This is a genomic window from Chryseobacterium sp. GVT01B, assembly GCF_019970045.1.
Taxonomy (GTDB): domain Bacteria; phylum Bacteroidota; class Bacteroidia; order Flavobacteriales; family Weeksellaceae; genus Chryseobacterium.
On the sequence record NZ_JAHXYI010000006.1, the window covers coordinates 288,357 to 346,027 of the forward strand.

Consider the following 57,671-nt stretch of genomic DNA (forward strand, 5'->3'; position numbering starts at 1 on the left):
GTTTCAAGATAGACTCAGCAATGTTCACAGATAAAGTACCAATTTGAGTTTTGATGTCTGCCATAGCAGCATTTTTCTCAGCGTTGATAGTCTGTTTAGCAGCTTCGATCATTCTGTCTCCTTCCGTTTTAGCAACATCTTTAGCTTCCCCTACGATTCTGTCTTTAATTTCTCTAGCTTCTTTAAGGATAGCATCTCTTTCTATTTTAGCTTCACGAATGATTCTTTCGTTATCCTCTTTTAAAGTTTCCATTTCTTTTCTAGCTAATTTAGCTTGATTAAGAGCGTCAACAATAGATGTTTCTCTGTCATTGATAGACTTTAAAATAGGTTTCCAAGCGAATTTACCTAACAAAAATAATAATGCTAGAAAAATAACAGACTGGATAATAAATAATCCTGACGAAAACTGATGAATTAATTCCATTATATAAATGTATAAATAATTATTACTTTTTTTAAAGAACCATTACCTGTAACCAACCGTCACAGATAATGGTCTGATTTTAATTAGTTTACTGCGAATAGAGCAGCAAACGCAACACCTTCTACAAGTGCAGCTGCAATAAGCATAGCTGTTTGGATTTTTCCAGATTGCTCAGGTTGTCTAGCGATAGCTTCAAGAGCAGCAGCTCCGATTTTACCAAGACCGATACCTACACCTAGTACTACGATACCAGCACCTACAATTTTAGGGATTTCCATAATATATAATTTTAAAAAATTTGTTTTACTTTAATTTATAATTTCAATTAGTGAGCTGCATGATGTTCGTGCTCGTGCTCTTCTACAGCCATTCCGATAAACAGAGCTGATAACATTGTAAAGATATAAGCCTGTAGGAACGCTACCAATACTTCTAGTAAATAAATTACCAATGTAAGGAACGGGAATGCAACACCTGCGATAAAATTCTTGAATACATAGATCAATCCGATCAAACTCATTACTACGATGTGACCTGCAGTCATGTTTGCAAAAAGTCGAATCATCAAAGCGAATGGTTTAGTGATTGTTCCTAGTAATTCGATAGGAAGCATAATCAACTTCATTGGAACTGGCACTCCCGGCATCCAGAAGATGTGTTTCCAGTAATCTTTGTTAGCTGAGAATGTTGTAATCAGATATGTAAGGATTGCAAGGAAGAATGTCATTGTAATATTACCTGTAACATTGATTCCGAAAGGCATTAATCCTAAAACGTTAAGGAAAAGAATAAAGAAGAATACCGTTAATAAATACCCCATAAATCTTTTATACTTATGTCCGATGTTTGGAATAGCAACTTCATCTCTTACGAAAATGATTAACGGCTCTAAAAATCTTGCAGCACCTGTAGGAACCACTGATTTTTTATAAGACTTAGCCATACCACCGAATAACACTAACATAAAGATTGATACTAATAAAATAATCAGTACACTTTTTGTAATTGAAAGATCTAATGGCTTTTCGTTAGTTGGATGACCATCTTCACCAAGTGTTAAAGTTCCTGCTGCATCAGTCTTATAGATTTTCTCATGGTGTAACACATAAAAAGAACCGTCTACTTCAGTAGGCTCTCCGTGCATGAACCCTTCTTTGTTACTCATAAAAGAGTGAAAACCGTTGTCATATACAATAACAGGAAGAGGGAAACCGATGTGGTGACCTTCTTTATCAACCATCAATGTGAAATCATGTGCATCCAACAAGTGATGATCGATGAACTCTTTGTTTTCTTTGCTTACTTTGTCTTTCTCTGAAAGCTCTTGAGCAGGAGCTGCCCCAGCAGTAGCCTCACCGTGCTGTGCAGACACTAAGTTTAATACAAAAATACTGTAGAATAAAACTGCGAATTTCTTAAACATTGATAGGTTTTTTTCGTTGTGCAAAAATATGATATTTTTTCTAGTTTCAATAAATTATTTTACTGTTTTTTATCATGATTAATCAGCTTGATCGCATAGTATGTAAGCAGGGCTGTCAGGACAAAATAAGGTATAATAAAATGGAATTTATAGCCTGGAATCACTTCAAAGTTCAGTTTTTTTCTGATTAAGTACATCAAACCGAATTTTAAAAGAATCAAACCAATGACGGACAATCCTAAAAATTCCGGTGCTACTCTATTGATTAGGATAATAAGCGTGATCATCATCATAAACATGACGCTTAGAAAAAGATAAAATTTAATGATCACCACTTCATCCAGGTGAAAAACAAATTTCCAAAGGGAAAAATGCACCAGGAACGTCAGAAAGAATAAAATGACAACAAGAATATTGGGATTGATTTTCATTCTAAATTTTAATTGACCGCAAAAATAGACTTTTTCTATCGTATTATGATAAGATTTGATATATATCATTTTTTCTTATCTATATAATATTACGTCCCGGACACTTTAGATATGCTAAAAATTCCTTATTTTTGCAAACCTATAATTTACAATAAATATGTTTAATAGTTTACAGGATAAATTAGACAAGGCATTACATAATATTTCTGGTAGAGGAAAAATTACCGAAATCAATGTAGCGGAAACCGTAAAGGAGATCCGTAGAGCATTGGTAGATGCCGACGTTAACTATAAAGTTGCAAAAGATCTTACTAAAAGAGTTCAGGATAAAGCATTAGGAGAGAACGTTCTTACTTCCCTTACGCCGGGACAGCTGATGACGAAAATTGTTCATGATGAATTGGTAGACCTTATGGGAGGTTCTCAGGAGGGAATCAATCTTTCAGGAAAGCCATCTGTAATCCTTATTGCAGGTCTTCAGGGTTCTGGTAAGACTACATTCTCAGGAAAGCTTGCTAATTATTTACAAACAAAAAGAAATAAAAAACCTTTATTGGTAGCATGTGACGTTTACCGTCCTGCTGCAATTGACCAGCTAAAAGTTTTAGGTGGACAAATCGGGGTTCCTGTTTTCACAGAAGAAGGCTCTACAAATCCTTCTACGATTGCTGAAAACGCAATTAATTTTGCAAAATCAAACGGTCATGATGTTGTGATCGTAGATACAGCAGGTCGTTTGGCGATTGATGAGCAGATGATGAACGAGATCAAATCTGTTCATTACTTTATTAAACCAAACGAAACGCTATTCGTTGTTGACTCAATGACAGGTCAGGATGCTGTGAATACGGCAAAAGCATTCAACGATGCTTTGAATTTTGACGGGGTTGTTTTAACAAAATTAGATGGTGATACCCGTGGTGGAGCCGCTTTAACGATTCGTTCTGTTGTTGAAAAACCAATCAAGTTCATCTCTACAGGAGAAAAAATGGAAGCTTTAGACCTTTTCTACCCGGAAAGGATGGCGGACAGAATCCTTGGAATGGGAGATGTTGTTTCCTTAGTAGAAAGAGCTCAGGAGCAGTTTGATGAAGAAGAAGCTAAAAAACTTCACAAAAAAATCGCTAAAAACGAATTCGGTTTTGATGATTTCCTAAAGCAGATCAACCAGATCAAGAAGATGGGTAATATGAAAGACTTGATGGGAATGATTCCGGGTGTTGGAAAAGCGATCAAAGATGTGGAGATCAGTGATGATGCATTTAAACACATTGAAGCGATTATCTACTCTATGACCCCTGAAGAAAGAAGAAGACCTTCTATCATCAATACTCAGAGAAAAGGAAGAATTGCTAAAGGTGCCGGAAGAAAAATCGAAGATGTGAATCAACTAATGAAACAATTCGATCAAATGGGTAAAATGATGAAGATGATGCAAGGTCCTCAAGGAAAGCAAATGATGCAGATGATGAGCAAGATGCCAAATATGCCTGGAATGGGTGGAATGGGAAAATAAAAAGACAAAATCATTCATAAAAAAACTCTCAGAAATTCTGAGAGTTTTTTGTTTTTATTCTGAATAGGAGTTTATTTAAACTTATACCCTAGTCCCAACTGGAAGAAATTCATTTTTAATGTTTCACCATCCACAGGGTTTTTGATCATATTGGTAAGGCCAAAGCTGTAACGGGCATCTATAAACAATCCTTTATGAATGCTGTAATCAGCCCCTAGGAATAAACCAAAATCGGTAGATTTTAGACCATCATTCAGTTGTCTTTCTAAATAACGCTCTCCTTCTTTAAGCCCTGAAGGATCTACCATCCCGGCATTGGGACCACTTACTTCAAATTTTACTTTATTATTCGTTTTAAAACTTACGTAAGGACCTGCATAAATTCCCAGTTCCGGCGTTGCATAATATCTTGCTGATACAGGAATAACGATTCTGTTAAGGTTCATCTTTTCAGTTAAGGTAAAACCAGTACCTGATATTCCAACTTCTGCTTTACCACCAAGATTGGCATATTCTACCTCTCCCTGAACGGCAAATTTATTATTGAATTTATGTTCAACCAAACCGCCAACATAAAACCCTGACTTAGATTTTAAACTTGCTTCAAATCCACCAAATTCAAAATCTCCTTCACTGGAATTTAATTTTGATAAAGCATACCCTGCCTTTACTCCGAATGTAGTCTGCGCATTTAAGCCTGCAAATAAAGCAATCGCTGATGCTAATAAGATTTTTTTCATGATTATTATTAAATAGTTTTATATTAAAGAAGCCCTAAAATAGCTATCTCAGGGCTAATGTATATATTTTATTTATTATTTTGCAAATACATATTTAACTCCAAAAGTCACGGAAGTTAAACTGATGCCAAATTTGTAATCATCAGCTCTTCTGGCACCGTCAATGTCTCTTTTGTAAGTATTGTATCCGAATTCACCTATTGTTGCTTCAATTGACCAATTCTTCGTTATAAAATAATCCAGACCCGGCTTGATATTAACTCCAATATTGGTGTAATTATTTTTTTGTGTAAACGGAGCGGAAAGTATAGGATCTCCGCCATTACCTTCACTGTTAAAATCCAGTTTTTCCTGGCCAAATTCCAATGGAATCTGTAATTGTCCGAAGATGTATAACTTATCAGATAAAGTCCAGTATTTTCTTACGAATGGAGCTACTACAAAAGCATTATCTGTATCTTTAATTTCCATTACATTGCTAATCGCCGCATTCCCCACTTTGTATTTTGTAACAGCACTTTTATAGCCTACACCAAGTCCCACGGCTAAGTTAGTAGTAACGAAATACCCAGCTGTAGGAAGGATTCTGATCACATCATCCTTTCTTATAGTGCTGAATTCGTCCTTTTCACTGTGATAATACCCTACCTGTCCTGAAAGATAAGAAGTTCCTTTTGCAATCTGTGCGTTTGATAAACCGAAAAGCGCAACAGCGCCCATCAATACGATTTTTTTCATGATTATTATATTAGTTTTGTATAGAAAAAAGCCCTAAGAGTTTCTCAGGGCTTTCTTGTTATATGCTTTGTTTATTACTTTGCAAATACATATTTAACTCCGAAAGTTACAGAAGATAAATTCAATCCGAAGTTATAGTTGTTTGTAGCATCACCATCTTTTGGCTTGTAGTTGTTGTAACCAAACTCACCGATAGTAGCTTCGATAGACCAGTTCTTGTTCAAGAAATAATCTAAACCTGGCTTAACAGTAACACCAATCTGAGTATATTTAGCTTCAGTAGATGTAGAAGTAGAAGCAGTAGTGTTTCCAGAAGTAGTTACAGAACTGTTTTCAGTTTCAGTTTTTCCAAACTGCATTGGCACTGCTAACTGTCCGAAGATGTATAACTTCTCAGACAAAGTCCAGTATTTTCTTACGAATGGAGCAACAACGAAAGCAGGCTTCTTAGTAATATCCTTGCTTACAGTAGTCCCAAGAGGAGTAGTTAGAGTTGAAGTCTCAGTTGTCTTTTCAGTTTCGTAACCGATACCTAATCCAACAGCTAAGTTAGTGTTTACGAAATATCCAACTGTAGGTAATACGTTGAAGTTTTCTTTTTTATAATTACCATTGTCAGTTTCTTTTTGAGAATAACCAACAGATCCTGATAAATATGTAGTTCCTTTAGCAATCTGAGCGTTTGATAAACCAAAAAGTGCAACAGCACCCGCTAATAATATTTTTTTCATTTTAAAAAATTTTAATACTTTCTGAGGGCAAATTTACAGTGGTCCCCACTAATATTAAAATTTGTTAATGTGATTAATATCATTGTTAAAATTTAGGGTTTTATAATAATAAATCCTACTTAAGAGAATATGTTGAGTTTTTCACAATATTATGAATAAAAAAACTACATTTTATTAACAAGAGGAGAATATGTTTACTTTTTTAAATTTTCACATTTTTCCTAAGACCCCATGAATTCTGGGAAAATGCTAAAATCAATTAACCTAAACTACTAATTTTAAAGTTATTAACTCTTAAAATCTAAACAAACGTTTATAATATGAGATTATTTTTATCTTTTTCTAATCGCTGTAAGCATTTTATTTCAAAAGTTTCTGATAAAAGATCCGTACAGGCTGCTTATATTATATCAAAAAAAACTCCGGCCTTCGGCCGGAGTTCAGTTATTTTTCAACTGTCTTTATTTGATAAAGAAATTAAATCCTAAGTTTACAGCTCCTACACTCCAGTTGTCTCTGTACCAGCCATAATCACGTCTGTTACTGATAGACTGATATCCGATGTACAACTCTCCTTTGGACATCTGGTATCCAAATTTAGGCTGTGCATAGAAACCACCATCTACCCCATCCTTTGTAGAAATACCATATCCAAGGTCTAATCCTACAAAGATAGGAGCTCCTTTAAATTTATATTTCCCGGAAACAGCTACAGGAATAAATCCGAAATCATCAAAGTGATCTTTTCCGAAGAAGTGAGAATACCCTGTTGTTACCCCAAGGTCAAAACCTTTAGCAATATTCCACATATAAGCAGCATCCACTCCCAATGTAAATGAAGATACATCACTTGCATCAGACACAGGAACACCAATATGTCCGCCAATTTTAAAACCTTCCTGCGCTTGAGCAGCACCTCCTAAAAGTGCAAAAGCACCTAGTAATAATAGTTTTTTCATTTTTTTAGTAGCTTTAAATTACCCTGCAAAAGTACTAATTATTTTCATCATAGAAATAGAACCGGTCTCTGATATCTGTATAACGATAGAAAGCAGGACAATTTTTGTCCTGCTTTCTATTATTTCTAAATAAGATTTTCAGAATTAGTTTCCTCCGAATTTGAAACCTACACCCACCTGAGCAAAACTGTTCTTTACAGTACCACCGCTGTTGTCATTAGATAGGTTAGATACTCCTAAGCTGTATCTTGCATCAAAGAAAAGTCCGTTTTCCAGCATATATTCAACGCCTAAGAAAGGGGCAAGGTTTAAAGATTTGATATCTTTTTTAATATCTACTTCACCGCCTTCACCTTCCATTTCTACATCAAGGAAATCTGAACCAATTACAGTCTTTTGTTTAGCTGTAAGGATAATTCCAACGTTAACACCTGCGGCTACAGAGAAACCTTCTGTAATAAAGTATTTTGCAGAAACAGGCACTAAAAGAGTCCCAAAAGTCACTTTAGTTGACTCACCAAAATACATCCCTCCAGCATTTACTCCATCAATTTTTTCTTTAGCTCCCAGTGGTGAATACAAAACCTCACCCTGAACAGCAAAATTATCATTGAATTTGTACTCAGCCATCCCACCGATATAGAAAGTATATTTAGGAGACATTTTTCTTCCGTCAAGATCGTCTTGCTTATCGTCTAATTTAATCGTAGACATTGCGAAACCAGCTTTTGGACCAAATCGAAATTCTTGTGCGTTTGCAGAAATTCCCATAACAGCGACCGCTGCAACAAGTAAAAGTTTTTTCATGTTTAGTTAGTTTTTACATTTAAGGTCTGCAAAACTAACTATTTTTTTCAAATTAACAAATTTTAACTAACCAATTTAAGGTTAATAAAAGGTTAACAGAAATTTTCACTCATTTTTACTAGTCATTTCTCATTCTTTTCTCTTCATCATTATAGGCAAGAATAATCTTTCTTACAACAGGGTGTCTCACTACATCCTCTTCTGTAAGATGTACAAACCCGATTTCCTTTACTCCGCTTAAAATCCTCATAGCTTCTTTCAGCCCGGATTGTTGTTTTGGTGGCAAATCGACCTGGGTAGGATCTCCTGTGATAATAAATTTAGCATTCATCCCCATTCTGGTTAAAAACATTTTCATCTGAGAATGGGTCGTGTTCTGAGCTTCATCTAAAATTACAAAAGCATCATCCAGCGTTCTTCCTCTCATGAATGCCAATGGTGCCACTTCAATTACTTTTTTCTCAATAAAGCCTTCCAGTTTTTCATGAGGAATCATATCCCGAAGTGCATCATATAAAGGCTGTAAATAAGGATCCAGCTTTTCTTTAAGGTCACCCGGCAAGAACCCAAGACTTTCTCCCGCTTCTACAGCCGGTCTTGTCAGAATGATTCTTTTCACCTCTTTATCCCTTAAAGCTCTAGCTGCCAATGCTACACTAGTATACGTTTTCCCCGTTCCGGCAGGACCTATTGCAAAAACCATATCTTTTTTCTCGGTTTCCTTTACCAGCTTCTTAAGATTGGTTGTTTTAGCCTTAATGACTTTTCCGTTTACTCCTTTTACAATAATGTCCTGATCGAAAACCAGTTGTTTCTCGTTTTCGTCTTTAATATTCAGGATATTTTCAACGTCTTTCAGCCCAATTGAATTGTTTTTAGAAATAAAACGGACAATATCATCCAGTTTTTGCTTTAGTATATCTAATGCTTCCTGATTTCCCATCGCAAAGATATAATGATCTCTTCCTGTAATTTTAATGGTTGGAAAGCTTGATTTTATTAAGTTGAAATATTGGTTATTAACTCCATAGAAGATTTTCGCATCGATATCTTCCAAATCATATGTTAATTCAAACATGCAGTATTTTTATTTTAGATTTTAAAATTAAAGCTTTTTTTCAAATTTATATCAAATTCTTTTCAACAATCTTTCGGGCTTTCTTTTTATTTTAAATAACTTTGCAATACTACACTATTCTATAAATTGCTCATGTCAATTATTACCCTTACTTCGGATTTCGGAAATTTAGATTACAGAGTTGCCGCTGTGAAAGGCAAAATTCTGTCTCTAAACCCTGAGGTTAATATTATTGATATAACCCACGATATCCAGGCATTCAACCTTATACAGACTTCGTATATTGTAAGAAATGCTTATAAATATTTTCCAAAAGGAAGCATTCACATTATTTCCGTAGACAGTTTTTACAACAGGTCTAGAAAAAATATAATTTATAAAGCCGACGGATCCTACTTTTTGGCGGCAGATAACGGCCTTTTAAGCCTTATCTTTTTTGATATTAAACCGGAAGCTATCTATGAACTTACCCTGAACAACCGTTTTGATGACATCATCAACTTTACTTCTACAGACATTTTTGTACCTGCAGCGGTACATCTAGCCAATGGTGGACTTCCTGAGGTAATAGGACGAAAAATACACTCAGCTAAACAACTGATGTTCCCAAGGGCGGTTTATAATGAATCAGAAGGCATGATTATCGGAGAAGTAACTTATATTGATAATTTCGGAAATATAATCTCAAATATCAACAAAGATTTTTTCGAAAATATCAGCAAAGGCTATGATAATTTTACCATAAAATTCAGAAATTTAAGTCTTTCAAGGATATTTTCCAGCCACACGGAGGTTGTTTCAGATTGGGAAAGGGAAACAGAATTCCATGGGCAGTCTGCTGCTATTTTCAATGATAGTCAATTATTGGAGCTTACCATCTACAAAGGAAGCAAGAAAAACGGCGCCAAAAGCCTGTTTGGACTGAATGTAGGCGAAAATATTTATATTGAATTCAGCTAAGATTATATATTTCATAAAAAAACCGATTTTTTTTATATATTTGTCAAAATCTAAAAATCAAAAATGGCAGAATACAAATTATTGCTTCCTTCCATGGGAGAAGGTGTTATGGAAGCGACAATTATCACTTGGTTATTCAATGAAGGTGATAACGTAAAGGAGGATGACTCCGTAGTAGAAATTGCAACAGATAAAGTAGATTCAGACGTTCCGACACCAGTTTCGGGGAAAATCGTAAAAATTTTAAAGCAAAAAGATGAAGTTGCAAAAGTAGGTGAAGCCATTGCTATTTTAGAAATTGAAGGAGAAGGCGCAGCTTCAGAAGAAGTAAAAACTGAAACTCCGGCGGCTACTCCGGATGCTGACACTTTAAAAGCGATTGAAGAGCCTTTACAAGCAACAATTGCTTCAAATGTAGAATTCTCAGGAGACCTTTATCTATCTCCACTCGTAAAATCTATCGCACAACAGGAAAATATTTCTGAAACTGAACTGAAATCTATCAAAGGTAGCGGTTTGGAAGGAAGAATTACAAAAGAAGATATACTAGCATATGTTGCCAACAGAGGAAACCAGCCAGTTCAGCAGGCTGCTCCGGTACAGACAACATCCGCTCCGAAACCAGCAATATCTGCTCCGGCAGCTACGATTCCGGTAAGTGCAGGTGATGAGATCATTCCAATGGACAGAATGAGAAAGATCATCGCTGAAAACATGGTAAAAGCAAAACAAATTGCTCCGCACGTTACTTCTTTCATCGAAACAGATGTTACCAACGTTGTAAAATGGAGAAATAAAAACAAAGCAGTATTTGAAAAACGCGAAGGTGAGAAACTGACTTTCATGCCGATTTTCGTAAAAGCTGTAGTGAAAGCAATTCAGGATTTTCCAATGATCAATGTTTCTATCAATGGTGAAAACATCATCAAAAAGAAAAACATCAACATCGGTATGGCTACTGCCCTTCCGGACGGAAACCTTATTGTTCCTGTTATCAAGAATGCTGATCAGCTATCACTTTCAGGTCTTGCAAAAGCAATCAATGACCTGGCTTACAGAGCTAGAAACAAGAAATTAAGACCTGAAGATACTCAGGGTGCAACTTATACTATTTCAAACGTAGGAAGTTTCGGAAACCTTATGGGAACACCTATCATTCCTCAGCCTCAGGTAGCTATTTTAGCAATCGGAGCTATCGTTAAAAAACCTGCGGTTCTTGAAACAGCTGATGGTGATGTAATTGCAATCAGAAACTTAATGTTCATGTCTCATTCTTATGACCACAGAGTAGTAGACGGTTCTCTAGGTGGAATGATGCTGAAGCACGTTCACGACTACCTTGAAAACTGGGATCTGAACACAGAAATATAAGTAATGAGTAATTAGCAATAGGTAATTTTTGCTGATTTTAAATATTAAACCTTCGATTTAATCGGAGGTTTTTTGTTTTTGGCAGTCAAACATAATAGAATATCAAAAGATTAAACAACACAAAAGATCAATTGAAAATATCCAAATAAAAATCCATTTATTTATCAAATCATCAATAAAACAAATGCAATTACACATTATCACAACTTATTTTGAAATTAGATTTATTAGCATTATTTTTAAACAAATAAATATTCAATAATGGATCTGGATTACAGAAAGTATGACATGACAAAATTTTCTGCCTTCACTGAGCAGGATGAAAAGCTCATTACTGAAGTTTACGATCAGCTTTCTTTAGATTATGATATTTCAGTGATTGATATTGAAGACTCTCCTTATGAGCAATTCAGTTCGCATGACATGTATCCATTATTCATTCCTCAAATCTGTTACTTGGTAAAAGACAGAAATAATAACGGTTCTTTCTACCTTTTTGTTGTCAGCAAAGTTGGGATTACATCAAGAGGAGGTCGTTTAGGTCGTAAATTTGACACCATTCAACTTTGGGGATTAAAAAAACTTGAAGAAGATTTTGGATATATTTCCATTAACAAGAAAAGATTAATGGATAAGATTGCAGGAATATTCAGCAGTTTTAATATCAACTTTAAAGATCATGATTTTAAAGATTTCTATGTTTTAGGAAGTGATCAATATAAAGCCATCAATTTTTTAAACCAAAAGAGAAAAGAAACAATAAAAGTCTTTCCAAATGAAAATTTTAAACTCGAAGTGAGAAATAATATTCTGAGCTTTGGTTTACCGGAAATACTTACCATTGGAAATAGTGAAATCATCTCAAAGTTTTTAAACGACCTATAATTTCCAGAATTTTACCATAATTTCATCCCCTCAAAACAGACAAATGCTGAAAATTTTCATCCTTATACGGAAATCTATCAAAAATTCCTTTGACAATATCCGGAACGAACAGCTGAAGCACAACCTTCTTCAGGCTATTCCTTTTTGGATAGGATCTGTTATTACAGGCTTTTTTGCCGTAATGTATGCACAGGTATTTGCCTGGGGTGAACATCTCATGAATTTTATCTTTAACTGGCATGCATGGATGATTTTCATTATTGCTCCCATAGGATTTGTACTTTCCTGGTGGCTGGTGAAAGAATTTGCCCCCAACGCCAAAGGAAGCGGTATTCCGCAGGTAATGGCCGCAGTAGAACTCGCCAATCCGAAAGAACACCGAAAAATCAGAAATCTTCTAAGTATTAAAATCATTTTTTTCAAAATCCTTTCCTCAGTTATTCTGGTAATCGGAGGTGGTGCGGTAGGACGTGAAGGACCTACCATTCAGATTGCAGGTTCTGTTTTCAGAAAGGTCAACGAGTATCTTCCCGAATGGTGGCCGAAGATTTCCAAGAAAAACATGATTATGACAGGAGCCGCAGCCGGGCTTGCCGCAGCTTTCAACACTCCGTTGGGAGGAATTGTATTTGCAGTTGAGGAACTTTCCAAAACCCATATCAATTATTTTAAAACCGCTCTATTTACGGCTGTCATTATTGCAGGTTTAACGGCTCAGACTTTAGCCGGATCTTATTTATATCTGGGATATCCGAAGACCAATGATGTTTCTTTAATGGTAATGTTCCCTATTGTTCTTGTTGCTGCGGTTGCGGGTATTCTCGCTAGTCAGCTTTCTGTTGCTATGCTCAAAATCAACAGCTGGAAAAAGAACAAACTGAAAACGGATAAGGCCAATGTGATATTCCTGATTATCTGTGCTTTAATTATTGCTTCAATCGCTTATTTCATCAACAGAGAAATTCTGGGCTCTGGGAAAGAAATTATGGAGCGCGTCCTTTTTACGAAGGATAAACACGAAGACTGGTATGTTCCGGTTTTAAGGATGCTTGGCCCTGCACTTTCTTTTACTTCCGGTGGTGCGGGTGGAATTTTCGCCCCCGCCCTCTCAGCAGGAGCTAGTATAGGCTCTGTTATTTCTGGTGCTATTCATTTAACACCCAACGAAACCAATGTTGTTGTTTTGGCCGGAATGGTCGCTTTTCTTACAGGAATTACCCGGGCTCCTTTTACTTCAGCCATTATCGTTTTGGAGATGACTGACAGACATTCCCTGATTTTCCATCTGATGCTGGCAGGAATGGTTTCTTCCATTGCTTCTATTTTAGTAAGCAGGCATTCGTTATACGATGTATTGAAAGTGAATTTTCTTGCAGAATTAAGACAAAAAGATTAGTCAGAAATCCTGAGTTGAAAGTTGATTTCTTTTAAAAGTAACTATTGAAAACAGTTTTTAATTATAATATGAAGCAATTTCCCAAAACACTAAACTTTAAACTCTCAACCATCAATAATCAACTATTTCACGAATCCTCTTGCATATAAGAAATATATTCTCTACTTTTGCACCTCGAAATAATTAACAAATTCATTTAACATTATGAACAATTACGAAACTGTTTTCATTTTAACTCCCGTTCTATCTGAGTCACAGGTAGAGGAAGCAGTGAACAAGTATGTAGATCTTATCAAAGAAAAGAACTGCGAAATCGTTGCTAAAGAAAACTGGGGATTAAAAAAATTAGCTTATCCTATCCAATTGAAAAAGAACGGGTTCTATACTCTAATCGAATTCAAAGGAGAAGGTAGTGTAGTAGCTGATCTAGAATTAGCATTTAAGCGTGACGAGAGAGTAATCCGTTACCTTACTACGAAACTTGACAAACATGCTGTTGAGTATGCTGTAACTAGAAGAACTAAAGTAAAAGCAGCTAAAGCTTAATTATTAACCCTATTTTTTAAAAAAGACAAGACATGGCAATAGATGAAATGGCTAAACAAGCCTCAGCTGGAGGAGAATCAGAAGTAAAATTCCTTACTCCGCTTGATATCAATACAAAATCTGAAAAGAAATATTGTAGATTCAAAAAATACGGAATTAAGCACGTTGATTACAAAGATGCTGATTTCTTATTACAATTTGTAAACGAGCAAGGTAAAATCTTACCAAGAAGATACACTGGAACTTCTTTAAAATACCAAAGAAAAGTTTCTGCTGCTATCAAAAGAGCAAGACACCTTGCGTTACTACCATACGTAGCTGACTTATTGAAATAAGACAAAAAATAAATAAAAGAAGAGGGCAACCTCTTCTTTTGTTGCTGAATAAATAATTAATTCTAACTTGATTTTAGATCACTCTAAAATCTAAAAAAAGGACAACAACAATGGATATCATCCTAAAACAAGACGTAGAAAACTTAGGACTTGAGTTTGATACAGTAAGCGTAAAGCCAGGTTATGCTAGAAACTTTTTAATTCCTCAAGGAATTGCTCTTTTAGCTACCCCTAAAAACAAAGCAGCTCTAGAAGCTACTTTAGAAGCTAGAAAAGAAGAAGAAGCTAAATTAATCGCTGCTGCTAACGCTGTAGTAGATCAATTGAAGAAAACTTCTATCACTATCCCTGCAAAAGTAGGTTCTGGTGATAAATTATTCGGATCTATCAACAATGCTGATCTTTCTGCTGCTCTAGCTAAAGCTGGAGTTTCTGTAGAGAAGAAATACATCAAAATCCCAGGAAACACTATTAAGAGAACTGGTAAAGTAACAGCAAACATCAGATTACACAGAAACGTTGAGTACAATTTCGAATTCGATATCGTATCTGACGCTCCAGTTGTAGCTGCTCCTGCTGCTAAGAAGGAAGAAGTTAAATCTGAAGAAGCTTAATTTAAGCAACTGAGATTTTCTCACCATACAAACCACTTCATTTATTTGAGGTGTTTTTTTTGTTTGTAAACATAGAACATGTAGGTTGTTGATTAGGCAAATGATAAACTACCCCGTCTTTTTGCTTTGCAAAAATCCACCCCTTCAGAGAAGGGGAATTCAGGGAATCCTGACTTATATTATTCCTGATATGCCTGTATTTAAACTTAAATAGCAGCAATTCGTACCACAAATCCCGAATCTCGTATCGCGAAACCCTCAAACACTCTCACTCATTACTTATCCCCTCTCAGTTTCTGCTGATATTCCGTAGGAGCAATCCCAATTACTTTTTTGAAAATATTACTGAAAGATGACAGGCTATTGTACCCTACCATCATAGCTATTTCATACATATTATATTTTCCTTCCAGCATCAGTTCAAGGGAACGGGTAATCCGTAATGCCCGTAGAAAACGGACATAATTCATGCCCAGAATCTCTTTAAATTTCCTCGAAAGGGTTCTGGTACTCATCCCAAATTCTTTTGCTGTAGATTCTATGGTAAGAGGCTTCTCAAGGTTTGCATGAATATATCTTGCAATCTTCAGTAAGGTTTCATCTTTTGGGAAAGGGTGCTGTATCGGGAATGCCAGATGTTTATTCTTTTTTTCCTGTAAAACACCCTTAAAAGCTTTGAGAAAATAATATTTAGAGCCATCATTTTTTGTAATTTTCCCATCCCAGTCTTTAGTGTGAAAAATCATCTCCCGAAGCAAATTATTGACGGAATAAATATTAATTTCATCAAAAAAGCCATTTTCATTTTCTTCTTTTTTAAAATAAAAGTTATATAAATCAACTTTCGGACTGGTAGAAAAAATATAGTGAGGTGTCCCGGCCGGAATCCACATAAAGCACCTTGCAGGAAGATACCAGTGCCTCTGATCGGTGAAAACATGCACAATACCTCCTTCTGCATAGACTAATTGTGCAGAACTGTGATAATGAATATCTGTTGTTACATTGCCTGTGAGGACATGATAGATATAAAATTCGGCATCATCCTCTTCTACTGCTTCAAAATGGCTGTCATTCATAAAATAAAGATAAGAAGAATTTTCAAATTGGCGTAAATGAGCAAATCTTTTTCTGTTTTCACAAATCGGGTACTATGCATGTCGCCGTAACTTTGCTGCATCAAAATCATTTTAGCAAAAATCCTTTAATTAATTTATGAATATCATATTTAACGCATGCCGGTATCTGTGCATCGCGTTGTGCTTATTATTGAGCAGCTTTTTACATTCACAGATGATAGATTACCAACACCTCGGCTTACAGCAAGCGGTAGAGATTGGTTTGAAAAACAACAAAAACATACAGATAAGTCATCTAAAACAGGAAATGTCCGCTACCAAAGAGAAAGATCTCAAAATGGAAAAGCTTCCGGACATTGAATTTCATACCAGCTATACCCAGGTAACCAATTTGTATCAGCACCAAAATGGTGTATTTAACAAAGCAACAAAGTATGATGTCATCAATGGTATGTATGACTTTACATTATCTGCTTCAATTCCGGTATACATGGGCGGCAAAATAAAGAATACGGAAAAGAAAGCGGCTATTGACACTGAAATTTCAGCTTTAAGAACGCATCTGGACGAGAGACAACTTACCATGGAAATCATCACGGCTTTTCTGCAGATCCATCATTTAAAGGAACAGCAGAGTCTCATTAATGATAAAATGAAAGAGGATTCTGTCAACATCAAACAAGTAAAAGCTCTTAAAGCTAACGGTGTCGTAACAGTGAATGAAGTATTGAGAACTTCCCTGCAGCTTTCCAATCATAAAATGAGCTGGACAGAGCTGGATAACGATATTCAGATTGCAGAGCATAAGCTGAAAACTATTCTTTCTCTTCCGGAAGATCAGGAAATGCATGTGAATACAGAAGATCTTATTTCGGATAACGCAGCAATTCCTTATGTTGATGAATTGACTGAAACGGCTTTAAATAAAAATGAATCTGTTGAAATCACCCACAAAAATCTTTCACTGAAAGAACTGGATCAAAAAATCACCAAAGCGAATTATTTACCCAAAATTACAGCAGGCGGAGAATATTTTTTAAAGTACCCGAATATGATGTTTTTCCCTCCTGAACCCTATGCCTATCGCTTGGGAATGGTTGGGGTAAATCTTACCTATCCTATTGAAAGCTTGTACAAGAATAAGTATAAAATGCAGGAAGCACGGGAAAATATAGATCTTGCTAAACTTCAGATAGCGAAAAATGAAGAAAAAATAAGACACAACGTGTACGAAGCTTACAAGAAGTTTGAAGAAACAGACCAGAAAGTGAAAATTGCTGAAGAAGCGATTAATCAGGCAAAAGAAAATTATCGCATTGTAAGAACAAAATACGCGAACAAACTAAGTCTTATCACTGAGCTGATAGATGCCGACAATACTTATCTTGAGGCAGAATCCAACCTTATTTCCGTAAAAATAAACAGACAACTTAAATATTACCAACTCCAATATACGATTGGAAACTTATAAAAACTATGGCACAGAAACAACTGACACAAAAGGAAAAAAGAATCAACAAGTCCATTACTCTACTGGCCTGGATCCTGATCATCAGCGGAATTACAGGAATGGTCAGTTTTTATCTTTTTTCAAGAAAGAATGTCACTACCAACGATGCACAGATCGAACAATATATCACGCCTGTATCCAGCAAGGTTTCCGGGTTTATCAAAACGATAAAGTTTAATGAAAATCAGTTTGTACATAAAGGGGATACTTTAATCATCATAGATAACAGAGAGTTTGTGAATCAGGTACAAATGGCAGAAGCCAATCTCCACGTCAATACAGCTACCATCAGCACTATTGAAAGCGGCGTCAATACCAAAGAAAGCGATACAAAGATCATTGATGCCAAAATTGCTTCTGCAAGAATTGATATCTGGAGAACGGAGCAGGATTATAAAAGATATAAAAACTTACTGACCGAAGATGCTGCTACCGAACAGGAATTTGAGAATGTAAAGGCGTCCTATGAACAGTCAAAAGCCAATCTTCTGGCATTGGAACAGCAAAAAAATGCAGTAAGAGCCGGAGCCAGTGAACAGCAGACAAAGGTTGCTCCGGTTAAAAGCCAGATACAGCAGAGTAATGCGAGTCTGAACAATGCTAAACTTTATCTTTCTTATACAGTGATTACCGCTCCTTATGATGGATGGGTCGGAAAAAAGACCATTCAGGAAGGTCAATTGATTAAGGATGGCCAGGCTTTAGTACAGATCGTCAGCAAAGAAAAATGGATCATTGCCAATTACAAAGAAACACAGCTTGGACAGATTGATCAGAACCAGGAAGTTATCATTACTGCAGATGCGTATCCCGATATGGAATTTAAAGGAAAAATACTTTCCGTTTCTCCTGCATCAGGATCCCAGTTTTCTTTGGTAAAACCGGATAATGCCACCGGAAACTTTGTAAAAATTGAACAGAGATTTCCTGTGAAAATCATTCTTGACAACAATAAAGACAACGAAAAACTGCTTTCCGGAATGAATGTTCTGGTGAGCGCGAAGAAGATATGAGTTTGAGTGTGGGAGGATTTTAGAGTTTTAGAGTTTTAGAGTTTTAGAGTTTTAGAGTTTTAGAGTTTTAGAGTTTTAGAGTGCAAAATTACCTTCCAATCAATACATTTCAGACTTTACAATTAAATTATTTTTTTAGCGAAAAGACAGAACTGCAAAATAGCGAATCTGCAAATTTTTTCTTAAGCACATTCGCCATTTTACCTTTTACTTTTACACCTTGCACTTTTGTCTTTTCGCATTTTTAAATTCAGGTACAGCCGCGAATTTGCTTATCTGCCTTTTCAGCATTCCTTAATTAATGCTTTCCAAAAAATTATGCAACACAATACAGTTTATCATAAATGGGTACCACAATGGCTGAAACTGCCGCTTCTTATACTGGCATTGTTTCCCCACCTGATGTTGTTGTCGCTTTTACATTCAAACAGCGCCTTCACATCTTCTTTTATGGATGTCGATTCAGATGACATTCAGTATTTAATGATTTTGATGTACGGGACATTTGTGGTTACCCTTTTAGTTATACAAAGGTTTATGGCTTATTTCAGCGTGAAATATTACGTTCTGCTAATGGCTTCCATTTCTGTGATTATCCTTTATGTTTTATCGGTAACACATGATTATCATGTTATTCTGGTGATCCGGTTTTTAGAAGGAATTTTCGGGCTGCTGGAAGGTGCCATTTTCCTCCCTCTGATTATTGCCGAACTAAAAACAAGACATGCCAAAGTGGTGGCTTATCTTTTTATGTATACCATCATGCTGACAGGAGGAACAATAACCACTTCCCTATTGAAATCAAGTATTGAAAACTATGACTTCCAGCATATGATCCTCATGATGGCCTACTTTCATGTATTTGTACTGATAATCGGTATTGCTTTATTCAACAGAAACAGGTTCTTTCCAAAAAAACCTTTGTACCAACTGGATATTACCAGCTGGTTTTTGCTCTGGGTATGTCTGCAGGCTGGCGGTTATGCAATTATTTATGGAAAAAGATTAATGTGGTTGGAATCAGACACTATTATCATGTGCCTGTTTATATTTCTTCTTTCAGGAGGGCTATTCATGCTTAAACAAAGAAATTCCAGAAGACCGTTGTTTCACTTTGAAGTTTTCAGCTCAAAAAATGTGATTGCTGGAATGATCCTGTTTTTTATTTTCTACCTGATCCGCTCCGGACTTAATAATGTATACACCGTCATGGCTACCGTATGGAAATGGCCGTGGGATTATATTGTCAATATCCAATACTGGAACGTAGCAGGAACTCTTCTTGGTATATTATTATCAGGAATCTGCCTGGTCCGGGGAGTTTCCTCAAGAATTGTTTTCTTTACAGGATTTCTTTTACTCGCCATCGACTGCGCATGGTTTACCTATACTTTTTATCCGGATACTACCCTTTCAACGATTTGTCCGCCCTTATTTCTGCAAGGGGTTGCTCAGGGATTATTATTTACACCACTTGTTTTCTTTTTGATTTCAGCAACACCGGAAGAATATGTTGCCAATGCTACAGCTTTAGGGACAACAACCCGTTTCTGGACAACGGCTATCGGGTATGCACTGATGCAAAACCTGATGTTGTTTTTAACCTTAAAACATTCTGATACACTCAGCGCAAACTTTACAGACACCAATCCTGTTTTTTACAGTCAATGGTCTCAGGTTTTCGGGGCCAATATTTCAAAACTGTCTGTGAATGATTCTTTATCTATGACCGCAGGAGCTTTTAAGGCTAAAATTACTGCACAATCTATTCTCCTTTCCAATATGGAAATTTTTACCGGACTTTTCTGGCTCGCATTTATTACTGCGCTTTGCTTACTGCTTTATCATCCTGCGAAAATAGCAGTACGAAATATAATGTAATGCTAAAAAGAAGGAAGCTGGAAGCTTGAAGATAGAAGCTACTGAAGACATAAATAACAGATAGATTTGGATAAGATAGTTTCTTAAACGCCAGGAATACACTAAGGGGTATATATTTTCCGTTCGCAAAGGTATTTCATTCACCTATGTACACAATGAATGAACTCTGCTAAGTGTCAGCGCCTTTGCGAACGTAATTTCCCATTTTACAGTCAAATCTTTTGCGAACTTTGCGTTAAATTTAAATTAAGTGATAAACTTACTGTTTCTAACTCTCATCTTCAATCTCCCTTCTTCTCCCACTTTGGCCGGTTTATTGTTCGTATTTTTCAAGCAGCAATATTGCATAAAGCACTACGTTTAATACAAAAGCTTACCAATGGAAATTGAAAGAATTTTACTGAGCCAAAGAGATTTTTTTAAAACACAGCAAACCAAAAGTCCCGCTTTTCGGAAAATGTATCTTGAAAAGCTTAAAAACCTTATTATTTCTAATGAAAACATGCTGTATGAAGCAATTAGCAAAGATTTTGGAAAGTCAAAGTTTGATACTTTCACAACAGAGCTATCCTTCATTCTGAATGACATTAATTATTATATCAAAAACTTAAAATCTCTTTCAAAACCTCAAAAAGTAAAGACCAATCTTGTTAACCAGCTCGGAAACAGTAAAGTGTATGCTGATCCTCTTGGTTGTGTCCTGGTAATCGGAGCCTGGAATTATCCTTATCAGTTATCCCTTTCTCCAATTATTGCGGCTATGGCTGCAGGAAACTGCTGTATTCTTAAGCCCAGCGAAATCGCTGAAAATACAATGAAAGCGATGGCATCCATCATCAATGAAAATTTTCCGTCTGACTATTTGTATGTCTATGAGGGAGGTATTGAAGAAACAACTTCTCTTTTACAATTAAGATTTGACAAAATATTTTTTACAGGAAGTACAAAAGTTGGAAAGATTGTTTATAAAGCGGCTGCAGAACATTTAACTCCTGTAACGCTGGAACTGGGTGGAAAATCTCCTGCAATTGTCACTAAAAATGCCAATCTCGAAATGGCTGCTAAAAGAATTGTATGGGGAAAATTCCTCAATGCCGGACAAACCTGTGTAGCCCCCGATTATCTGTTGGTGGAAGAAACTATTCAGGAGCAGTTTTTGGAAATGCTCAGAAAATATATCAAAGAGTTCAAATATGATCACAATTCTGAACAGTACACAAGAATCATTAATCAACGAAATTTCCAGCGTCTTGTGCGCCTTATTGATAAAGAAAAAATCTATTCGGGTGGGCATTTTGATGAGGAAAAACTTTACATTGAGCCTACTATTCTGAACCATATAGATTGGAATGATGAAATCATGCAGGAAGAAATTTTTGGACCTCTGCTTCCTGTAATCCGTTTTCAGAGTTATAATGCAGCACTCAACTCTATTGTAGAGCTTGAAAAGCCACTAGCAGCTTATCTTTTTACCAATGATTCAGAAGAAAAAGAAAACTTTACCCGAAAACTATCTTTCGGAGGTGGCTGTATCAATGATACGGTAATGCATTTGAGCAATGACCATCTGCCATTTGGAGGCGTGGGAAATTCAGGGATAGGAAATTATCATGGAAAATATGGTTTTGAAACTTTCTCACATCAAAAAGCAGTTCTTGAAAAAGCCACCTGGGGTGAACCGAACATCAAATATCCACCTTATTCTGAGAAAAAATTAAACTGGATTAAAAAATTAATGTAATTTATCCCTAATTGGAGATTTTAAATAAAAAAACAATATATTTACTGCTTAAAACTAAATTCTATAACCATGAAAAATTTGAAAAAATTATCAAGAGAAAAATTAAGTAAACTAACAGGAGGATTATCATGTGCTTCATCTTGCTCGGACGGCAGCATGGTATATATCAGTTCTTGTACTTCGTGTATTCAGTATTCAGGTGCAGCAGCCTGCTATGATGCTAATGGAAAGGGTGCAATACGTATGGAGTTTTGTGCTGCTTAAGATAATAAAAAAGAAACCCGTTTTAATGAACGGGTTTTCTTTTTAAATAACTTTTCCTTTTTCCAGAAATTCTTTTACTTTCTCTTTACTATATCCTTTTCCTTCCTCTAATACCTCACTCTGTTGAACATGAACCTTTTTACCATCTTTATCTAAAATGATAAAAAATGGATAAAACTGTTGTTCTTTAATATTGATATATTGAGAAAAAACTTTTTCATTCTTATTCTCCGGGGAATAGTTCAGATGATAGTAAACATACTTTTTATCTACAATTTCCTTCAGCTCGGGAGTATTCTGCACAAAATTATTAAAACGAAGACACCAGATGCACCAGTTTCCACCGGCCTGGATCATAACATTCTTACCTTCTTTCTTAGCCTGAGCTACCAATTTTTTAATATCTGCCTCTGCGTCCGCTTTTGGATCATAGGGTTTAGGAAGCTTGGCTTTTTCTTCAGCTGCTTTTTTCTTCGCATCTAAGTCTTTCTGCTCAGTAGGCACTATAAGCGCTGTTTTTTGCTTTCCTTTATCCGGGGAGTTCTTCACTTCTTGTGAAAAAGCAAATGCACTTAATCCAAGAGAAGCGAAAATTATCAATTTTTTCATAATATAAAAGTAAAAAAATAATACATATCCCTCTGCAAAAATAGAACCATAATTTTATTATCACTAAATTTGCGTGTTTTATGAATTTTCTAATCAAAATATTAAATCTGATCTCGAAGCTGCCGCTTAAAATATTATATATTTTTTCGGACGTCATCTTTTTCCTGAATTATTATCTGGTAGGATACAGAAAAGAGGTAATCACTCAAAATCTGAAAAAATCTTTCCCGGATAAATCGGAAGAAGAAATTAAAGAGATCCGAAAAAAATTCTACCTTAATTTTTCAGATTATCTGGTAGAAACCATCAAATCTTTCAGCATTTCGGAAACAGAATCCAGAGTGCGAATGCAGCATATCAATCAACATTTATTTCATGAAGCTAAGGCTGAAGGCAAAAATATTATTCTTTTGGCAGGTCACGTTTTCAACTGGGAATGGATTAATGCACTGGCAAGAATTATTCCACAGGCACATTGCCATCCTGTATACAGAAGGGTAAATAATGACTTTTGGGAGAATCAGATGAGGAAGGTCCGAAACAAATTCGGAAATGAGGCATTGGAAGCCAATGAAGTAATCCTGAATATTTTCAGATCAAGAAACAACGGTGATTCTGCTTATATGTTTGTAGCTGACCAAACTCCCCACCACGCACACGTCACCTATGGATTAGAATTTTTGAATCAGCGGACTCCTGCTTTTATAGGATATGATAAGCTTGCCACAAGGATGGATCTTGTTTTTATCTATTGTGAAATGAAGAAGGTAAAGCGCGGTTATTATCAGGTAAATTATCACAGAATCTATCCTGATGGTGAAAAGTTTACTGAAAATGAAGTCGTAAGAAAGTTCCATAAGTTATTGGAAAATACATTACACAAAAATCCGGACAACTACCTTTGGTCACACAGAAAATGGAAATATCAGGACGCTATCAAAAATTTTGATTCTGAAAAAAAATAAATTGAAATGCAGAAAAAACTGGCAGTTGCCATCTTAAACTGGAACGGCAGAAATTGGCTTGAAAAATTTCTGCCGGGTGTGGTTCAATTTTCTCAGAATGCAGATATTTTTGTTATTGACAATCTTTCTACTGATGATTCCATTGAATTTCTTCAAAAGAATTTCCCCACAGTAACCGTTATTAAAAACGATAAAAACTATGGATTTGCAGGGGGTTATAATGAAGGATTGAAAGCTATCCCGAATGAATATTACTGTCTTCTTAATTCTGATGTAGAAGTTACCGAAAACTGGATAGAACCTGCTTTGGAATTATTGGAAGAAAATCCTTCCATTTCAGCAGTACAGCCTAAAGTATTATCTTATCATAATAGAAACTATTTTGAATTTGCAGGAGCTGCAGGCGGATTGATAGACAATCTTGGATATCCTTATTGCAGAGGAAGAATTTTTGATGTTCTGGAAGAAGATAAAGGCCAGTATAATGATGAAACAGAAATTTTCTGGGCATCAGGGTGCTGTTTTTTCGTCCGTTCAAAAGACTTTTGGGAGCAGAATGGGTTTGATGCAAGATTCTTTGCCCATCAGGAAGAAATTGACCTTTGCTGGAGGCTTATTAATTCCGGGAAACAAATTTATTATACCGGAAAAGCCCGTGTATATCATGTAGGTGGTGGAACGCTCAATAAACAGAGTGCACAGAAGACTTATTTAAACATCCGGAATAATCTTTCCATGATGCTTAAAAACCTTCCTTTTCCACAATTGATCTGGTTGATCTTTTTCAGATTATGCCTGGACGGTGTTGCCGGGATTTACTTCGGTTTAAAACAAGGTTTTCCACATCTGTGGGCGGTTGTAAGAGCTCATTTTGGATTTTATGCCCAGCTTCCCGGAACATGGAAACTTCGTCAGAAACACCAGAAGAGTCAGTTTTACCAATCAAAATGGCTGATATTTAAGCATTTTTTAGGTGGCAGATGATAGGTAATAGGTTGCAGGGATTAGGGATTAGTTGAAAATTACGACTTTCTTACTTATCATGAACTAAGATTCATTAGAGTAAAAATTCATAACTTCAATTAACCTTAAACTGAAAACTTTAAACCTTGAACATTTAACTCTAAACCAGAGAACTAGTAACCAGCAACAAAAACAACCTAGCAACGATCAACAACTTATAATTTTAAAACAATGGATTTCTGTGCAATAGATTTTGAAACGGCCACTCACGAGAAAAGTTCAGCTTGTGAGATGGGAATCTGTGTGGTACAGGATTCTAAAATTGTTGAGACAAAGACCTGGCTGATTAAACCTCCAAGTTTTCCTTATTTCAGTAAATTCAATATTGCTGTGCATGGAATTCATCCGGAAGATGTGAAAGATGCCCCAACCTTTGATGAAGTATGGTATGAAGCTCAGGATATGATGTATGGAAGCCTTATGATTGCTCATAATGCAGGATTTGACGCTTCTGTTTTAAGAGGATGCCTGGAACATTACGGTATGTTTACTCCGAAAATAAACTATCTGTGCAGTATTCAGCTTGCTAAGAAATCATGGAATTACCTTCCGAAATACGGTTTAAAACCTTTGGCCGAATATCATAAAATTGATTTCACCCACCACAGAGCGGGTGCAGATGCTGAAGTGTGTGCAAAGATCTCGCTGCTGGCTTTTGAGAAGCTATTTCTCACCAGCAATGATGAAGTAAACGATTATATGAAGGCGAAAATAAAAAAGCTTTAATAAGAACCCGGGTTCTTAGTCTGCCATTTATTAATCATTAATTACTCAACACTTCAGACAACAGATTGAATTTTGGAATATCAATTTCAAATGTCTCCTGTGTTTCGAGGTTTTTAACCAGGTATTTTCCGCTCATATTTCCTACTCCGGAACGAAGCATTACATTGGAGAAGTAAGCGAAATTTTCACCTGTTCCTATTTCAGGAGTCAAGCCGATAACGCCATCACCTATAATCTCTGTGTATCCGAATCCGACATCGAAGATTAACCATTTTCTTTTTAATACTTTGATAGGAAAGCTTCCGTCATTTTCTATCGTGATATTGTATTTAAAAACGTAACGGTTTTCGGATGGATAACTGTTTTTACTATCATATTCAGGTATAACTGAAACTTTGATATTGGAAGTCATTTTTGAAAACATCATTGTAGCATTTTCTTAATAAATACAAAAATCTCGCCTTTTTTATAAGGCGAGATAATATATTTACATTATAATTTCATTAAAACTATAATCCAAGGCCTTTTCTTTCGTCACCTCCTAATAATATTTCAACAGGATTGTCGATACCTTCTTTTACCGCAACAAGGAATCCTACAGATTCTTTACCGTCGATAATTCTGTGGTCATAAGACATTGCAACGTACATCATTGGTCTGATTACTACCTGCCCGTCAACAGCTACTGGTCTCTGGATAATATTGTGCATACCTAAGATTGCAGATTGTGGAGGATTGATGATTGGTGTAGACATCATAGATCCGAAAGTACCACCGTTTGTAATCGTGAAAGTACCACCAGTCATTTCGTCAACCGTAATTTTACCGTCTCTTACTTTGATAGCAAGATCTTTGATGTTTGCTTCTACGCTAGCAAAAGACATGTTTTCAGCGTTTCTCAATACCGGAACCATTAATCCTTTAGGACCAGAAACGGCAATTGAAATATCGCAGAAGTCATAGTTTACTTTGAAGTCTCCGTCGATAGATGCATTTACATCCGGATACATTTGTAATGCTCTTGTCACTGCTTTTGTAAAGAAAGACATGAAACCAAGTCCAACTCCATGTTTTTGAGCAAATTCTTCTTTATATTGCTTTCTTAATCTGAAGATTTCAGACATATCCACTTCGTTGAAAGTCGTCAACATTGCTGTTTCATTCTTCACAGAAACCAATCTTTGAGCGATTTTTCTTCTTAAAACTGAAAGTTTAGTTGTAGTGGTAGTTCTAGCACCTGTAGCCGTCATAGGGCTTCCTCCTAAAGCAGGAACTGCCGCTAATTCAGCATCAGTTTTAGTGATTCTTCCGTCTCTTCCTGTTCCTGAAACCTGAGCAGCATCCATTCCTTTTTCGTCAAGGATTTTCTTAGCAGCCGGAGATGGAGCTCCTGTTGCATAAGTTTGTGGAGCAGCTACCGGAGCAGCTGGTTTTGGAGCCTCTTGTTTAGCAGGTTCAGCAGCTTTTGGAGCTTTTGGAGCTTCTTCCTGTTTTGGAGCTTCAGCAGCAGGTGCAGCACCTTCTGGTCTTGCAGCATCCATATCAATTAAACAAACTACCTGACCTACCTGTACTACATCACCTTCTTCTGCCTTTAAAGTGATCACACCACTTTGTTCTGCCGGCAATTCAAGAGTTGCTTTATCTGAATCCACTTCGGCGATAGGTTGATCTTTTTCTACATAATCACCATCTTTTACAAGCCAAGTTGCAATTTCAACTTCTGTAATTGATTCGCCCGGTGAAGGAACTTTCATTTCTAAAACTGACATATCGAGTATTTTTTATTTTTTAATTGGATATTATTTAAATTAAGCTGTAACTGGTCTTTTTGCAGGAGCATCATCTCTGTCGAAAACTCTGTTGATCACTGCATTTTGGTTTTTCTCAAACATTTTGTGGCTACCTGGAGCCGGAGCACCGCTTGGTACCGGAGCAACTACCTGGATTCCTGTATCTCTGAAGTTTCTCAGGATATAAGACCAAGCTCCCATGTTTTCAGGTTCTTCCTGAGCCCAAACCAATTGTTTTTTGTTTTCGTATTTGTTGAAGATCGCTTCAATAGCATCTGTCTGAAGCGGATATAACTGCTCGAATCTTACTAATGCAATATTTTCACAGTTCAGTTCTTCTTTCTTCGCTAATAATTCGAAGTACAGTTTACCTGAACAAAGAACTACTTTTTCTACTTTTTTAGGATCTGCAGTAGGATCGTCCAAGATTGGCTGGAATGTACCGTTTGCAAAATCTTCGATTGGAGAAACCACTTTAGGATGTCTCAATAGAGATTTAGGGCTCATTACGATTAATGGTTTTCTGAAGCCCCATTTCAACTGTCTTCTCAATAAGTGGAAGTAGTTGGCAGGTGAAGTAATATTCGCTACTACCATGTTTTCGTTAGCACAAAGGGTAAGGAATCTCTCCAGTCTTGCTGAAGAGTGCTCAGCACCCTGTCCTTCTGAACCGTGAGGTAATAACATTACCAATCCGTTCTGGATTTTCCATTTTTCTTCTGCAGCAGCAAGGTACTGGTCAACAATGATCTGAGCACCGTTCACGAAGTCTCCGAACTGAGCTTCCCAGATGGTCAATGTATTTGGAGATGCCATTGCATATCCGTAATCGAAACCTAGAACCCCATATTCTGAAAGGTGAGAGTTGAATACATCAAATCTGCTTTCCGATACGTGTCTTAACGGGATATATTCTTCTTCTGTATCTTCTGTTTTTACTACAGCATGCCTGTGGGAGAAAGTACCTCTTTCCACATCTTCTCCGGAGATTCTTACATTGTGACCTTCCACAAGAAGTGTAGCATATGCTAACCACTCTCCTAACGCCCAGTCTAATGAGTTTCCTTCAATAGCTTTGATACGGTTTTCGAAAAGTCTTGTAATTTTATTGATGAACTTTTTATCAACAGGAAGTGTTGACATTTTAAGTGCTAATTCTTTAAGCTTCGCTGCATCATATTTGGTATCCACAGGCAACTGAACTGCTCCTCTCTTTCCAATTGGATAATTCGTCCAGTCTTCAGCCATGAATAGATCCATTACGTTTTTCTCAATCTCTTTAGAAGCATCAAAATCTTTGTCCAGAAGAGCTTTGAATTCCGTTTCCATCTTAGCAATTACGTCATTTGAAGTAACGCTGTCTTTCAATAATTTATCTTTATAAATTTCTCTTGGATTCGGGTGTTTTGAAATCGTTTTATAAAGGTTAGGCTGAGTAAATCTTGGCTCATCACCTTCGTTGTGACCATATTTTCTGTACCCTAAAAGGTCAATATAAACGTCTTTTCCGAATTTCGCTCTGAAATCAGCAGCAAAGTGGATGGCATGAACAACCGCTTCAGCATCGTCAGCATTTACGTGCATTACAGGAGATTCTGTAACTTTTGCAATGTCTGTACAGTATGTTGAAGATCTTGCATCCATATAGTTGGTTGTAAATGAAACCTGGTTATTGACAACGATATGAACGGTACCTCCTGTTCTATATCCTTCCAATGTCATCATCTGAGCCACTTCGTAAGCAATACCTTGTCCGGCAATCGCTCCGTCACCGTGAATGATGATTGGCAATACTTTAGAGTAATCTTTGTATTTGTCATCTACTTTTGCACGACAGATACCTTCTACAAGAGCAGCAACCGTTTCTAAGTGAGACGGGTTTGGCGTAAGGTTGATACAAACTTCTTCTCCTGAAGCTGTTTTGATTTTTTTAGATGATCCTAAGTGATATTTAACGTCACCAGAGAATACGTCTTCTTCGAATTCTTTTCCTTCAAATTCAGAGAAGATCTGCTTGTAAGATTTCCCGAAAATGTTAGTCAATACATTCAGTCTACCTCTGTGAGCCATTCCTAATACTACTTCATCTACTCCTAACTGAGAAGATCTTGAGATCAATTGATCTAAAGCAGGGATTAATGTTTCACCACCTTCCAATGAGAATCTTTTTTGTCCTACAAATTTTGTATGAAGGTAGTTTTCAAAAGCAACTGCCTGATTTAATTTTAATAAGATTTCTGTTTTTTCGTTGGCAGAAAGACTTGGATGGTTTTCATTTACCTGAAGCCATCTTTTGATGAAATCTTTTTCTTCAACGTTGTTGATGTGCATGTATTCTACTCCGATAGAATCACAGTAGATGCTTTCAAGGTGCTTGATCAAATCTGCCAAAGTAGCAGGTTCTTTCATTCCTGTTTCAACCGCGCAGTTGAATTTTGTATTTAAATCTTCTTTAGAAAGACCGAAGTTTTCGATGTCTAAAGTAGGTGTATAGTGTCTTCTTTCTCTAACCGGGTTAGTTTTTGTAAAAAGGTGCCCTCTTGTTCTGTAAGCCTCAATAAGGTTTACTACTTTAAATTCTTTCTTGATATGCTCAGGAACTTCTCCGTTTGATACTGCCTGAGAAATCTGTTGTACTGCCGGGGCAGCGCTGGCCGAAGCCTGAATAAACTGGATGTTATCGTCGTCTCCATAGTTCTCCAAAGCAAAATCGAAGCCTTGAAAGAAAGCTTTCCATGATGGTTCTAGAGAGTCTGGGAATTTTAAGTACTGTTGGTATAAATCCTCAATTAACTGAGAATGAGCTGCGTTTAGGAATGAAAATCTGTCCATTATTACAGTTTATCTATTTATTAAAATTTATTTGTAGAATTAATCTTCAAATTTAATAAAAAAAACCGAGTTAGAACAGTCTGAAACCGTTAAAAAAACTTAAGAAAAAAATAATTAAATAAAAATTACTTATACACTGATAATGAGAGCTTAACGTTTACCTCCTGACCTTCCATCGGACGTTCAATAAAGGTCTGGCGGATATCTCCGAAGCGCATCTCGTCTTTTTTGGCTTTCTGAATGAGCTGCTGAATTGCCCGAATTCGGCCCTCATAGTTCCCTTTATAGTACATTACGTAATTTTGAGACGGATTTACGGATCTAAAATTGAAATTATTATCCGACACTCCAATTTTCTTAGAAAGTGGAATTCCGAGGAAATAAGAAACCTCCTTGTCTTTGTAATTATCCGCATCTGTGATCAGGATTGGATATCCAAATTCATCATCTCTTTTTCCAAGATCCATCGTCACGAAATTATAGACTTTGTTATAATTCATCACGATATTTTTGTAAAGTGCATCTTTCTTGTTCGATGTACTTACATTGATCCCCAACAACAGTTTGTCTTCTTCATTTTCCACCATCAGACTGTCGTATTTAATAGCGGCCATCTGGTTATCTTTTTCTACTTTATTTCCTAAAGAGTTTTTAAGATTTGCCATACTTTTGTTGATGTTTTCGGCAAAACGGTCTTCCGTCCAGAAGTTCCCTACTCTTTTCCAGACAGATAATTTCGGGGTATGTACGTACCAAATGATTTTTGTTTTTTCTGCAGAAACAGGTTTAAACTTAACATCAACCAAAGTTGGATTTTCGTTTTCATCCTCAAAAAGCTGGTATTTCAGGGTCTTATTAAGGTTCTCATACCTGATGAACATTTCTCCATCGGTATCATTTTTAGGATCTACATAGCTAATGGCACTTCCCTGCCCTTCATAAGGCGTATAATAATCAATATCGATAGACTGTGAACTGGTAAAAAAATTATTCCATCTTGTGAAATTCTGAAGATTATTAAACTGTGAAAAAACCTTATCTACCGGATAATCAATCTCTTTTTCAATGGTGAAGTTTTTACTTTCGTCCACAAAATAATACATGGAAGCAGCATAAGCTCCCCCCAACAAAACAACGATAAAAGTTAATATCTTAAAAATACGCATCGCACAAAAATAATACAAATAAAAAGAGTGAACAATATGCTGATCACTCTGATTGTATGTTTAACAATAATTAACCTAGTTAAAGGCAGGAAGCGGGGTGAGGGAAGCTGGAGGATACTGTTAGACAGAAATAGATCGTAGATTTTTGATTATTTTCTGGCTTTGCTCTTGCTTCTTCCTCTTCATCCGATATGTGTTCCCGGAGCAATTACAGCTCCTTTTTTCACAACCACAATCCCATCCTGAACTGAATAAGTTCCATAATCACCATCAGGAATATGTTTTCCTCCGATGATCTTTACATTATCACCTATGTAACAGTTTTTATCAAGAATTGCTTTTTCTATATAACAGTATTTACCGATTCCCATATTAGGACGCCCGCCTCTATCGTTCAGGACAATTTCTGTTGTATTTTGATAGAAATCGGCTCCCATTACGTAAGAATTTACGATGGTACTTCCTTTATCTATTCTTGTTCTGTTTCCAATCACGGAATTTTCAATTTTATCTGCCATGATGATGCATCCATCTCCAAAAACAGCTTTACTTACGTATGAACCATTAATTTTTGATGGTGGAAGCATCCTTGCTCTGGTATAGATAGGTGAAGAAGAGAAAAGATTAAACTGCGGCAAATCCAGGCAAAGGTCAAGATTGGCCTCGTAGAAAGATTCTATAGTTCCAATATCTGTCCAATATCCTTCATACTGATAGCTCAATGTTTTGTATTTTCCAATAGAACTCGGAATGATATCTTTTCCGAAGTCATCACCTGCTCCTTCTTCAAACATCTTTTTAAGGATATTCTTAGTGAAAATATAGATTCCCATAGAAGCAAGGAATTCTTTTCCTGTATGTTTATTAGCTTCTGAAACTTCAGATTTCATCCCTTCCAGCAAATCATAATCCGGCTTTTCATAGAAAGAAGTGATGTTTCCTTCATCGTCAGATTTTAAGATTCCAAAACCAGTGGCATCTTTTGCATTCACCGGAATGGTAGCAATGGTAAGATCTCCTCCGTTTTCAATATGAAAATCCAGCATTTCTCTGAAATCCATCTGATACAACTGATCTCCTGAAAGAATCAAGATATAGTCATAATCATATTTTTCAAGGTGCTTCATTGTTTGACGTACAGCGTCTGCAGTACCCTGATACCAACTGTCATTTTCTACATTCTGCTCTGCTGCCAGAATATCGACAAAGCCTTTGCTGAAAATATCAAAATGGTAAGAGTTCTTAATGTGTGAATTGAGAGAAGCGGAATTAAACTGTGTTAAAACCAGAATTTTATTCAGTCCTGAATTCAGGCAGTTTGAAATAGGAATATCTACCAGTCTGTATTTTCCCGCAATAGGAACAGCTGGTTTTGATCTGGAATACGTTAACGGGAATAGTCTTGTCCCTCTGCCTCCTCCTAAAACAATGGAGATTACATTTCGATTCATAAATATCTTGCGTTTTTTTTATTTTATTAAGTTTACTGTTCGGTTCTTAGTGTTTACTGCTACTTTAAAGCATTCTTTATTTTCATATTTCAGATTTGAATTAACTATTGCCACTTCGTATTCTCCCTGATCATTAAGTTCTTTAACCTGTTTGTCCACATCATCAATAGGAATATTGTGGTCTTTCAATTTGCTTCTGAACATTTTATTTACAATCAGCACATCCATTACATCTGCGCTTTTCAAGGCAAAATTTTCTATATCCTTATCATATTTTGTTTCCCAGCCTTTACCATATTTTTTTGTAATAGCGGCCAGTGTTTTTTTATTCGCCCTGTTTATCTTTTTTTCCAGCTCGTCATCAATAATACATCCGCCGGCATCTACTGTTTTTATTTTCCATTTTTCAGAAATACCATTGGTCGCTTCTTCTCCATATCTATCTTTAAGACCAACCCCGTATAGCCAGAAATAACCATTACGGAGTCCGTCATCTTCTTTTTTACAGGAAGAGACTATAATTATTATTAATAGAAATAAAAAAAGCTTTCTCATATTTAGCTATTATATAAAGCTATGTATTTTTCTGCAGATTTCTCCCATGCAAAATCAAAATTCATGTTGGCATGGATAAGTTCCTCCATGACTCCTTTTTGATTATAAATTGCCATTGCCCTGTTCATCGCATGTACAACATCATCTACACCAGGATACGTAAAATTAAGCCCTGCTCCACCGGTTGAAATATCTTCTACGGTATCTCTAAGACCTCCTGTATATCTTACCACAGGAACGGTTCCATATCTCATGGAATACATTTGATTCAGTCCGCAAGGCTCTACCCTGGAAGGCATCAGAAGAAAATCTGCCGAGGCATATATTTTATGGGAAAGATGTTCTTTGTATCCCAAATCTAAAGCAAAATTGGTGTACGTATAGTCGTATTCTTTTAATTTATTTTCAATATAGGTATTTCCTGAGCCGAGAATCATGATATTTAAAGCTCCGTAGCTTTGCTTAATGCTCCTCCATACTACATCCGGTAATAGATCAGCTCCTTTTTCCGTAGCGAATCTTCCGATAAAGGCAAATAAAGGAAGTTCGGGTTTCAAACCATACTCCTTGCAGAGTTTTTCTTTGTTTTTCTTCTTTTGAGCGACTGCATTTTTGCTATTAAAATTAAAATCCAGCATTGGATCAGTTTCAGGGTTCCAGACTTCGGTATCAATACCGTTGATAATTCCATAGGCTTTCCCGAATTCCTGACGAACCAGGCTTTCCAGTCCGCGGAAGCTAATAAAAAGTTCTTCAAGATATCCTTCGGAAACGGTAGTAAAAGCATCGGCACATTTGATCATACTTGCCAGAGGATTCATGAATCCGTTCCAATCCATCAGTCCCCATTGATAAGCATTAAAAGAAGGCATATAATTCGCCATATTCCAGCTCATCATTCCCTGGTATTCTCCGTTGTGGATGGTACCTATTGTTTTCACACCTTTTAAAAATCCGAATTCCGAACAGTTTTCTACCATAAAAGGAACCAGACCGGTATGATAATCATGGCAATGCAGTACATCAGGCCGAATTTCCATAGCGCACAGCCAATGTAGCACTCCATGCTGAAAAGCCATAAACTGGAAGCTTTCATCCTGATATCCATAAGGGTTTTCTCTGTCTAGTAACCCGGGAATTTTCACCATATACAACTCAAATCCCAGAACATTTGTTTTTTCTTTCAACACCTGAACCTGCAGCATATGATCTCCCTGATGAATAAACCCATCAAAAACCAGATCAAATTCATGATCATAGACAAAGGTTTTATTATACCAAGGCATCACTACCTTAGCATCTATTCCTTTTATTTTATTCTGATATTTCGGAAGTGCCCCGACAACATCTGCCAGACCGCCTACTTTTGCTACAGGATAACATTCTGTACTTAAATGATAAATAACCATTCTTTATCTCTTGTGTTTAATTCTGTGTAATTTATACTTTTTATCTTTCTTCTGTCTTAAAATAATTCCGGCCAATGGCGGAAGCTTCAAGGTCATTGTTTTTGGATATCCTCTCCATTCTTCATACTTCTCCTCCATTATTTCAGGTTCTACTCCGCTTCCGCTGTATTTTTCATCATCGGAATTTAGAACAACTTCCCAATGGGTTCCTGCAGGAATCCCGATTTTATAATCCAGCACTTTGGGTGCCAGATTTAAAGCGACCATCATTACATCGTCCTTTCTTTTTCCTTTTCTCAGGTATACATATACTGAGTTTTCAAGGTCATCTGCTTCAACCCATTCAAAACCATGTTTATCAAACTGATTTTCATAAAAGGCAGTTTCTGATCTGTACAGATGATTCAGTTCTTTTACAATTTCCTGCATTCCTTTATGAACAGGATATTTCAGCAAATGCCAGTCGAGGCTTCTTGTAAAATTCCACTCACTGGTCTGCCCGAATTCATCACCCATAAAAAGCAGCTTGGCTCCCGGGTGGGTATACATATAGACATACAAAGCACGTAGATTGGCAAATTTCTGCCATTCGTCGCCTTTCATTTTATAGATCAGGCTTGCTTTTCCGTGTACGACTTCATCGTGTGACAAGGGCATCATATAATTTTCATTATACATATACATGGAAGCAAACGTAAGTTTATGATGATGGAATTTACGGTTAGGAAAATCTTCTTTGAAATAATCCAGTGTATCATGCATCCAGCCCATCATCCATTTCATTCCAAATCCTACACCGCCATCATGAACAGGTTTGGTAAGCATAGGAAAATCTGAACTTTCTTCTGCTATGGTCATGATATTATCACCAAATTCCTTGTAAACGGCTGTATTAAATTCCTGTAGAAAAGCTTTCGCTTCCAGATTTACATTCGTTCCATATATATTAGGTTCCCATTCGCCTTCATTTCTAGAATAATCCAGATGAAGCATTGAGGTTACAGCATCTACACGCAATCCATCTGCATGATAACGGTCTAGCCAGAACATGGCATTTGAAATCAGAAAAGATTTGACTTCATTTCTTCCGTAATTGAAAATATGTGATTTCCAGTCCGGATGAAAACCTTTTCTCGGGTCTTCGTGTTCATACAGATACGATCCGTCAAAACGATGAAGCCCGTTAGCATCTCCCGGAAAATGGGATGGAACCCAATCCAGAATGACACCAATTTCGTTTCTATGAAGTTCATCAATAAGAAACATCAAATCCTGTGGTGAACCAAAGCGTGAAGTCGCCGCATAAAACCCGGTAATCTGATATCCCCAGCTGGGCTCATAAGGATATTCCATCACAGGCATGAATTCTACGTGAGTAAAACCCATTTCCTTGATATAAGGAACAAGCTTTTTGGCAATATCCCGGTAATTCAGAAAGCGGTCAGGATAATCCCCGTCTCTTACCCATGAACCCAGATGCAGTTCATATACAGATAAAGGAGCTTCCAGTCTGTTTTTTTCCCAGCGGCTATCCATCCATTCCTGATCATTCCATTCATACCATGTAGTAGAAACCAGAGAAGCAGCCTGAATATTCTGTTCCCAGCTCAATGCATATGGATCACTTTTTTCCAGAATTTCGCCTCCTTGTGTTTCAATAGCATATTTGTATAATGTTCCCCAGGTTAAGCCATCAATAAATCCTTCCCAAATTCCAGACCCGTCCCATCTCGGAAACAAAATATGATCTTTATGATTCCAGTTATTAAAATTCCCGATAACAGAAGCTTTCTTTGCATTCGGCGCCCATACTGAAAAGTACACACCCTTTACACCCTCTTTTTCTGCAGAATGTGCTCCAAATTTACCATACAGCTTATAATGTCTACCTTCTTTGAAAAGATACACATCATGATCGGTGAAAAGTGTATAGGTTTTAACAGAATTCATCAAGACCGGTTTGTATTTATATTTTCTTTGAAACTACGAAAAATACTGACAATAGCGATGAATTATTCATCAAATAATTGTCAACTTCATTTCGGTTTTAGTCTATCTATCAAATATATCATTTTTTAACTCAAATTTTTATGATTTCAAAACAATCTTTTTTTATACATTTAACATTAATATTTATTAAACACACACGATGAGGTTTGAACTTTATACCGAAGAAAAAGATGACAGACCGGTATTTATCACCGGAAATTTTAACAGCTGGAATCCTAAAGACTACAATTTTCAGCTTAAACAAACTGATCCTTCCCATTATTTTATAGAAATTGATGATCAGGCTCTTCCAGAAGAAATTGACTACAAATTCACAAAGGGAGGCTGGGAAAATGTGGAGCTGGATCAATATGGAAATATCACTCCCAACAGAAAAGTAAAAAAATCCGTCGGTAAAACTACTGATACGATAGAAAAATGGAGATTGAACTGGGGACCGTTCAAAGAAGAATATTATCCCATTGCTGAAGTGATTTCCGAAAACTTTTATATCCCACAGCTTGACCGCCACCGTAAAGTCTGGGCACTGCTTCCCTATGATTATCATACAACGGATAAACAATATCCTGTTTTGTATCTTCAGGATGCACAGAACCTATTCAATGAAGGAAGCGGATTCGGAAACTGGGAAATTGACAAGAAACTGTCTATCCTTGCAGAATATGGACGTGGTGACCTTATCATTATTGCCATAGAACATGGGAGCGAGGAAAGGATTAAAGAATATATTTTCGATAATGATCATGTAGCCAACGGTTCTGAGGGAAAAAAATATATCCGTTTTATTGCAGATACTTTAAAGCCTTTTGTGGATGAAAATTACAGAACCAAAAAAGACCGTGACAATACCGGAATCGGGGGCAGTTCATTAGGGGCACTCATCAGCATATACAGTGGGTTTCTTTATCCTGAGGTTTATTCCAAGTTACTGATATTCTCTCCTTCTCTTTGGGTTGAGCCTAATAACAACTTTCCAATGATGAATTTCCGGGTTCCTTTTAAAACAAAAATTTATCTTTATGGAGGCGGTCAGGAAGGGTCTAAAATGGTCAAAAGAATTCATATTTTTGAAGAATATCTGAAAAGATGGGAAGAAAAAAAGCTGTTTGATTTTGAGTTTAAGACCAATATCAATCCTGAAGGCACTCATAATGAATTTTACTGGTCACAGGAGTTTCCAAGGGCTATTGAATGGCTGTTCTATGATAACACAGAAAATCCTGTAGAAGTAAAACCACAGCAACAAAGCATTAAAAACTAAATCTATAAAATCGCTGAAGAAAATTTTAAAGCAGACCAGGACAAATGAAGAGCGATAACATATGATTTTAGAAAAAAATAATATCTATTTATGAAACTAATTAATAAAAAAAACAAAAATTACACTCAGATCTTCCACATATTTACAGAGGAAGAATGGACAAAATCCAGTAAAAATTTCAACAAAAATATTTCAACTTTTTTCACAGGAAAGAAGTATGAAGTTTTCATCAATGCTCATGAAGAAGGAGTTACCTATTTCATTGGATTAGGAAAATCTACGTTACAGAATTTCGAAATCCAGCAGGTTGCAGCTAAATTCTCACAGACACAGAAAGAAAAACTGCAGGCAGTACCTACACTGGCTCTGGCAGATTTTATGAATGAAAAACAATTTGAAGAATTTACAAAAGGATTATTGATTGGTACTTACAACTACCCTTTTGAGAAAAAACATGCTTTCTGGAATGTAAAATTTGAATTACATTTTGAGAATTTAAGTCAGAAAAAACTAGATCATATCAGCCAGAAAGCGGAAGCATTGGTAAACGGACAAACTGCCTGTCAGGACTGGCTCAACAAACCGGCCAATCTTAAAAAACCGGATATCTTAAGTACATACCTTAAAAATCTGGCAAAAAAACATGAGTTAAAGTACACCGTTTTCAACAGAAAAAAATGTGAAGAACTTGGATTGGGTGCTTACCTTTCAGTTAACCAGGGAAGTGCTTACGATGCAGCGTTTACTATTTTGGAATATAAAACTACAGTTAAAAATGCCAAGACTTTCGGATTGGTAGGAAAATGTATTTTGTTTGACACAGGAGGAATATCCATAAAAAGCTCTGCCAATCTGCATTATATGAAGTCTGATATGGGTGGAGCTACAGCTGTTTTGGGTACTTTAATTTATGCTGCAGAAATGCAGCTTCCTGTGAACATTATTGCTGTTCTTCCTATTACAGACAATGCTGTTTCTGAAAAAGCCTTGCTTCCAAGTGATGTGATCACAGCATACAACGGAAAAACCATTGAAGTACTTGATACCGATGCCGAAGGCCGTTTGATCCTTGCAGACGGATTATCTTATCTTTCCAAAAACTACAAAACAGATTTTCTGATTGATCTGGCTACTCTCACAGGAAGTTCTGTAAGAATGTTTGGTGACACCTGTGCTGCGATGTTTTCCAATAATGAAGAATTGAAAAATAATCTGATAAAAACAGGAGATCAAACCAATCAGAGAGTATGGAATCTACCTTTATGGGATGTCTGGAAAGACGATATTCAGTCTGATGTAGCCGATATGAAAAACATCTCTCTGAAGCCTGTAGGAGACTGCATTATTGCCGCAAAATTTTTAGAGCAATTCACTGAAAACCATTCTGCTTGGGCTCATTTGGATATTGCCGGAGTAGCATTTGGAAACGTAGGATATGCCAGGGAAAAAGCAGCAACAGGATTTGGCGTTCAACTCCTCGTGAATTTAATTGAAAATTATCATTAAAAATTAGTTTTTTACAAAAAAACTCTGTATAATTGATTAGTGGATTTTCAAAACCGCACGATATTACATTTTATGATATTGATAAAATAACAAATAAATGCTTTTATTTTTGAAAATTCACTAAATCTTAAAAAACATTATATGGAGAAGAAAACTATTGTATGTATTTCGTGCTATTATAAAGGCTACGATTTTATGGACGAAATGAAGAATCTCGGCAATAAAATCATCTTAGTAACCTCTGAAAACCTTAAAGAAAAAAACTGGCCCTGGCATGCGATTGATGAGGTATTTTATATGCCGGAACTCAAACCGTCCGTATGGAATCTGGAGCATCTGATTCAGGGATTTTCCCACCTGATGAAAACCAGAAAAGTAGATGCTGTAGTGGCATTGGATGATTATGATGTAGAAAAAGCAGCATTAATCAGAGAGACATTCCGTATTCCGGGAATGGGACAGACCACACACCGCTATTTCAGGGATAAACTGGCTATGCGGCAGAAAGCAAAAGATTCAGAGATCGGCGTTCCTGAATTTACAGCTGTATTCAATGATAATGAAGTCAACGAGTTTACAGACCGCGTTCCTGCGCCATGGGTACTGAAACCCCGCTCTGAAGCTTCAGCATCAGGAATCAAAAAAATAACGTCCAAAGAACAGCTTTACGAGGCATTAGAAACACTGGGAGAAGAACGTCATCTTTTTTTACTGGAAAGTTTTAAACCCGGAGACGTTTACCATGTGGACAGCCTTACTTTTAATAAAAAAATTATATTCACTTCTGCCTCAAAATACCTTGCTCCTCCTATGCAGGTTTCCCATGAAGGCGGCGTATTCCGGTCCAAGACTTTAGGCCGGTATTCTGAAGAGTTCAAAGCTCTGGAAGAAATTAATGCCAAAGTACTTTCCAGCTTCGGATTGATTAATGGGGCTACCCATACAGAATTTATCCGCGGAAAAGAAGATGGCAAATGGTATTTCCTTGAAACCTCTTCAAGGGTTGGCGGTGCTCATATTCCGGACCTGGTAGAAGCATCAAGCGGCATCAATATCTGGAGAGAATGGGCGAAAATTGAAGATGCTCTTCTGAAAGGCAGTGATTACAGTGTTTCACCGCCCACAGGATATTATTCAGGGCTGATTGTTGCTTTGATTAAAGATAAAGAACCTGATTACAGCAGTTTTGAATGTGAAGAAGTTGTAAAGTTTCTTCCGATAGATTATCACGTCGGGATTGTTTACAAATCCGGTGATGCCTCCGTGGTACAGGAGAGACTGGACTCTGCAGCAGAAATGATTCATGCAGATATGCTGAATATTCTACCTCCAAAAAGCAATAAGTTGAGTTCCTAAAAAATGAAGCGTGACATTGATATTCAAAATGTTATTGAATTCATAATATACAATCTGCCAGAAGATTCCATACTAAAATGTAATTTAGAAAACATAAGCCCGGGAAAATGGCAAAGCAAAGCATATTATCAGTTCGTTGACTCAACTCATGCCAACAAACCTGGCTCAACATGGATCTTTAAAGAAAATATAATCCTCGAACATCCGAAATCAGGAACAATTGTACTGGATATTTTAGAAAAAGATCAGCTTGGAGGAATTGAATTTATCAAATTAATATAAGCACAGTATTAAAATTAAACAAAGAAAAATGCCTCATATAGAACATACAGAGTATTACTCAAATATATTGGGAATCAGCCTCAAGGTAGAAGTGACCGGACATTACGGTCATCCTATCATCATGTTTCCTACTTCTCAGGGACAATATACTCAAAATCATGATTTCCATCTTAACGGTAGTATCAATTGGTTTATAGAACAGGGAAAAGTAAAGCTTTACAATGTTCAGACTATTGACAGCTGGAGTTTTTATGATGATAAAATTTCTCCCCAGCAAAGAATAAGAAACTATGAACGATATGTACAGTTTCTGATCCAGGAATTCGTTCCTTATATTCAGAAGCTTCATAAAACCCATCGCGTAGCCGTAGCCGGAGCCAGTTTTGGAGGGTATCACGCTGCCAATTTTGCATTCAGATTTCCTGACGTGGTTTCTCATCTGTTCTGCCTTTCCGGAGCGTTCAGTATAAGAAATTTTATGGACGGCTATTCTGATGAAACTGTTTACTTCAACTGTCCGAGGGAATTTGTAAGAAATGATGAAGCCTGGAAATATAAACACATGCATATTGTGCTCAGCACTTCTGATCAGGATATCTGCAAAGATAAAAATGTTGAAATGGCCGAAATTTTAAGACTGAAAGGAATAGACTTCTGGTATGATGAAAGAAAATGGATAGGCCACGACTGGCCACTGTGGAGAATGGTATTCCCAACCTTTATAGGAAACTTTTTCTCTTGAAACAATATAAAAGACAAATAGAAAAAAATATACACCCATCTTAAAAACAAAAATTATGACAAAAAAAGTAGGAATTCTTTTCGGTATGGAAGACACGTTTCCCTGGGCATTTATAGACAAAGTGAATGAACTGGGAGGTGGAGAAATCATAGCTGAACCCGTTACCATCGACAAATTAGAACAGGGTGCAGACTATGGTTATGCGGTAATCATCGACAGAATTTCGCAGGACGTTCCCTTTTACAGAGCTTACCTTAAAAATGCAGCTCTTAATGGCACTTATGTAATCAACAATCCATTCTGGTGGAGTGCTGACGAGAAATTTTTCAACAATGCCCTGATGTCTAAACTTGGCATTCCACTTCCTAAGACTGTTTTGCTGCCTTCACACGAAAGGCCGAACAATACTTCTGAAACTTCATTCAGAAACCTGAAATTTCCACATGACTGGGAATATATCTTTAATTATGTAGGATTTCCGGCATACATGAAGCCTCACGACGGCGGTGGCTGGAAAAATGTTTACAGAGTGGAAAACCCGGATGACCTTTGGAACAAATTAGGCGAAACGGAGCAGCTGGTGATGATGGTACAGGAAGAAATAATCTTTGATGATTATTACAGAGTTTACTGTCTGGGCAGAAAATATGTTCACATCATGCCTTACGAACCGAGAAATGCTCCTCATCTGAGATATGCTACTACGCATCAGACAGAAGGTAAAGAACTTGAAAAACTACTGAAAACCATCCATGATTATACCATTACCATGAATGAGGCGTTGGGGTATGACTTCAACACGGTAGAATTTGCCGTAAGAGATGGTATTCCTTATGCAATTGACTTCTGCAACCCGGCTCCGGATGCGGACAGAAATTCTGTAGGGGAAGAAAATTTTGCATGGATCATAGAACATGCTGCAAAACTGGCTATAGAAAAAGCTAAAGAATATGTTCCGGGAAAACCTAACATTACTTGGGGAGCCTTTGTGAAAGATTCCATAAAATAACATTGAAAAGAATTAAAAAACACAAAACAAATGCATCATCAGTTTACTATTGGAATTGAAGAAGAATATCAGATCATTGATGTCGAAAGCAGAGATCTTGTTTCTCATGTTTCAAAAATCATTGAGGGCGGCAAAGCGGTTTTAAGTGAAAATTTAAAGCACGAAATGCACGAATCCATGATTGAAATGGAAACAGGAATCTGCCAGAATATTCAGGAAGCGAGAGCAGAATTAACGAATTTAAGACGTCATCTTATCAATATTGCCCATGAACAGGGGCTTCGCGTTTCCGGAGGAGGCACACATCCCTTTTCACACTGGTCGGATAACAACATCACCCAAGGCGAAAGATATATCAAAATTGTAGATGATATGGGAGATGTGGCCCGTGAAAACCTTATTTTCGGTTTGCATGTTCATATTGGAATTCCTAATCGTGAAGAAGGCGTGAGAATTCAGAATGTAATGCGTTACTTTCTTCCTCACGTGTATGCTCTTTCTACCAATTCACCATTCTGGATCGGAAGATATACAGGTTTTAAATCTTACAGACAGGAAATCTTCGTAAAATTCCCCAGAACCGGTATTCCAAGTTATTTTAACTCTCTGGCAGAATTTGACAGCTATGTAGATCTTCTGGTGAAAACAGGAACCATCGACAATGCTAAGAAAATATGGTGGGATCTGCGCGTACATCCGTTCTACCCTACCATTGAATTCAGAATCTGCGATATGCCCCTGAGAATTGATGAAACGGTGTGCCTTGCAGCTATTATGCAGTGCCTTGTTGCTAAAATCTATAAGCTTCATCAGCAAAATCTGAGTTTCAGAAGCTACAGAAGACTGCTGTTGAATGAAAATAAATGGCGCGCTTCCAAAAGTGGTATTGAAGCCCATCTGATTGATTTCGGAAAAGAAGAATCCGTTCCATATCCTCATTTGTTAAAAGAACTTCTGGAGTTTATTGATGATGTGGTAGATGATCTGGGATGTCGCCAAGAAGTAGAATATGCCTGGAAAATTCTTGAAAACGGAACCGGTGCAGACAGACAGCTTCAGATCTTCAAGGAGACGGGCGATCTCACGAAAGTTGTTGATTATATGATCTCTGAAACGGAGTATGGCATAACACATGGTGAACCTGCTTCATAATATTTTTGGTAACTTTACAAAAAATATGATGTAATGAAAAATATTCGAATTGCTCTGCTTGACATGAACAACAATCATGTGAATCAAGGTTTTAGGAACATTAAAGAAATTTCTGAAGCATTTCAGCAGAACTCTGAAGAAAATGTTGTCATCAAAACGTTTGATGTAAGATATAAAGATGAAATGCCCGAAATCGGAGATTTTGATATATTTATTTCTTCTGGCGGACCGGGAAACCCACATCGGGAAGGTTTGGCGTGGGAAGACAGATTTGCCCATTTTCTGGATTCCGTTTTAGAGCATAATAAATTCAGTGAAGGTAAAAAATACCTTTTTCTGATTTGCCATTCATTCCAGTTGGCAAGTATTCACTGGAATCTTGGTAATATCTGTAAAAGAAAGTCTTATTCCTTTGGAGTAATGCCTGTTCATAAAACAGATGAAGGCAAAGAGGAATTCCTGTTCAGAAATCTTCAGGATCCTTTTTATGCAGTAGATTCCAGAGCTTATCAGTTTATTGAGCCGGATCATGACCGTTTTGAAGAACTTGGAATGACTGTCATGGCAATTGAAAAATTCCGTCCTCATATCAATCTGGAAAGAGCGGTAATGGCGGTTCGTTTTTCGGAAGAAATATTCGGAACACAGTTTCACCCTGAAGCCAATCCTGAATCTCTGATTGAAAATCTGAAAGATGAAAAAAACAGAGAAGCCATGATCGAAAATTTCGGAATGGAAAAATATCTTGAAACCATGGACAGAATAGACGATGAAGACAAAATCATCCTCACCAGGAATCAGATTCTTCCAAGATTCCTTCAGTTTGCAAAAAAAAACATTTTGAAAGAAGCTGAGACTTTGGTTTAAAAGGCTGGAAGCTGGAAGTTATTTTCAGTTAAGACTACTGAAGATCCTTTTATTCATGAACTGACAGGATAAATATTTTCATGTTTAAGAACTTCGCTCTCCTAGTTTCCAGTTCCTTACTACATAATAACAATCGGGCAGAAATGCTCGATTTTTTAACATCACAAAAGAAAAAAATATGATCCCAAAATACAGAAAACAGTACAATCAGGAGTTTTCGGATGAAAAATACAATCAATTAAAAAATATACTGGCAGAAAAAGGAGGTACAGCACCTACTTTCAGGGTTTCCGAAAGCCCTATTTTTTTGACTAAAGAGTTTGAAAGTAAACTTATCGATGCCAGCGAAAGTATCATCAGCCAGATCAAGGCTATGCCCACAGAAGTACTTCAGAAAGCTGTACCTGAAAACTGCAGGGTTCCCAATGATACGGACCAACCCCATTTTTTCACCATAGATTTTGGAGTCTGCAAAAATGAGAACGGAGAAATAGAGCCTCAACTAATAGAGCTTCAAGCGTTTCCTTCTTTATATGCTTTTCAGAAAGTATATGAGGAAACCTATTGTGAAGTCTACCCTTTTCTTTCGGAAATCAAAAATCCAATGCCTCATGAAACTTTTAAGAACTATTTAAAAGAATTAATTGTAGGAGATGAAAATCCTGAAAATGTAATCCTTCTTGAAATATTCCCGGAAAAACAGAAAACAGCGATTGATTTTGCTTTAACAGAAAAATTATTGGGAATAAAAACCGTATGTCTGACGAAAGTAAAAAAAGAAGGCAAGAAACTGTATTATGAAAATAACGGAAAGCTTACCGAAATCAAGAGAATTTACAACCGTGTTATATTTGATGAACTGGACAATATTCCCAATCTTACCACAGAATTTGATTTCCGTGAAGAAGTAGATGTTCAATGGATCACCCACCCCAATTGGTTCTTTAAAATTTCAAAATTTCTTTTACCTTTATTACAACATCAGTTTGTCCCGAAGAGTTATTTTCTGCATGAATTCCCGGAAAATGAAAACCTTGAAGATTTTGTTTTGAAACCTTTATTTTCATTCGCAGGAAGCGGAGTCAATTTAAATCCGACAAAAGAAGTTACAGACTCTATTCAGGATAAAGAAAACTATATTTTGCAGAGAAAAGTCCACTATGAACCCATTTTTGAAGATATCAACGGAGAATTTTCAAAAGCAGAGATCCGTTTGTTGTATATTTGGAGGGAAAATGACGAACGCCCTATCCTACTGGAAAATCTTGGAAGAATGACAAAAGCCGCCATGGTCAATGTAGATTTCAATAAAAAAGATGCCATCTGGATCGGTAGTTCGAATGCTTTTTTTGGATAGACAACTTATAAAACTAATAATACATGGAAGAAAAGTCAACAGCTTTTGCAGAATTTGACAATAACATTTTAACACGAAGAAGAAATCTATTACCCACCTGGATTAAAGTTTTCTTATGGATATTTTTAATCGGAGGTGCATTATCTGCTATTTTTTTGATAGCAGGCTCACTGATGACTCATGTCTCTTTATCTATATACGGGATAAGTGCTAACCATCCCTATTCAATGACAGGACTTTTGATCTGCTTTTTATTTTTGTTTAAAGGTATTGTTGCTTATGGACTTTGGTTTGAACAAAATTGGGCAGTACAGGCTGCAATAGTTGACGCAATCATAGGAATTGGGATTTGCCTCATTATGATGGTCATTATTCCATTTACCATTCCAACAATCAGCTTTACAATCAGATTAGAACTTATTCCTTTGTATTTTTATCTTAAAAAAATGCAGAACATAAAGAAAACCTGGGAAAGCTTATAAAAAACAAAACCTCCGAAATTTCCGGAGGTTTATTTTTTTTAAATATTCTTATCGTCTTCCAACAGCTCCTTGGCCTGATATTCCTGAACCAGGTCAATAGCATTGGAAATAACATCGCTTAAAGCAGTGATAAATGTTCCTTCTTCTGCCATTCCTATCGCATGTTTCAAAGCTTCAATTTCTTTAGGAATGATCTCGTAGCTGACATCTCTTCCTGCAACATTAATACCATCAATAATCAACCCATTGATTTCTTCTTCCGTTCTTCCTCGAAGATGTTTCTCATTTCGGATGATAATATAGTCAAACATTCTTCCGGCAATCTTTCCACACTCTCTGATATCATTATCTCTTCTGTCTCCAACACCGGAAATAATCCCGATTTTCTTCGTAGACTCAACATTTTTCAGATAGTCTTCAATGGCTTCGTATCCTGATGGATTATGAGCAAAATCGATCAGTACCTTAAAATTTTTAAACTTAAAGACATTCAACCTTCCCGGTGTAAGCTGAGCACTTGGAATAAATGTTCTCAAAGAATTGGAAATATCTTCAATTCCGAATCCATAAAGGTAACTTGCCAAACTGGCTGCCAAAACATTTTCAATCATGAATCTGGCTTTCCCTTCCATGGTGATCGGGAAATCTTTGGCTTTTCCTATTCTGATTTTCCAGTCTCCTTTTTTAATGGTTACAAATCCTTCTTCATACACGCATGTGATTTTTCCTTCTTTCGCAAATTTTACAATATGAGGGTTGTTTTCATCCATACTGAAAATCGCTACGTTGGAATCAAGATCATTCACGATCCTCATGGAATATTGATTATCTGCGTTCAGCACGCTCCAGCCACTCTTTTTAACACTATCGAGTACAACACGTTTTACTTTGGTAAGATCCTTCAAACTGTGAATATCATTCATTCCCAAATGATCTTCCTCAATATTGGTCAAAACTCCGATGTCACATTGTGAAAAACCAAGCCCGGAACGTAAAATCCCACCTCTGGCAGTTTCCAGTACTGCAAATTCTACCGTTGGATCTTTCAAGATAAATTCTGCTGAAAGTGGTCCTGTAGTGTCTCCTTTTGACAGCATTGTATTTTGAATGTAAATTCCGTCCGAAGTCGTGAATCCCACTCTGTAACCATTACTTTTTACAATATGTGAAATAAGTCTTGTAGTCGTGGTTTTCCCATTCGTGCCCGTCACAGCAATAATTGGAATGGTAAAAGGTTTCCCTTGCGGATAAAGCATATCTACCACCGGTGCAGCAACGTTTCTTGGAAGCCCTTCGCTTGGAGCCAGGTGCATTCTGAAACCCGGAGCAGCATTGACCTCAATAATAGCTCCACCACTTTCTTTTAAAGGTTGAGTCAGGTTCTCTGCCATCACATCAATACCGCAGACATCCAATCCGATAATTTTGGAAATTCTTTCTGCCATCGTGATATTTTCCGGATGCACCATATCTGTTACATCAATGGATGTTCCACCGGTTGAAAGATTCGCCGTTGATTTCAGGTAGACCACTTCTCCCCTTTGAGGAATGGTCTCCAGCGTATATTGAAGCTTTTCAAGAAGTTCCAATGTATCTTTATCTACCTCAATCTCAGTAAGAACATTTTCATGGCCATATCCTCTTCTCGGGTCTTTGTTTTCTTTATCAATAAGCTGTTGAAGGTTCAGTTCGCCATCTCCTACAACATGGGCAGGCACTCTTCTTGCTGCCGCCACCATCTTATTATTGATCACCAGTATACGGAAATCATAACCTGTGATATATTTTTCAACAATTACTTTTCTGGAATATTTCTGAGCATGTTCCAGACCAATTTTAGCAGATTCCCATTCGGTGACATTAATGGAAGATCCTTTTCCGTGATTTCCATCCAAAGGTTTCAACACAATCGGATAGCCAATTTTTCTGATCACAGCATTTAATCCTTCTTCATCTACGACCAAATCACCAATCGGTACAGGAATCGCTGCATCATGAAGCATTCTTTTGGTTAATTCTTTATTACATGCGATATCAACGGCAATGGAACTTGTTTTTCCGGTAATGGTAGCCTGAAACCTTTGTTGATTTACTCCATAACCCAATTGAACCAGAGAGTTTGTTCCCAGTCTGATCCAGGGAATTCTTCTTGAAGCAGCTTCTTCTACAATACTTCCTGTAGAAGGCCCAAGGCGGACACGTTCTCTGATTTCTTTTAATCTATGAATGCAGGCATTTAAATCATAATCCTTCCCTTCTATAAGGGCTTCTGCAATCTTTGTTGCTTCTTCAGCAGCATAGATCCCTGCATTTTCTTCAATATAGTTGAAAACTACATTATATACTCCCGGAGTTTTTGTCTCCCGGGTTCTTCCAAACCCTACATCCATTCCCGCCAGGGTCTGTATTTCCAAAGCAATATGCTCAATGACATGCCCCATCCAGGTTCCGGTTTCCACTCTATGGAAAAAACCACCTTCCACTCCTTCCGAGCATCGATGGGTAATCAATGAGGGTATTAATTTTTCAATCCTTTCCCTGAATCCTTCGATTTTATTGGTAGGATAATTCTCCATTTCTTCTAAGTCTAACCTCATCTGTATCAGCTTCTTTCTTCTGATGCTCCAGATGTTTGGACCGCGTAGTGCCTGAATCTTTTCGATTTTCATAGTCTATTGGCATTTTAACAGTTAACAATAACTCCTTTCATAGCCAAAGATAATGTAAAACCCCAAACAAAACCATAGCAAATTTAAAGATTTGTTAAAAAACAATTAATTTTAATTAACATTCCTAAAACATTAAAAATCAACGAAAGATGGCATGAAATTAGCCAATGAATGTGAATTATTTTTTAATTTTGTACAATGATGAAACCTGTTGGAAAATTAATAGTTATCGGAGGCGCTGTAAACAAAGGCAGTTTTGCTGAAACCGATTATGACCAGAATATAGAAAAGAATCTTAATTTTTTTGAGCGTGGGATCTTAAGGAAGATCATCAACGAATCAAAACTCAAGGAAGATTCTGTTATTGAAATTGTAACAACCGCCTCTCAAATCCCTCAGATTGTAGGTTCTGAATACAAAAAGGCATTTGAATTTCTGGGTGCTAAAAATGTAAATGTTCTGGACATCCACAACCGTGAAGAAGCCAATTCTGACGCGATGGTGGCAAGAGCCAATGCTGCTGATGTCATGATGTTCACCGGAGGAGATCAGCTAAGACTGACTTCTATTCTCGGAGGAACAAGATTCCATGATACAATTCTATTAAAATACCAGGAGCAGGATTTCATTTATTCCGGAACTTCTGCTGGAGCTGCTGCTGCATCTGAAAATATGATCTATCAGGGAAGCAGTTCTGAAGCATTGTTGAAAGGAGAAATCAAAACCACACAGGGATTAGGTTTGATTGATAATGTCATTATTGATACACACTTTGTACAGCGTGGCAGAATCGGACGTCTTTTTCAGGCTGTAGTCAACAATCCAAGAACACTGGGAATAGGACTAGGAGAAGATACCGGACTTTTCATTCATAACGATGTAATGACCGCTGTAGGTTCCGGTCTTGTCATTCTGGTAGACGGAAGATTTATTAAAGATACCAACCTTACCAATATCAATCTTGGAGAACCTATTTCTATTGATAATTTAACGGTACATGTCATGTCTATGAATGATCATTATGATCTTACCACAAAGACCTTAACTATTGAGAATTCTCAGTTTAATCCAATACCACAGGATAAATAGTACGGGTTGCGGGGTTTTGAGATTCGATTTTCAAAAGACAATAAGCTCGAAATCCCGGAACACGAAACTCGTATTAATACAGGATATGAATAAATTTCTTATCTTTTCTTCCTATTTAATGATCGGGCTTTGTAATAATTGACAGCAATAAACCCGAAGCCACGGAACACGAAACCCTTATCTATTATGAAAATCATTATCCACGGAGGTTTTTTCTCAGAAAGTGACCAAAGCCATGAAGTAAAAACAGCAAAACAGGATTCTTTAAAAGAAATTGCCCAAAAAGCATTTGAATATCTTACAACCCATTCAGCTTTTGATACCGTTGCTTATGCCGTTTCATTGCTGGAGGATGATCCGTTATATAACGCGGGAATTGGTTCTCAGATTCAGAGCGATGGTATTATCCGTATGAGTGCTGCTATTATGAATGGTGAAACTCAGAAGCTAAGCGGTGTCATCAATATTCAGGATGTAAAGAACCCTATTTTTGTGGCTAAAGATCTTATTGGTGAAGATGACAGGGTTTTAGGAGGCCACGGTGCAAAAATCTATGCCACGGAGCATGGTTTTGAGAATTTTTCTACAGAAATTCCTCAGAGAAGAAGTGAATATGAAGCCAAACTGGCTAACGGAGGTAAAGGAACGGTAGGCTGTGTAGCGATTGATCAAGAAGGAAAACTGGCTGTTGCTACGTCTACGGGAGGAAAAGGTTTTGAGATCCCGGGAAGGATTTCAGATTCTGCCACAGTGGCTGGAAATTATGCCAATGCCTTCTGTGCTGTAAGCTGTACCGGTGTGGGGGAAGACATTGTGAGCAATGCTACTGCCACAAAAATTGTAACGAGGGTTACAGATGGGATGAGCCTTCAACAGGCTTTCAGCAAGACATTTGATGAACTTAAAACCATCGATGGATTCGCAGGAGCTATCGCTATTGATAAAGACGGAAATCTTTATCATCAGGATTCTTATCCTACTATGGTTTTCGCCAGTTTTGATGGCAAAAATTTTGAAGTCTTTTCTTAATTTTAACATTTTTTTATAAGTCAATTTATTTTTTTGGCACGTATTTTACATTATTAGTAATAACAAATTTTAATATTAATACATAAAAAAATAGAAATCATGGGAAACAAAACAAAAGGTATATTAGCTTTATTAGGTTTAGGTGCATTAGCTTATTGGAAATATAAGAATTCAAGCCCTGAAGATCAACAGGCGGTAAAAGACAAAATCAATACTGCAAAAGATAATCTTAACAAATGGGGAAATGACCTTAAAACAAAAGCCAATGACGTTGCTTCCCAGGTTCAAAATAAAGTGGACGAAGTAAAGACAAAGGCTGAAGATTCTCTTAGCTAGACAAAAGCAGTTTTTTTAACATTCATATATAGGAAAAGTCATCGTAATCAGTATTACGATGACTTTTTATTTTGAAAGCTTTTAATTCAGTTTTTATTTTTTCTGTGCTGCCAAAGCAAAAACCAGTGGTATTTTATTTCCAAACTGTGGAATTCTCCATTTACCTTTTTCAAATTCATCTACATGTCTGAAGCAAGGATATGGCGACCAGTCAAATTCCTGAAAAGTATCCAGTTTTAAATCTTTTTTAACCAGATTATCGAGAACTTCTGATAAAGAGTGATTCCACATGACATATTCCTGTATGATGGGCGCAGACTGATCTGCATAGGTTCCTTCATAGGTTTCTACTATCGGTTTTTCATTAAAATAATTGTAAACAACTTTTGTAAAGTCATCATCAAACATCCAGACAACCGGATGAAATTCCGCCATGATAAATTGTCCTCCGGGTTTTAGGAAGTGATTGATAACACCCGCCCATTTTTCAAGATCAGGAAGCCAGCCTATTGTACCGTAACTTGTATACACGATATCAAATTTCTGATCCAGCACATTAGGTAGATCGTATACGTCTGAACAGATAAATTCTGTATCTGTACCACATTTCTGAGCAAGATCTTTCGCTGCATCAATAGCCTGATCAGAAAGATCTATTCCGGTCACTTTAGCACCCATTCTTGACAGGGAAATAGAATCCTGCCCAAAATGGCACTGCAAATGCAGAATACTTTTTCCTTTTATATCTCCCAGAAGCTCCAGTTCTATTGAGTTGAGTGAAGTTCTGCCTTTCAAAAATTCATCTACAAAGTAAAAATCCGACTTCAGGTGCGGTTCAACCTTAGCATTCCATGATTTTTTATTTATTTCTAAGTAATTTTCCATTGTTTTAGTTTTAAAATAGTGTTAATTCTGCTTTTTATTAAAGCTTACTTACGTCCTGATTATAATTTATTCATGAGCTTTTTCTTTTGATCCAAAAATTCTTCCTCACTTAAAACCCCGGATTCTTTTAATCTTCCCAATTGTTCGAGCAGGTCTAAAACACTGGGTTCAGGTGTATTCTGAGTGGAGCCTTCAGGGCGGGACATAAAATCTCTTACCTTTTCACAGAAAAGCTCTGCATGATACCTTCCTACTCCATCTATCTCTACGATATCATCAGTTACCTGAATATCTATGGAAGCCAGCAACACTGCTGTTTCATATTGTATTGAGCTTATTTTGCTGTAGGAAAAGTCCTCTACTTTCAATCCATACATGAATTCTTTATCTACAAAGATCAATCTTCTGTCTGTAGCTACTAAAATGATATGATGATTGTTTGTTTTATTTCTGCCTTCAACGAGATAGACAATTTTTTCGTCTGCTGAAAGAATATCCGGCAGCTCATGAATTTCTTTTCGGGCAAATATGGTAGGACTGATATCCAGTTTTTTAAGTTCCTCTCTTATTTCGTCAAGTCTTGATTTTTCACTCATGGTAACAGTTTATAAGCCTAAATTACTATTTATTGGTGATTAAATATTTAATTTGGTCAAAATATTAAGTTTCGGACGGAATTACGATAGAACTGTGCAGGCAATACATTTTCCAGCCTAACGTTTCATACAACCGCTTTCCTTCTTCTGTTGCTACTAAAAGGTTATTTGAGAATCCTTTTGATAAAGCGATCTTCTCAAGTTCTTTCAATAAAAAAGAAGCGAGCCCTTTTCTTTGATGATTTTTCTCGGTAATAATCCTGTCATATATAGCAGTACCATTGACAAGGGAAACACGGCCTATAGAAGCCTGTTCGCTATTCTCTGCTACAATCCTGACTACAAAAGTGGTGTTATACTCAGAAAATTCTAAGTGATATCCCTCTGCAAGGCTGATTTCCGGAAAATTCATCGGGTGAAAACAGGTCATCATATATCCTTGTGGCTGCAGTTTCCATCTTTCTGGGATTTTATCTATAAATGCTTCAGGAGAAGTAGATACTTTGAGATAAATCCAGGGCTCATCAATTGAATCTGCAAGTTGGAAAAAATCATCATTAAGTTCAGGAAATACAAAACGTTCTTTTTGTTTTTCATCTCCTACCATCACGTGGAAACCGGATTTATACTGAACAGGAAAAGGTACCTCTCTTGATAAGCACCATCCTTTAAGCCAGTTTTCTACTATTTCTGCCGATACTTTGTCCTTCATGATTGGGTTATTAAAAGTTTTATTTCAATTGCTCCAGCAGCTTTTTTTTCTGTTCTGCAAATTCGGAATCGGTCAAAATCCCGTTTTCTCTCAGTTTTCCTAATTTCTCAAGCTGATTAAAAATTTCTTCTGATGACACTGAAACACTTTTGTCTGCTGGATCAATTTGTTTCGGAGATTGTTCTTTCGGCTTATTATAATGAGGACTTATGATATCATAGAACTTTTCTGCATCTTCCTTATCCATATAGCATTCAAACTCAACTACTCTTTCGTCCAAATGCAGTTTAATGATCGGAGATCTCGGATGTGTTACAAAGCTTACCGAATTTATGGTCTCATTACGGTAATCATTAATCTTTGCTGCACCAAACATTCCTTTTGATACAGAAATCATCCTTTTTGGAGTTGCCACCAATACCCCTGCATCCAATGTATTGACAAACTGAGCATCTGTAATGGCAATAATCTGTTCCTCTTCGGAAATCAGATAAGGAAGTTCTTTGATTTCTCCTTTCGTAAACATTGAAAGATTGGCATTCAACTTTTCAAGTTCAAATTTTATTTTGCGTTGTCTCCGTTTGTAAACTTCTTTTGAAATTTGGGTTGAATCAGAATCTATTGTTACAGGAAGATTTTGCTGTACCACTGCTGCCGGCAGAACGGATTCTTTTTCCTCTGTTCTCAGCATTTCATTAATATCATCAATACTGAATTTATTGAGATTGTACAGCAATTCTTCATTGATATTGCTCGTTTCATTCAAACATTTATTGCATAAAACATTGCCATCTGAAAGCTTATTAGCTCCCAAAAGCGTATCCATAGAGGTCAATTCTGTTTTACACAATGCACAATTATTACTCATTTTTCCTTTTTTATAATTTATCAAGCAATTTTTTCTTTTGTTCGGCAAATTCAGCCTCTGTCAGCACTCCAATCTCTCTAAGTTTACCCAGTTTTTCCAATTGCTCAAAGATAGCTCCGGAGTCTCCTTTATCTGTAGAATAAACATTTTCCTGAACCAGATCCGGAATCGTTTGGGAAAATGCCTGCAATGGACTTGAATCCCTTCTCAATTCGTTATCAGGATAGTTTGTACTTCTGTTTTTGACATTGGAAAATGCCCTTCCGTCGTTTTTATTGTGCAGTTTAAACTGTGCATCACCTCTATAAGTATTGATTTTCAAGATCGAATACAAAAGATTTTCAAGATGATCAATGGAAGAAATATCCTGAAGGGAAAATTCATTTTTTACAACGCCGCCCAGAAATTTTTTATCAATGAAAGCTACCCTTTTCTGTGTTGAAAATATAATTCCTTCCCTGTTAGTTTGAAGATCAATCCCTTCTGCAATAGCCAGTAGTCTTTCATCTCTGTCCAGAACATTCGCCAATTCATTCACTTCTTCGTTAGCAAGAACACTCAGTCTTGCATTAAGAGCAACAATCTGATCTTTTATTTCATCCAGCCTTGTCGGTGCATCATATTCGTAATGGTTGTTTTGTGCATATTGTGATTCTCCGGTACTCTGGCTTGCATCAATTTTGCTTTTCAGAATCATTCCTGTAATTTCTGCAAAATAAAACTGATCGAGATTATGGATAAGATCTCTGTTGATAGTAACAGCTTTAGTAAAGCATACTGCACACAAATAACCGCCGTCAGCAAGTTTATTTTTACCTACAGACATATCTGTTGCCGTTAGCGGTGTTCCGCACAATGCGCAAATAGTGTTCATCTGGTTTTTATGTTTAAAAGTTTTTATGAATTCAGAGCATAATTTCACCCTGTGATCCAAATTACAAATTCTGAACCGATTTTAAAGATCAAAAATATTTAAATCTTAACACCAATCAAAAAAATAACCACAAAAAAGCTTTTGTGGTTATTTTTCTATTTATATATCCCAAGTAAAATGATATTATATTGGGCAATTTTTTCAATACTATTATCCTAAGAATTCTTCAAGAGAAACGGTTTTCTTTTCACCAGCTTCAAGATCTTTATAGGTAACTGTATTATTTTTAATTTCTTCTTCACCCAGGAAAACAACGTTCTTTATGCCTTTCTTTTCTGCGTAAGTAAACTGCTTATTGATCTTTGCATTTTCAGGATATAATTCTGCTGAAATTCCTTTTGCTCTTAGCTGCATAATCAGTTTTAAAGCTTCTATTGTTTCTTCTCCTCCGGAATTAGCAAACAAATATTCAATTTTGGATGATGCTTCTTCAGGGAAAAGATTCAATTCTTCCATTACCAGATAGATTCTGTCTAACCCGAATGAAATTCCTATTCCCGGAATATTTTTGACGCCAAAAACCTCTGTAAGGTTATCATATCTACCGCCTCCGCCGATGGATCCCATAGCAACCTCATCTGCTTTCACTTCAAAGATAGCACCTGTATAATAATCCAATCCTCTTGCCAGGGTAATATTGAATACAAGATTTTGCATATCAACACCAAGGCTCAGAGACTGTGTAAGGACATATTCAAGTTCTTCTACACCTTTCAAGCCGATTTCATTTCCTGCAAATTTTTCCTTTAGTTGAAGAAGGTTTTCCAATGCATCGTCAGACTGGCTGAAGAGGAAATCCAGTTTATCAATAGATTCCTGAGAAATTTCTCTTTCCAATAATTCTTTTACAACGCCTTCTTTACCGATCTTATCCAGTTTATCTAATGCTACAGTGAAGTCAATCAATTTATCTGTAATTCCTGCATATTCTGCCAATCCGGAAAGGATCTTTCTGTTGTTCATATGAATGGTAACAGGAACTTTCAGGTCTGCAAAAGATTTTAAATACAGCTGAACAAGCTCTACTTCCTGTAATAAGCTTTCACTTCCTACTACATCCGCATCACACTGATAAAATTCTCTATATCTTCCTTTCTGAGGCTTGTCTGCTCTCCAAACAGGCTGAATTTGAGAACGTTTATATGGAAATGTCAGCTTTCCATGATTCATAGCCACGAATCTTGCAAAAGGTACGGTAAGGTCATAACGAAGAGCTTTTTCGGAAATTTGAGAAACAAGTTTCTGATGGTTTTTATGATCCCAGTCTTCCTGATTAACATCAGAAGTATAATCTCCCGAATTTAAAATCTTAAAGATCAAACGGTCTCCTTCTTCTCCGTATTTCCCCGTAAGTGTAGAAAGATTTTCAAAACTTGGAGTTTCCAATGGCTGAAATCCGAATAATTCAAAATTATTCTGTAAAATATTGATGATATATTTTCTTCTGGAAACTTCCTGTGCCGTAAAATCTCTCGTCCCTTTTGCTAAACTTGGCTTCATTTTTTGTATGTCATTTTGATAAATGCAAAAGTACGGAATTGCATGGACTTTACAC

The 57,671-nt window shown here is 36.6% G+C and carries 56 protein-coding genes (1 of these 56 only partly in view); 29 read left to right on the forward strand and 27 right to left on the reverse strand.

What is annotated here, in order from left to right; all coding sequences use genetic code 11:
- The 4 genes from LC457_RS16160 to LC457_RS16175 form a co-directional block, all read right to left on the reverse strand.
- Nucleotides 1–427 carry the 5' portion of a F0F1 ATP synthase subunit B gene (locus tag LC457_RS16160; RefSeq protein ID WP_047374409.1) on the reverse strand. The gene continues 71 nt to the left of window position 1, outside the view, so 427 of the gene's 498 nt are visible here — the first part of the coding sequence; it begins with the start codon at nucleotides 425–427; the stop codon falls past the left edge of the window.
- Nucleotides 428–510: 83 nt separating this feature from the next.
- A complete protein-coding gene (atpE, locus tag LC457_RS16165; RefSeq protein WP_002979108.1) occupies nucleotides 511–705 on the reverse strand; it encodes an ATP synthase F0 subunit C in 195 nt (64 codons plus the stop codon).
- 47 nt (nucleotides 706–752) lie between these two features.
- Entirely contained in the window at nucleotides 753–1,850 is a 1,098-nt protein-coding gene (atpB, locus tag LC457_RS16170; RefSeq protein WP_047425399.1) for a F0F1 ATP synthase subunit A, read from the reverse strand.
- 59 nt (nucleotides 1,851–1,909) lie between these two features.
- On the reverse strand, nucleotides 1,910–2,281 hold the full coding sequence (locus LC457_RS16175; protein ID WP_223600809.1) for a hypothetical protein: 372 nt from the start codon (nucleotides 2,279–2,281) through the stop codon (nucleotides 1,910–1,912).
- Nucleotides 2,282–2,438: 157 nt separating this feature from the next.
- Here LC457_RS16175 and ffh point away from each other — a divergent pair, with 157 nt between their 5' ends.
- The gene (ffh, locus tag LC457_RS16180; protein WP_047374403.1) at nucleotides 2,439–3,797 is read left to right on the forward strand and encodes a signal recognition particle protein; all 1,359 of its coding nucleotides are present in this window, start codon (nucleotides 2,439–2,441) and stop codon (nucleotides 3,795–3,797) included.
- A gap of 71 nt (nucleotides 3,798–3,868) precedes the next feature.
- On the opposite strand, the gene LC457_RS16185 is transcribed toward ffh, so the two are convergent.
- The 6 genes from LC457_RS16185 to LC457_RS16210 all read right to left on the reverse strand — a co-directional run bounded on the left by LC457_RS16185 (nucleotide 3,869) and on the right by LC457_RS16210 (nucleotide 8,850).
- Complete coding sequence (locus tag LC457_RS16185; protein ID WP_223600810.1) at nucleotides 3,869–4,537, reverse strand: porin family protein; 669 nt, start codon at nucleotides 4,535–4,537, stop codon at nucleotides 3,869–3,871.
- Between the two features lie 75 nt (nucleotides 4,538–4,612).
- Complete coding sequence (locus tag LC457_RS16190) at nucleotides 4,613–5,275, reverse strand: outer membrane beta-barrel protein (protein ID WP_223600811.1); 663 nt, start codon at nucleotides 5,273–5,275, stop codon at nucleotides 4,613–4,615.
- A 74-nt stretch (nucleotides 5,276–5,349) separates the two neighbouring features.
- The gene (locus LC457_RS16195; protein WP_223600812.1) at nucleotides 5,350–6,006 is read right to left on the reverse strand and encodes an outer membrane beta-barrel protein; all 657 of its coding nucleotides are present in this window, start codon (nucleotides 6,004–6,006) and stop codon (nucleotides 5,350–5,352) included.
- Nucleotides 6,007–6,467: 461 nt separating this feature from the next.
- Nucleotides 6,468–6,965, reverse strand: a complete 498-nt coding sequence (locus LC457_RS16200; protein WP_223600813.1) for a hypothetical protein — start codon at nucleotides 6,963–6,965, stop codon at nucleotides 6,468–6,470.
- Nucleotides 6,966–7,109: 144 nt separating this feature from the next.
- On the reverse strand, nucleotides 7,110–7,772 hold the full coding sequence (locus LC457_RS16205) for a porin family protein (RefSeq protein ID WP_223600814.1): 663 nt from the start codon (nucleotides 7,770–7,772) through the stop codon (nucleotides 7,110–7,112).
- Nucleotides 7,773–7,890: 118 nt separating this feature from the next.
- Nucleotides 7,891–8,850, reverse strand: a complete 960-nt coding sequence (locus tag LC457_RS16210; protein ID WP_223600815.1) for a PhoH family protein — start codon at nucleotides 8,848–8,850, stop codon at nucleotides 7,891–7,893.
- Between the two features lie 132 nt (nucleotides 8,851–8,982).
- Between LC457_RS16210 and LC457_RS16215 the strand changes: the two genes are divergently transcribed.
- The 7 genes from LC457_RS16215 (at nucleotide 8,983) to rplI (ending at nucleotide 14,957) form a co-directional block, all read left to right on the forward strand.
- The gene (locus LC457_RS16215) at nucleotides 8,983–9,810 is read left to right on the forward strand and encodes an S-adenosyl-l-methionine hydroxide adenosyltransferase family protein (RefSeq protein ID WP_223600816.1); all 828 of its coding nucleotides are present in this window, start codon (nucleotides 8,983–8,985) and stop codon (nucleotides 9,808–9,810) included.
- A gap of 63 nt (nucleotides 9,811–9,873) precedes the next feature.
- Nucleotides 9,874–11,181: a dihydrolipoamide acetyltransferase family protein gene (locus LC457_RS16220; RefSeq protein WP_223600817.1), complete on the forward strand. Its 1,308-nt coding sequence runs from the start codon at nucleotides 9,874–9,876 to the stop codon at nucleotides 11,179–11,181.
- 261 nt (nucleotides 11,182–11,442) lie between these two features.
- Nucleotides 11,443–12,066 carry a hypothetical protein gene (locus LC457_RS16225; RefSeq protein WP_223600818.1) on the forward strand — a complete coding sequence of 208 codons (624 nt, stop codon included), beginning with the start codon at nucleotides 11,443–11,445 and terminating at the stop codon, nucleotides 12,064–12,066.
- Nucleotides 12,067–12,109: 43 nt separating this feature from the next.
- Nucleotides 12,110–13,462, forward strand: a complete 1,353-nt coding sequence (locus LC457_RS16230; protein WP_223600819.1) for a chloride channel protein — start codon at nucleotides 12,110–12,112, stop codon at nucleotides 13,460–13,462.
- Nucleotides 13,463–13,666: 204 nt separating this feature from the next.
- Nucleotides 13,667–14,008, forward strand: a complete 342-nt coding sequence (gene rpsF, locus LC457_RS16235; RefSeq protein WP_047374382.1) for a 30S ribosomal protein S6 — start codon at nucleotides 13,667–13,669, stop codon at nucleotides 14,006–14,008.
- 32 nt (nucleotides 14,009–14,040) lie between these two features.
- On the forward strand, nucleotides 14,041–14,343 hold the full coding sequence (gene rpsR, locus LC457_RS16240; protein WP_002979091.1) for a 30S ribosomal protein S18: 303 nt from the start codon (nucleotides 14,041–14,043) through the stop codon (nucleotides 14,341–14,343).
- Nucleotides 14,344–14,453: 110 nt separating this feature from the next.
- Nucleotides 14,454–14,957: a 50S ribosomal protein L9 gene (gene rplI, locus LC457_RS16245; RefSeq protein WP_047385291.1), complete on the forward strand. Its 504-nt coding sequence runs from the start codon at nucleotides 14,454–14,456 to the stop codon at nucleotides 14,955–14,957.
- Nucleotides 14,958–15,232: 275 nt separating this feature from the next.
- Here rplI and LC457_RS16250 read toward each other — a convergent pair whose 3' ends face one another.
- Nucleotides 15,233–16,036, reverse strand: coding sequence for an AraC family transcriptional regulator (locus tag LC457_RS16250; protein WP_223600820.1), 804 nt, complete (start codon nucleotides 16,034–16,036; stop codon nucleotides 15,233–15,235).
- Between the two features lie 136 nt (nucleotides 16,037–16,172).
- Here LC457_RS16250 and LC457_RS16255 point away from each other — a divergent pair, with 136 nt between their 5' ends.
- The 5 genes from LC457_RS16255 to LC457_RS16275 all read left to right on the forward strand — a co-directional run bounded on the left by LC457_RS16255 (nucleotide 16,173) and on the right by LC457_RS16275 (nucleotide 22,445).
- Entirely contained in the window at nucleotides 16,173–17,507 is a 1,335-nt protein-coding gene (locus tag LC457_RS16255; RefSeq protein WP_223600821.1) for a TolC family protein, read from the forward strand.
- Between the two features lie 5 nt (nucleotides 17,508–17,512).
- Complete coding sequence (locus LC457_RS16260) at nucleotides 17,513–18,559, forward strand: HlyD family secretion protein (RefSeq protein ID WP_223600822.1); 1,047 nt, start codon at nucleotides 17,513–17,515, stop codon at nucleotides 18,557–18,559.
- Nucleotides 18,560–18,877: 318 nt separating this feature from the next.
- Nucleotides 18,878–20,440, forward strand: a complete 1,563-nt coding sequence (locus LC457_RS16265) for an MFS transporter (RefSeq protein ID WP_223600823.1) — start codon at nucleotides 18,878–18,880, stop codon at nucleotides 20,438–20,440.
- Between the two features lie 379 nt (nucleotides 20,441–20,819).
- Nucleotides 20,820–22,181, forward strand: a complete 1,362-nt coding sequence (locus tag LC457_RS16270; RefSeq protein WP_223600824.1) for an aldehyde dehydrogenase — start codon at nucleotides 20,820–20,822, stop codon at nucleotides 22,179–22,181.
- A 69-nt stretch (nucleotides 22,182–22,250) separates the two neighbouring features.
- Complete coding sequence (locus LC457_RS16275) at nucleotides 22,251–22,445, forward strand: hypothetical protein (RefSeq protein ID WP_156118912.1); 195 nt, start codon at nucleotides 22,251–22,253, stop codon at nucleotides 22,443–22,445.
- A 42-nt stretch (nucleotides 22,446–22,487) separates the two neighbouring features.
- Here LC457_RS16275 and LC457_RS16280 read toward each other — a convergent pair whose 3' ends face one another.
- A complete protein-coding gene (locus LC457_RS16280; protein WP_223600825.1) occupies nucleotides 22,488–23,054 on the reverse strand; it encodes a thioredoxin family protein in 567 nt (188 codons plus the stop codon).
- Between the two features lie 80 nt (nucleotides 23,055–23,134).
- On the opposite strand from LC457_RS16280, the gene LC457_RS16285 reads away from it, so the two are divergent.
- The 3 genes from LC457_RS16285 (at nucleotide 23,135) to LC457_RS16295 (ending at nucleotide 25,768) form a co-directional block, all read left to right on the forward strand.
- Complete coding sequence (locus LC457_RS16285; RefSeq protein WP_223600826.1) at nucleotides 23,135–24,019, forward strand: lysophospholipid acyltransferase family protein; 885 nt, start codon at nucleotides 23,135–23,137, stop codon at nucleotides 24,017–24,019.
- Nucleotides 24,020–24,025: 6 nt separating this feature from the next.
- Nucleotides 24,026–25,003 carry a glycosyltransferase family 2 protein gene (locus LC457_RS16290; protein WP_223600827.1) on the forward strand — a complete coding sequence of 326 codons (978 nt, stop codon included), beginning with the start codon at nucleotides 24,026–24,028 and terminating at the stop codon, nucleotides 25,001–25,003.
- Between the two features lie 210 nt (nucleotides 25,004–25,213).
- On the forward strand, nucleotides 25,214–25,768 hold the full coding sequence (locus LC457_RS16295; RefSeq protein ID WP_223600828.1) for a 3'-5' exonuclease: 555 nt from the start codon (nucleotides 25,214–25,216) through the stop codon (nucleotides 25,766–25,768).
- A 37-nt stretch (nucleotides 25,769–25,805) separates the two neighbouring features.
- On the opposite strand, the gene apaG is transcribed toward LC457_RS16295, so the two are convergent.
- From apaG to glgB, 8 genes are all read right to left on the reverse strand, one after another.
- Nucleotides 25,806–26,195, reverse strand: coding sequence for a Co2+/Mg2+ efflux protein ApaG (gene apaG, locus LC457_RS16300; protein WP_065398091.1), 390 nt, complete (start codon nucleotides 26,193–26,195; stop codon nucleotides 25,806–25,808).
- Nucleotides 26,196–26,277: 82 nt separating this feature from the next.
- Nucleotides 26,278–27,540, reverse strand: a complete 1,263-nt coding sequence (odhB, locus tag LC457_RS16305) for a 2-oxoglutarate dehydrogenase complex dihydrolipoyllysine-residue succinyltransferase (protein ID WP_223600829.1) — start codon at nucleotides 27,538–27,540, stop codon at nucleotides 26,278–26,280.
- A gap of 39 nt (nucleotides 27,541–27,579) precedes the next feature.
- Complete coding sequence (locus LC457_RS16310) at nucleotides 27,580–30,393, reverse strand: 2-oxoglutarate dehydrogenase E1 component (RefSeq protein WP_223600830.1); 2,814 nt, start codon at nucleotides 30,391–30,393, stop codon at nucleotides 27,580–27,582.
- Between the two features lie 125 nt (nucleotides 30,394–30,518).
- On the reverse strand, nucleotides 30,519–31,559 hold the full coding sequence (locus LC457_RS16315; protein ID WP_105701373.1) for an SRPBCC domain-containing protein: 1,041 nt from the start codon (nucleotides 31,557–31,559) through the stop codon (nucleotides 30,519–30,521).
- Nucleotides 31,560–31,741: 182 nt separating this feature from the next.
- The gene (locus tag LC457_RS16320; protein WP_105701372.1) at nucleotides 31,742–33,010 is read right to left on the reverse strand and encodes a glucose-1-phosphate adenylyltransferase; all 1,269 of its coding nucleotides are present in this window, start codon (nucleotides 33,008–33,010) and stop codon (nucleotides 31,742–31,744) included.
- A gap of 18 nt (nucleotides 33,011–33,028) precedes the next feature.
- Nucleotides 33,029–33,565: a hypothetical protein gene (locus LC457_RS16325; protein WP_223600831.1), complete on the reverse strand. Its 537-nt coding sequence runs from the start codon at nucleotides 33,563–33,565 to the stop codon at nucleotides 33,029–33,031.
- A gap of 2 nt (nucleotides 33,566–33,567) precedes the next feature.
- Complete coding sequence (locus tag LC457_RS16330) at nucleotides 33,568–34,974, reverse strand: glycogen synthase (RefSeq protein WP_223600832.1); 1,407 nt, start codon at nucleotides 34,972–34,974, stop codon at nucleotides 33,568–33,570.
- A 3-nt stretch (nucleotides 34,975–34,977) separates the two neighbouring features.
- Nucleotides 34,978–36,924 (reverse strand): 1,4-alpha-glucan branching protein GlgB, encoded by a 1,947-nt coding sequence (gene glgB / locus LC457_RS16335; RefSeq protein ID WP_223600833.1) that lies wholly within the window; start codon nucleotides 36,922–36,924, stop codon nucleotides 34,978–34,980.
- A 199-nt stretch (nucleotides 36,925–37,123) separates the two neighbouring features.
- Between glgB and LC457_RS16340 the strand changes: the two genes are divergently transcribed.
- The 10 genes from LC457_RS16340 (at nucleotide 37,124) to LC457_RS16385 (ending at nucleotide 46,998) form a co-directional block, all read left to right on the forward strand.
- Nucleotides 37,124–38,245: an alpha/beta hydrolase gene (locus LC457_RS16340; protein ID WP_223600834.1), complete on the forward strand. Its 1,122-nt coding sequence runs from the start codon at nucleotides 37,124–37,126 to the stop codon at nucleotides 38,243–38,245.
- A gap of 90 nt (nucleotides 38,246–38,335) precedes the next feature.
- Nucleotides 38,336–39,751, forward strand: coding sequence for a M17 family metallopeptidase (locus LC457_RS16345; protein WP_223600835.1), 1,416 nt, complete (start codon nucleotides 38,336–38,338; stop codon nucleotides 39,749–39,751).
- Between the two features lie 141 nt (nucleotides 39,752–39,892).
- On the forward strand, nucleotides 39,893–41,107 hold the full coding sequence (locus tag LC457_RS16350; protein ID WP_223600836.1) for an acetyl-CoA carboxylase biotin carboxylase subunit family protein: 1,215 nt from the start codon (nucleotides 39,893–39,895) through the stop codon (nucleotides 41,105–41,107).
- Nucleotides 41,108–41,110: 3 nt separating this feature from the next.
- On the forward strand, nucleotides 41,111–41,389 hold the full coding sequence (locus LC457_RS16355) for a hypothetical protein (protein ID WP_223600837.1): 279 nt from the start codon (nucleotides 41,111–41,113) through the stop codon (nucleotides 41,387–41,389).
- 28 nt (nucleotides 41,390–41,417) lie between these two features.
- On the forward strand, nucleotides 41,418–42,131 hold the full coding sequence (locus LC457_RS16360; RefSeq protein WP_223600838.1) for an alpha/beta hydrolase-fold protein: 714 nt from the start codon (nucleotides 41,418–41,420) through the stop codon (nucleotides 42,129–42,131).
- Nucleotides 42,132–42,186: 55 nt separating this feature from the next.
- On the forward strand, nucleotides 42,187–43,140 hold the full coding sequence (locus LC457_RS16365) for a RimK family alpha-L-glutamate ligase (RefSeq protein WP_223600839.1): 954 nt from the start codon (nucleotides 42,187–42,189) through the stop codon (nucleotides 43,138–43,140).
- A gap of 30 nt (nucleotides 43,141–43,170) precedes the next feature.
- On the forward strand, nucleotides 43,171–44,292 hold the full coding sequence (locus LC457_RS16370) for a carboxylate-amine ligase (RefSeq protein WP_223600840.1): 1,122 nt from the start codon (nucleotides 43,171–43,173) through the stop codon (nucleotides 44,290–44,292).
- A 33-nt stretch (nucleotides 44,293–44,325) separates the two neighbouring features.
- Entirely contained in the window at nucleotides 44,326–45,159 is an 834-nt protein-coding gene (locus LC457_RS16375; protein WP_223600841.1) for a type 1 glutamine amidotransferase, read from the forward strand.
- A 178-nt stretch (nucleotides 45,160–45,337) separates the two neighbouring features.
- Nucleotides 45,338–46,516 (forward strand): hypothetical protein, encoded by a 1,179-nt coding sequence (locus LC457_RS16380; protein ID WP_223600842.1) that lies wholly within the window; start codon nucleotides 45,338–45,340, stop codon nucleotides 46,514–46,516.
- Nucleotides 46,517–46,539: 23 nt separating this feature from the next.
- Nucleotides 46,540–46,998, forward strand: coding sequence for a hypothetical protein (locus LC457_RS16385; RefSeq protein ID WP_223600843.1), 459 nt, complete (start codon nucleotides 46,540–46,542; stop codon nucleotides 46,996–46,998).
- 38 nt (nucleotides 46,999–47,036) lie between these two features.
- Here LC457_RS16385 and cphA read toward each other — a convergent pair whose 3' ends face one another.
- Entirely contained in the window at nucleotides 47,037–49,667 is a 2,631-nt protein-coding gene (cphA, locus tag LC457_RS16390; protein ID WP_223600844.1) for a cyanophycin synthetase, read from the reverse strand.
- Nucleotides 49,668–49,868: 201 nt separating this feature from the next.
- Between cphA and LC457_RS16395 the strand changes: the two genes are divergently transcribed.
- From LC457_RS16395 to LC457_RS16405, 3 genes are all read left to right on the forward strand, one after another.
- Nucleotides 49,869–50,756 (forward strand): cyanophycinase, encoded by an 888-nt coding sequence (locus LC457_RS16395; RefSeq protein WP_149833807.1) that lies wholly within the window; start codon nucleotides 49,869–49,871, stop codon nucleotides 50,754–50,756.
- A 186-nt stretch (nucleotides 50,757–50,942) separates the two neighbouring features.
- Nucleotides 50,943–51,785 (forward strand): isoaspartyl peptidase/L-asparaginase, encoded by an 843-nt coding sequence (locus tag LC457_RS16400; protein ID WP_223600845.1) that lies wholly within the window; start codon nucleotides 50,943–50,945, stop codon nucleotides 51,783–51,785.
- A 99-nt stretch (nucleotides 51,786–51,884) separates the two neighbouring features.
- A complete protein-coding gene (locus tag LC457_RS16405) occupies nucleotides 51,885–52,121 on the forward strand; it encodes a YtxH domain-containing protein (protein WP_047425322.1) in 237 nt (78 codons plus the stop codon).
- 93 nt (nucleotides 52,122–52,214) lie between these two features.
- On the opposite strand, the gene LC457_RS16410 is transcribed toward LC457_RS16405, so the two are convergent.
- The 6 genes from LC457_RS16410 to hisS form a co-directional block, all read right to left on the reverse strand.
- Nucleotides 52,215–53,006, reverse strand: a complete 792-nt coding sequence (locus LC457_RS16410; protein WP_223600846.1) for a bifunctional 2-polyprenyl-6-hydroxyphenol methylase/3-demethylubiquinol 3-O-methyltransferase UbiG — start codon at nucleotides 53,004–53,006, stop codon at nucleotides 52,215–52,217.
- Nucleotides 53,007–53,065: 59 nt separating this feature from the next.
- Nucleotides 53,066–53,602, reverse strand: a complete 537-nt coding sequence (locus tag LC457_RS16415) for a PH domain-containing protein (RefSeq protein ID WP_223600847.1) — start codon at nucleotides 53,600–53,602, stop codon at nucleotides 53,066–53,068.
- 64 nt (nucleotides 53,603–53,666) lie between these two features.
- Complete coding sequence (locus LC457_RS16420) at nucleotides 53,667–54,314, reverse strand: GNAT family N-acetyltransferase (RefSeq protein WP_223600848.1); 648 nt, start codon at nucleotides 54,312–54,314, stop codon at nucleotides 53,667–53,669.
- Nucleotides 54,315–54,333: 19 nt separating this feature from the next.
- Nucleotides 54,334–55,182, reverse strand: coding sequence for a PH domain-containing protein (locus LC457_RS16425; RefSeq protein WP_223600849.1), 849 nt, complete (start codon nucleotides 55,180–55,182; stop codon nucleotides 54,334–54,336).
- A gap of 10 nt (nucleotides 55,183–55,192) precedes the next feature.
- The gene (locus LC457_RS16430; protein ID WP_223600850.1) at nucleotides 55,193–56,056 is read right to left on the reverse strand and encodes a PH domain-containing protein; all 864 of its coding nucleotides are present in this window, start codon (nucleotides 56,054–56,056) and stop codon (nucleotides 55,193–55,195) included.
- 210 nt (nucleotides 56,057–56,266) lie between these two features.
- Complete coding sequence (gene hisS, locus LC457_RS16435) at nucleotides 56,267–57,616, reverse strand: histidine--tRNA ligase (protein ID WP_223600851.1); 1,350 nt, start codon at nucleotides 57,614–57,616, stop codon at nucleotides 56,267–56,269.
- Nucleotides 57,617–57,671 lie beyond the last annotated feature (55 nt).

Excerpts from the sequence above, each read along its gene's own strand:
- cphA (WP_223600844.1), bottom strand. The coding sequence starts at position 49,667 with ATGAAAATCGAAAAGATTCAGGCACTACGCGGTCCAAACATCTGGAGC.
- LC457_RS16405 (WP_047425322.1), top strand. The coding sequence starts at position 51,885 with ATGGGAAACAAAACAAAAGGTATATTAGCTTTATTAGGTTTAGGTGCA.
- rplI (WP_047385291.1), top strand. The coding sequence starts at position 14,454 with ATGGATATCATCCTAAAACAAGACGTAGAAAACTTAGGACTTGAGTTT.
- LC457_RS16420 (WP_223600848.1), bottom strand. The coding sequence starts at position 54,314 with ATGAAGGACAAAGTATCGGCAGAAATAGTAGAAAACTGGCTTAAAGGA.
- LC457_RS16310 (WP_223600830.1), bottom strand. The coding sequence starts at position 30,393 with ATGGACAGATTTTCATTCCTAAACGCAGCTCATTCTCAGTTAATTGAG.
- LC457_RS16395 (WP_149833807.1), top strand. The coding sequence starts at position 49,869 with ATGAAACCTGTTGGAAAATTAATAGTTATCGGAGGCGCTGTAAACAAA.
- LC457_RS16190 (WP_223600811.1), bottom strand. The coding sequence starts at position 5,275 with ATGAAAAAAATCGTATTGATGGGCGCTGTTGCGCTTTTCGGTTTATCA.
- odhB (WP_223600829.1), bottom strand. The coding sequence starts at position 27,540 with ATGTCAGTTTTAGAAATGAAAGTTCCTTCACCGGGCGAATCAATTACA.
- rpsR (WP_002979091.1), top strand. The coding sequence starts at position 14,041 with ATGGCAATAGATGAAATGGCTAAACAAGCCTCAGCTGGAGGAGAATCA.
- LC457_RS16265 (WP_223600823.1), top strand. The coding sequence starts at position 18,878 with ATGCAACACAATACAGTTTATCATAAATGGGTACCACAATGGCTGAAA.
- LC457_RS16320 (WP_105701372.1), bottom strand. The coding sequence starts at position 33,010 with ATGAATCGAAATGTAATCTCCATTGTTTTAGGAGGAGGCAGAGGGACA.
- glgB (WP_223600833.1), bottom strand. The coding sequence starts at position 36,924 with ATGAATTCTGTTAAAACCTATACACTTTTCACCGATCATGATGTGTAT.
- hisS (WP_223600851.1), bottom strand. The coding sequence starts at position 57,616 with ATGAAGCCAAGTTTAGCAAAAGGGACGAGAGATTTTACGGCACAGGAA.
- LC457_RS16430 (WP_223600850.1), bottom strand. The coding sequence starts at position 56,056 with ATGAACACTATTTGCGCATTGTGCGGAACACCGCTAACGGCAACAGAT.
- LC457_RS16345 (WP_223600835.1), top strand. The coding sequence starts at position 38,336 with ATGAAACTAATTAATAAAAAAAACAAAAATTACACTCAGATCTTCCAC.
- LC457_RS16355 (WP_223600837.1), top strand. The coding sequence starts at position 41,111 with ATGAAGCGTGACATTGATATTCAAAATGTTATTGAATTCATAATATAC.
- atpB (WP_047425399.1), bottom strand. The coding sequence starts at position 1,850 with ATGTTTAAGAAATTCGCAGTTTTATTCTACAGTATTTTTGTATTAAAC.
- LC457_RS16210 (WP_223600815.1), bottom strand. The coding sequence starts at position 8,850 with ATGTTTGAATTAACATATGATTTGGAAGATATCGATGCGAAAATCTTC.
- LC457_RS16360 (WP_223600838.1), top strand. The coding sequence starts at position 41,418 with ATGCCTCATATAGAACATACAGAGTATTACTCAAATATATTGGGAATC.
- LC457_RS16220 (WP_223600817.1), top strand. The coding sequence starts at position 9,874 with ATGGCAGAATACAAATTATTGCTTCCTTCCATGGGAGAAGGTGTTATG.
- LC457_RS16325 (WP_223600831.1), bottom strand. The coding sequence starts at position 33,565 with ATGAGAAAGCTTTTTTTATTTCTATTAATAATAATTATAGTCTCTTCC.
- LC457_RS16330 (WP_223600832.1), bottom strand. The coding sequence starts at position 34,974 with ATGGTTATTTATCATTTAAGTACAGAATGTTATCCTGTAGCAAAAGTA.
- LC457_RS16400 (WP_223600845.1), top strand. The coding sequence starts at position 50,943 with ATGAAAATCATTATCCACGGAGGTTTTTTCTCAGAAAGTGACCAAAGC.
- LC457_RS16250 (WP_223600820.1), bottom strand. The coding sequence starts at position 16,036 with ATGAATGACAGCCATTTTGAAGCAGTAGAAGAGGATGATGCCGAATTT.
- LC457_RS16200 (WP_223600813.1), bottom strand. The coding sequence starts at position 6,965 with ATGAAAAAACTATTATTACTAGGTGCTTTTGCACTTTTAGGAGGTGCT.
- LC457_RS16375 (WP_223600841.1), top strand. The coding sequence starts at position 44,326 with ATGAAAAATATTCGAATTGCTCTGCTTGACATGAACAACAATCATGTG.
- LC457_RS16365 (WP_223600839.1), top strand. The coding sequence starts at position 42,187 with ATGACAAAAAAAGTAGGAATTCTTTTCGGTATGGAAGACACGTTTCCC.
- LC457_RS16290 (WP_223600827.1), top strand. The coding sequence starts at position 24,026 with ATGCAGAAAAAACTGGCAGTTGCCATCTTAAACTGGAACGGCAGAAAT.
- LC457_RS16340 (WP_223600834.1), top strand. The coding sequence starts at position 37,124 with ATGAGGTTTGAACTTTATACCGAAGAAAAAGATGACAGACCGGTATTT.
- LC457_RS16385 (WP_223600843.1), top strand. The coding sequence starts at position 46,540 with ATGGAAGAAAAGTCAACAGCTTTTGCAGAATTTGACAATAACATTTTA.
- LC457_RS16215 (WP_223600816.1), top strand. The coding sequence starts at position 8,983 with ATGTCAATTATTACCCTTACTTCGGATTTCGGAAATTTAGATTACAGA.
- LC457_RS16295 (WP_223600828.1), top strand. The coding sequence starts at position 25,214 with ATGGATTTCTGTGCAATAGATTTTGAAACGGCCACTCACGAGAAAAGT.
- apaG (WP_065398091.1), bottom strand. The coding sequence starts at position 26,195 with ATGATGTTTTCAAAAATGACTTCCAATATCAAAGTTTCAGTTATACCT.
- atpE (WP_002979108.1), bottom strand. The coding sequence starts at position 705 with ATGGAAATCCCTAAAATTGTAGGTGCTGGTATCGTAGTACTAGGTGTA.
- LC457_RS16255 (WP_223600821.1), top strand. The coding sequence starts at position 16,173 with ATGAATATCATATTTAACGCATGCCGGTATCTGTGCATCGCGTTGTGC.
- LC457_RS16260 (WP_223600822.1), top strand. The coding sequence starts at position 17,513 with ATGGCACAGAAACAACTGACACAAAAGGAAAAAAGAATCAACAAGTCC.
- LC457_RS16275 (WP_156118912.1), top strand. The coding sequence starts at position 22,251 with ATGAAAAATTTGAAAAAATTATCAAGAGAAAAATTAAGTAAACTAACA.
- LC457_RS16225 (WP_223600818.1), top strand. The coding sequence starts at position 11,443 with ATGGATCTGGATTACAGAAAGTATGACATGACAAAATTTTCTGCCTTC.
- LC457_RS16315 (WP_105701373.1), bottom strand. The coding sequence starts at position 31,559 with ATGCGTATTTTTAAGATATTAACTTTTATCGTTGTTTTGTTGGGGGGA.
- LC457_RS16380 (WP_223600842.1), top strand. The coding sequence starts at position 45,338 with ATGATCCCAAAATACAGAAAACAGTACAATCAGGAGTTTTCGGATGAA.
- ffh (WP_047374403.1), top strand. The coding sequence starts at position 2,439 with ATGTTTAATAGTTTACAGGATAAATTAGACAAGGCATTACATAATATT.
- LC457_RS16185 (WP_223600810.1), bottom strand. The coding sequence starts at position 4,537 with ATGAAAAAAATCTTATTAGCATCAGCGATTGCTTTATTTGCAGGCTTA.
- rpsF (WP_047374382.1), top strand. The coding sequence starts at position 13,667 with ATGAACAATTACGAAACTGTTTTCATTTTAACTCCCGTTCTATCTGAG.
- LC457_RS16205 (WP_223600814.1), bottom strand. The coding sequence starts at position 7,772 with ATGAAAAAACTTTTACTTGTTGCAGCGGTCGCTGTTATGGGAATTTCT.
- LC457_RS16175 (WP_223600809.1), bottom strand. The coding sequence starts at position 2,281 with ATGAAAATCAATCCCAATATTCTTGTTGTCATTTTATTCTTTCTGACG.
- LC457_RS16285 (WP_223600826.1), top strand. The coding sequence starts at position 23,135 with ATGAATTTTCTAATCAAAATATTAAATCTGATCTCGAAGCTGCCGCTT.
- LC457_RS16410 (WP_223600846.1), bottom strand. The coding sequence starts at position 53,006 with ATGGAAAATTACTTAGAAATAAATAAAAAATCATGGAATGCTAAGGTT.
- LC457_RS16280 (WP_223600825.1), bottom strand. The coding sequence starts at position 23,054 with ATGAAAAAATTGATAATTTTCGCTTCTCTTGGATTAAGTGCATTTGCT.
- LC457_RS16370 (WP_223600840.1), top strand. The coding sequence starts at position 43,171 with ATGCATCATCAGTTTACTATTGGAATTGAAGAAGAATATCAGATCATT.
- LC457_RS16425 (WP_223600849.1), bottom strand. The coding sequence starts at position 55,182 with ATGAGTAATAATTGTGCATTGTGTAAAACAGAATTGACCTCTATGGAT.
- LC457_RS16415 (WP_223600847.1), bottom strand. The coding sequence starts at position 53,602 with ATGAGTGAAAAATCAAGACTTGACGAAATAAGAGAGGAACTTAAAAAA.
- LC457_RS16230 (WP_223600819.1), top strand. The coding sequence starts at position 12,110 with ATGCTGAAAATTTTCATCCTTATACGGAAATCTATCAAAAATTCCTTT.
- LC457_RS16270 (WP_223600824.1), top strand. The coding sequence starts at position 20,820 with ATGGAAATTGAAAGAATTTTACTGAGCCAAAGAGATTTTTTTAAAACA.
- LC457_RS16195 (WP_223600812.1), bottom strand. The coding sequence starts at position 6,006 with ATGAAAAAAATATTATTAGCGGGTGCTGTTGCACTTTTTGGTTTATCA.
- LC457_RS16350 (WP_223600836.1), top strand. The coding sequence starts at position 39,893 with ATGGAGAAGAAAACTATTGTATGTATTTCGTGCTATTATAAAGGCTAC.